This window comes from Fictibacillus sp. NRS-1165 (assembly GCF_050468105.1).
GTDB lineage: Bacteria > Bacillota > Bacilli > Bacillales > Fictibacillaceae > Fictibacillus_C > Fictibacillus_C terrinigri.
On record NZ_JBDPNU010000018.1, the window covers coordinates 1 to 49,132 of the forward strand.

Annotated in this window: 52 protein-coding genes, 1 tRNA gene, 1 pseudogene and 4 riboswitches; of the genes and pseudogenes, 37 read left to right on the top strand and 17 right to left on the bottom strand. The window is 43.6% G+C overall.

Annotation, left to right across the window (positions count from 1 at the left end):
* The first annotated feature begins 179 nt into the window (after window positions 1–179).
* Window positions 180–2,030 (top strand): PAS domain S-box protein, encoded by a 1,851-nt coding sequence (locus tag ABHN01_RS06770; RefSeq protein ID WP_429874907.1) that lies wholly within the window; start codon window positions 180–182, stop codon window positions 2,028–2,030.
* Between the two features lie 47 nt (window positions 2,031–2,077).
* A complete protein-coding gene (locus ABHN01_RS06775; RefSeq protein ID WP_429874908.1) occupies window positions 2,078–2,353 on the top strand; it encodes a hypothetical protein in 276 nt (91 codons plus the stop codon).
* 234 nt (window positions 2,354–2,587) lie between these two features.
* Here ABHN01_RS06775 and ABHN01_RS06780 read toward each other — a convergent pair whose 3' ends face one another.
* Window positions 2,588–3,964, bottom strand: a complete 1,377-nt coding sequence (locus tag ABHN01_RS06780; RefSeq protein WP_429874909.1) for an FAD-binding oxidoreductase — start codon at window positions 3,962–3,964, stop codon at window positions 2,588–2,590.
* Between the two features lie 124 nt (window positions 3,965–4,088).
* Between ABHN01_RS06780 and ABHN01_RS06785 the strand changes: the two genes are divergently transcribed.
* Both ABHN01_RS06785 and ABHN01_RS06790 read left to right on the top strand, forming a co-directional pair.
* Complete coding sequence (locus ABHN01_RS06785) at window positions 4,089–4,607, top strand: BsuPI-related putative proteinase inhibitor (protein WP_429874910.1); 519 nt, start codon at window positions 4,089–4,091, stop codon at window positions 4,605–4,607.
* 255 nt (window positions 4,608–4,862) lie between these two features.
* Complete coding sequence (locus tag ABHN01_RS06790) at window positions 4,863–7,010, top strand: AAA family ATPase (RefSeq protein ID WP_429874911.1); 2,148 nt, start codon at window positions 4,863–4,865, stop codon at window positions 7,008–7,010.
* A 66-nt stretch (window positions 7,011–7,076) separates the two neighbouring features.
* Here ABHN01_RS06790 and ABHN01_RS06795 read toward each other — a convergent pair whose 3' ends face one another.
* A complete protein-coding gene (locus ABHN01_RS06795) occupies window positions 7,077–7,160 on the bottom strand; it encodes a putative holin-like toxin (protein WP_353051312.1) in 84 nt (27 codons plus the stop codon).
* Window positions 7,161–7,492: 332 nt separating this feature from the next.
* Between ABHN01_RS06795 and ABHN01_RS06800 the strand changes: the two genes are divergently transcribed.
* Both ABHN01_RS06800 and ABHN01_RS06805 read left to right on the top strand, forming a co-directional pair.
* Window positions 7,493–7,759: a hypothetical protein gene (locus tag ABHN01_RS06800; protein WP_429874912.1), complete on the top strand. Its 267-nt coding sequence runs from the start codon at window positions 7,493–7,495 to the stop codon at window positions 7,757–7,759.
* 15 nt (window positions 7,760–7,774) lie between these two features.
* Window positions 7,775–8,389 carry a hypothetical protein gene (locus ABHN01_RS06805; protein WP_429874913.1) on the top strand — a complete coding sequence of 205 codons (615 nt, stop codon included), beginning with the start codon at window positions 7,775–7,777 and terminating at the stop codon, window positions 8,387–8,389.
* A 178-nt stretch (window positions 8,390–8,567) separates the two neighbouring features.
* Here the strand turns inward: ABHN01_RS06805 and ABHN01_RS06810 are convergent, their stop codons facing one another.
* Complete coding sequence (locus ABHN01_RS06810; RefSeq protein WP_429874914.1) at window positions 8,568–9,305, bottom strand: CPBP family intramembrane glutamic endopeptidase; 738 nt, start codon at window positions 9,303–9,305, stop codon at window positions 8,568–8,570.
* Window positions 9,306–9,390: 85 nt separating this feature from the next.
* On the opposite strand from ABHN01_RS06810, the gene ABHN01_RS06815 reads away from it, so the two are divergent.
* Window positions 9,391–10,062 (top strand): diphthine--ammonia ligase, encoded by a 672-nt coding sequence (locus tag ABHN01_RS06815; protein WP_429874915.1) that lies wholly within the window; start codon window positions 9,391–9,393, stop codon window positions 10,060–10,062.
* 37 nt (window positions 10,063–10,099) lie between these two features.
* Here ABHN01_RS06815 and ABHN01_RS06820 read toward each other — a convergent pair whose 3' ends face one another.
* Window positions 10,100–10,930, bottom strand: a complete 831-nt coding sequence (locus tag ABHN01_RS06820) for a GDSL-type esterase/lipase family protein (protein WP_429874916.1) — start codon at window positions 10,928–10,930, stop codon at window positions 10,100–10,102.
* A 223-nt stretch (window positions 10,931–11,153) separates the two neighbouring features.
* Between ABHN01_RS06820 and ABHN01_RS06825 the strand changes: the two genes are divergently transcribed.
* Complete coding sequence (locus ABHN01_RS06825; RefSeq protein WP_429874950.1) at window positions 11,154–11,813, top strand: penicillin acylase family protein; 660 nt, start codon at window positions 11,154–11,156, stop codon at window positions 11,811–11,813.
* A gap of 48 nt (window positions 11,814–11,861) precedes the next feature.
* Here the strand turns inward: ABHN01_RS06825 and ABHN01_RS06830 are convergent, their stop codons facing one another.
* A complete protein-coding gene (locus tag ABHN01_RS06830) occupies window positions 11,862–12,716 on the bottom strand; it encodes a DUF1206 domain-containing protein (protein ID WP_429874917.1) in 855 nt (284 codons plus the stop codon).
* 146 nt (window positions 12,717–12,862) lie between these two features.
* Here ABHN01_RS06830 and ABHN01_RS06835 point away from each other — a divergent pair, with 146 nt between their 5' ends.
* The 15 genes and pseudogenes from ABHN01_RS06835 to ABHN01_RS06905 all read left to right on the top strand — a co-directional run bounded on the left by ABHN01_RS06835 (window position 12,863) and on the right by ABHN01_RS06905 (window position 24,869).
* Window positions 12,863–13,228, top strand: a complete 366-nt coding sequence (locus tag ABHN01_RS06835) for a hypothetical protein (RefSeq protein WP_290401715.1) — start codon at window positions 12,863–12,865, stop codon at window positions 13,226–13,228.
* A 396-nt stretch (window positions 13,229–13,624) separates the two neighbouring features.
* Window positions 13,625–15,007: a glycine--tRNA ligase gene (locus ABHN01_RS06840; RefSeq protein WP_429874918.1), complete on the top strand. Its 1,383-nt coding sequence runs from the start codon at window positions 13,625–13,627 to the stop codon at window positions 15,005–15,007.
* A 49-nt stretch (window positions 15,008–15,056) separates the two neighbouring features.
* Window positions 15,057–15,161, top strand: a riboswitch (TPP riboswitch).
* 95 nt (window positions 15,162–15,256) lie between these two features.
* Window positions 15,257–15,865 carry a thiamine phosphate synthase gene (locus ABHN01_RS06845; protein WP_429874919.1) on the top strand — a complete coding sequence of 203 codons (609 nt, stop codon included), beginning with the start codon at window positions 15,257–15,259 and terminating at the stop codon, window positions 15,863–15,865.
* Window positions 15,866–15,873: 8 nt separating this feature from the next.
* Complete coding sequence (thiO, locus tag ABHN01_RS06850) at window positions 15,874–16,989, top strand: glycine oxidase ThiO (RefSeq protein ID WP_429874920.1); 1,116 nt, start codon at window positions 15,874–15,876, stop codon at window positions 16,987–16,989.
* Between the two features lie 23 nt (window positions 16,990–17,012).
* Window positions 17,013–17,213, top strand: a complete 201-nt coding sequence (gene thiS / locus ABHN01_RS06855) for a sulfur carrier protein ThiS (protein WP_429874921.1) — start codon at window positions 17,013–17,015, stop codon at window positions 17,211–17,213.
* A 4-nt stretch (window positions 17,214–17,217) separates the two neighbouring features.
* Window positions 17,218–17,982, top strand: a complete 765-nt coding sequence (locus ABHN01_RS06860) for a thiazole synthase (protein ID WP_290401710.1) — start codon at window positions 17,218–17,220, stop codon at window positions 17,980–17,982.
* Entirely contained in the window at window positions 17,982–19,004 is a 1,023-nt protein-coding gene (locus ABHN01_RS06865; RefSeq protein WP_429874922.1) for a thiazole biosynthesis adenylyltransferase ThiF, read from the top strand. The genes ABHN01_RS06860 and ABHN01_RS06865 overlap by 1 nt, the downstream gene beginning before the upstream one ends.
* 7 nt (window positions 19,005–19,011) lie before the next feature.
* A riboswitch (TPP riboswitch) is annotated at window positions 19,012–19,116 on the top strand.
* A gap of 100 nt (window positions 19,117–19,216) precedes the next feature.
* A pseudogene (locus tag ABHN01_RS06870) lies at window positions 19,217–20,491 on the top strand (acetylornithine deacetylase).
* Window positions 20,460–21,146 carry a thiaminase II gene (tenA, locus tag ABHN01_RS06875; RefSeq protein ID WP_429874923.1) on the top strand — a complete coding sequence of 229 codons (687 nt, stop codon included), beginning with the start codon at window positions 20,460–20,462 and terminating at the stop codon, window positions 21,144–21,146. Before ABHN01_RS06870 ends, tenA begins: the two are co-directional and overlap by 32 nt.
* Before the next feature lie 24 nt (window positions 21,147–21,170).
* Window positions 21,171–21,920: an ABC transporter ATP-binding protein gene (locus tag ABHN01_RS06880; RefSeq protein ID WP_429874924.1), complete on the top strand. Its 750-nt coding sequence runs from the start codon at window positions 21,171–21,173 to the stop codon at window positions 21,918–21,920.
* The gene (locus tag ABHN01_RS06885; protein WP_429874925.1) at window positions 21,895–22,668 is read left to right on the top strand and encodes an ABC transporter permease; all 774 of its coding nucleotides are present in this window, start codon (window positions 21,895–21,897) and stop codon (window positions 22,666–22,668) included. Before ABHN01_RS06880 ends, ABHN01_RS06885 begins: the two co-directional genes overlap by 26 nt.
* A 1-nt stretch (window position 22,669) precedes the next feature.
* On the top strand, window positions 22,670–23,680 hold the full coding sequence (locus ABHN01_RS06890; protein ID WP_429874926.1) for an ABC transporter substrate-binding protein: 1,011 nt from the start codon (window positions 22,670–22,672) through the stop codon (window positions 23,678–23,680).
* Between the two features lie 54 nt (window positions 23,681–23,734).
* Window positions 23,735–23,875, top strand: a complete 141-nt coding sequence (locus ABHN01_RS06895) for a hypothetical protein (RefSeq protein ID WP_290401703.1) — start codon at window positions 23,735–23,737, stop codon at window positions 23,873–23,875.
* Window positions 23,876–23,971: 96 nt separating this feature from the next.
* Entirely contained in the window at window positions 23,972–24,445 is a 474-nt protein-coding gene (locus ABHN01_RS06900) for a GNAT family N-acetyltransferase (RefSeq protein ID WP_429874927.1), read from the top strand.
* A 151-nt stretch (window positions 24,446–24,596) separates the two neighbouring features.
* Window positions 24,597–24,869: an HPr family phosphocarrier protein gene (locus tag ABHN01_RS06905; RefSeq protein ID WP_429874928.1), complete on the top strand. Its 273-nt coding sequence runs from the start codon at window positions 24,597–24,599 to the stop codon at window positions 24,867–24,869.
* Window positions 24,870–25,143: 274 nt separating this feature from the next.
* Here ABHN01_RS06905 and ABHN01_RS06910 read toward each other — a convergent pair whose 3' ends face one another.
* On the bottom strand, window positions 25,144–26,214 hold the full coding sequence (locus ABHN01_RS06910) for an undecaprenyldiphospho-muramoylpentapeptide beta-N-acetylglucosaminyltransferase (RefSeq protein WP_429874929.1): 1,071 nt from the start codon (window positions 26,212–26,214) through the stop codon (window positions 25,144–25,146).
* Window positions 26,215–26,339: 125 nt separating this feature from the next.
* Window positions 26,340–26,448: riboswitch (SAM riboswitch) on the top strand.
* A 99-nt stretch (window positions 26,449–26,547) separates the two neighbouring features.
* Window positions 26,548–26,655, top strand: a riboswitch (SAM riboswitch).
* A gap of 113 nt (window positions 26,656–26,768) precedes the next feature.
* Here ABHN01_RS06910 and ABHN01_RS06915 point away from each other — a divergent pair.
* Window positions 26,769–28,031, top strand: a complete 1,263-nt coding sequence (locus ABHN01_RS06915) for a homoserine dehydrogenase (RefSeq protein WP_429874930.1) — start codon at window positions 26,769–26,771, stop codon at window positions 28,029–28,031.
* Between the two features lie 130 nt (window positions 28,032–28,161).
* Here the strand turns inward: ABHN01_RS06915 and ABHN01_RS06920 are convergent, their stop codons facing one another.
* On the bottom strand, window positions 28,162–28,455 hold the full coding sequence (locus ABHN01_RS06920) for a hypothetical protein (protein ID WP_429874931.1): 294 nt from the start codon (window positions 28,453–28,455) through the stop codon (window positions 28,162–28,164).
* A 94-nt stretch (window positions 28,456–28,549) separates the two neighbouring features.
* Between ABHN01_RS06920 and ABHN01_RS06925 the strand changes: the two genes are divergently transcribed.
* Window positions 28,550–30,502, top strand: a complete 1,953-nt coding sequence (locus ABHN01_RS06925; protein WP_429874932.1) for an endonuclease MutS2 — start codon at window positions 28,550–28,552, stop codon at window positions 30,500–30,502.
* Window positions 30,503–30,582: 80 nt separating this feature from the next.
* On the opposite strand, the gene ABHN01_RS06930 is transcribed toward ABHN01_RS06925, so the two are convergent.
* The 4 genes from ABHN01_RS06930 to ABHN01_RS06945 all read right to left on the bottom strand — a co-directional run bounded on the left by ABHN01_RS06930 (window position 30,583) and on the right by ABHN01_RS06945 (window position 33,810).
* On the bottom strand, window positions 30,583–30,789 hold the full coding sequence (locus ABHN01_RS06930) for a YjcZ family sporulation protein (protein ID WP_429874951.1): 207 nt from the start codon (window positions 30,787–30,789) through the stop codon (window positions 30,583–30,585).
* A 188-nt stretch (window positions 30,790–30,977) separates the two neighbouring features.
* Entirely contained in the window at window positions 30,978–31,463 is a 486-nt protein-coding gene (locus ABHN01_RS06935; protein WP_429874933.1) for a glutathione peroxidase, read from the bottom strand.
* Between the two features lie 164 nt (window positions 31,464–31,627).
* On the bottom strand, window positions 31,628–32,797 hold the full coding sequence (locus tag ABHN01_RS06940) for an MFS transporter (protein ID WP_429874934.1): 1,170 nt from the start codon (window positions 32,795–32,797) through the stop codon (window positions 31,628–31,630).
* Window positions 32,798–32,907: 110 nt separating this feature from the next.
* Complete coding sequence (locus ABHN01_RS06945; RefSeq protein WP_429874935.1) at window positions 32,908–33,810, bottom strand: DMT family transporter; 903 nt, start codon at window positions 33,808–33,810, stop codon at window positions 32,908–32,910.
* Between the two features lie 168 nt (window positions 33,811–33,978).
* Between ABHN01_RS06945 and ABHN01_RS06950 the strand changes: the two genes are divergently transcribed.
* Complete coding sequence (locus tag ABHN01_RS06950) at window positions 33,979–34,101, top strand: hypothetical protein (protein WP_429874936.1); 123 nt, start codon at window positions 33,979–33,981, stop codon at window positions 34,099–34,101.
* 112 nt (window positions 34,102–34,213) lie between these two features.
* On the top strand, window positions 34,214–34,945 hold the full coding sequence (locus ABHN01_RS06955; protein WP_429874952.1) for an MBL fold metallo-hydrolase: 732 nt from the start codon (window positions 34,214–34,216) through the stop codon (window positions 34,943–34,945).
* Between the two features lie 67 nt (window positions 34,946–35,012).
* Here the strand turns inward: ABHN01_RS06955 and ABHN01_RS06960 are convergent, their stop codons facing one another.
* Window positions 35,013–35,798 (bottom strand): hypothetical protein, encoded by a 786-nt coding sequence (locus ABHN01_RS06960; RefSeq protein ID WP_429874937.1) that lies wholly within the window; start codon window positions 35,796–35,798, stop codon window positions 35,013–35,015.
* Window positions 35,799–35,959: 161 nt separating this feature from the next.
* Here ABHN01_RS06960 and ABHN01_RS06965 point away from each other — a divergent pair, with 161 nt between their 5' ends.
* From ABHN01_RS06965 to ABHN01_RS06985, 5 genes are all read left to right on the top strand, one after another.
* A complete protein-coding gene (locus ABHN01_RS06965; RefSeq protein WP_290401692.1) occupies window positions 35,960–36,232 on the top strand; it encodes a hypothetical protein in 273 nt (90 codons plus the stop codon).
* A gap of 94 nt (window positions 36,233–36,326) precedes the next feature.
* A complete protein-coding gene (locus ABHN01_RS06970) occupies window positions 36,327–36,707 on the top strand; it encodes a hypothetical protein (RefSeq protein WP_429874938.1) in 381 nt (126 codons plus the stop codon).
* A gap of 314 nt (window positions 36,708–37,021) precedes the next feature.
* Entirely contained in the window at window positions 37,022–37,195 is a 174-nt protein-coding gene (locus ABHN01_RS06975; protein ID WP_429874939.1) for a hypothetical protein, read from the top strand.
* 152 nt (window positions 37,196–37,347) lie between these two features.
* Window positions 37,348–37,905 (top strand): NADPH-dependent FMN reductase, encoded by a 558-nt coding sequence (locus tag ABHN01_RS06980; protein ID WP_429874940.1) that lies wholly within the window; start codon window positions 37,348–37,350, stop codon window positions 37,903–37,905.
* Between the two features lie 358 nt (window positions 37,906–38,263).
* The gene (locus ABHN01_RS06985; RefSeq protein ID WP_290401688.1) at window positions 38,264–38,431 is read left to right on the top strand and encodes an aspartyl-phosphate phosphatase Spo0E family protein; all 168 of its coding nucleotides are present in this window, start codon (window positions 38,264–38,266) and stop codon (window positions 38,429–38,431) included.
* Here the strand turns inward: ABHN01_RS06985 and ABHN01_RS06990 are convergent.
* The gene (locus ABHN01_RS06990; protein WP_429874941.1) at window positions 38,428–38,619 is read right to left on the bottom strand and encodes a hypothetical protein; all 192 of its coding nucleotides are present in this window, start codon (window positions 38,617–38,619) and stop codon (window positions 38,428–38,430) included. The two genes, ABHN01_RS06985 and ABHN01_RS06990, sit on opposite strands and share 4 nt — an antisense overlap.
* A 247-nt stretch (window positions 38,620–38,866) precedes the next feature.
* Between ABHN01_RS06990 and ABHN01_RS06995 the strand changes: the two genes are divergently transcribed.
* Both ABHN01_RS06995 and ABHN01_RS07000 read left to right on the top strand, forming a co-directional pair.
* Window positions 38,867–39,697 carry an aldo/keto reductase gene (locus ABHN01_RS06995; RefSeq protein ID WP_429874942.1) on the top strand — a complete coding sequence of 277 codons (831 nt, stop codon included), beginning with the start codon at window positions 38,867–38,869 and terminating at the stop codon, window positions 39,695–39,697.
* A gap of 111 nt (window positions 39,698–39,808) precedes the next feature.
* Window positions 39,809–39,931 (top strand): hypothetical protein, encoded by a 123-nt coding sequence (locus ABHN01_RS07000; RefSeq protein ID WP_429874943.1) that lies wholly within the window; start codon window positions 39,809–39,811, stop codon window positions 39,929–39,931.
* A 157-nt stretch (window positions 39,932–40,088) separates the two neighbouring features.
* On the opposite strand, the gene ABHN01_RS07005 is transcribed toward ABHN01_RS07000, so the two are convergent.
* On the bottom strand, window positions 40,089–41,558 hold the full coding sequence (locus ABHN01_RS07005) for an aminoacyl-histidine dipeptidase (protein WP_429874944.1): 1,470 nt from the start codon (window positions 41,556–41,558) through the stop codon (window positions 40,089–40,091).
* A 153-nt stretch (window positions 41,559–41,711) separates the two neighbouring features.
* Between ABHN01_RS07005 and ABHN01_RS07010 the strand changes: the two genes are divergently transcribed.
* From ABHN01_RS07010 to ABHN01_RS07020, 3 genes are all read left to right on the top strand, one after another.
* Window positions 41,712–41,787, top strand: a tRNA-Arg gene (locus ABHN01_RS07010).
* Between the two features lie 510 nt (window positions 41,788–42,297).
* On the top strand, window positions 42,298–43,956 hold the full coding sequence (locus ABHN01_RS07015) for a hypothetical protein (RefSeq protein ID WP_429874945.1): 1,659 nt from the start codon (window positions 42,298–42,300) through the stop codon (window positions 43,954–43,956).
* 1,048 nt (window positions 43,957–45,004) lie between these two features.
* The gene (locus ABHN01_RS07020; RefSeq protein WP_429874946.1) at window positions 45,005–45,973 is read left to right on the top strand and encodes a polysaccharide deacetylase family protein; all 969 of its coding nucleotides are present in this window, start codon (window positions 45,005–45,007) and stop codon (window positions 45,971–45,973) included.
* A gap of 150 nt (window positions 45,974–46,123) precedes the next feature.
* Here ABHN01_RS07020 and ABHN01_RS07025 read toward each other — a convergent pair whose 3' ends face one another.
* The 3 genes from ABHN01_RS07025 to ABHN01_RS07035 form a co-directional block, all read right to left on the bottom strand.
* Window positions 46,124–46,486 carry an STAS domain-containing protein gene (locus ABHN01_RS07025; RefSeq protein WP_429874947.1) on the bottom strand — a complete coding sequence of 121 codons (363 nt, stop codon included), beginning with the start codon at window positions 46,484–46,486 and terminating at the stop codon, window positions 46,124–46,126.
* Window positions 46,487–46,923: 437 nt separating this feature from the next.
* The gene (locus ABHN01_RS07030; RefSeq protein WP_429874948.1) at window positions 46,924–47,844 is read right to left on the bottom strand and encodes an LCP family protein; all 921 of its coding nucleotides are present in this window, start codon (window positions 47,842–47,844) and stop codon (window positions 46,924–46,926) included.
* A 61-nt stretch (window positions 47,845–47,905) separates the two neighbouring features.
* Window positions 47,906–49,132: glycosyltransferase family 2 protein (locus tag ABHN01_RS07035; RefSeq protein WP_429874949.1), on the bottom strand; the 1,227-nt coding region annotated here is incomplete at its 5' end.

The following is a 49,132-nucleotide window of genomic DNA, read 5'->3' on the forward strand; positions in this document are numbered from 1 at the left end:
AACTTTTCGGGGTCACTTCAATGACGGGGCTTTTTTTGTGTTGAAGCGAACTCTCACATTGCCTAATCTTGTCTCTATTTGTCGTTCATTAATTGAAGGAAATCCTCACCTTATTATCTAATATAAAGGGAGATTGAGACACATAACGACAGAATGATAGTTGAGGATGTGGACTGAAGATGATGTTAACCGAAAATGAACTTCTTCCGAGACTTGGTGTTTTCAAAAAACTAATCGATGTGCTGCCTGAATTTATATGCTTAAAAAATAGAGACGGCCAGTGGATTGAGGCTAACGAATTTGCGCTTCAAGTATGCGGAGTGGACCGTTGTTCGTATAAGGGGAAATCTCTTAATGAGCAGAATTCCTTGTGTTCGGAAGGGATGATTCAGCGGTCAAGGGAAACGGATAAGAAGGCCTGGGAAACGGGTCATCCAATAAAAATTCAAGAAGAAGTTAAGCAGAAGGACGGCTCGTATATATACCTTGAACTAATCAAACAAGCTACATATGACGAGGAAGGGAACCCGTTGTATTTGTTTGTGACCGGCAGGGACATCACCCAGCATAAGGAAAAAGAAGAGGAGTTAAGTGTCGCGCTTGAGCTTCTGGAATCTGTCCTTGAAGGCACGACTGATGCTATTTTAATTATCGATACAAATAAAAGCCTGATCAGGGTTAATCATTCCTTTGAGAACATGTTCGGTTGGGAGGAGCACGAACTGTTAAACGGAGATATTGATTCTCACATAATCATACCGGACGAGTTTAAAGCGGAATCGAAGAGTATTATGGGACTGCTTGCGGAAGGAAGCACGGTGCCCTCCTTCGAAACTCAGCGAGTCCGGCGTGATGGATTGCGTATTGATGTCTCCATATCATTTTCGGCGATCCGAAATATGCAGGGCCGGGTCATCGGTTTCTGTTTGATATATCGTGATATTACGGCGCATAAAAAGGTGGAACGCGCTCTTCGTGAAAGTGAAGCGAAATACCGTGTGATTGCAGAGCATTCAAAAGACTTAATAGCGGTCGCCAATCCTTCAGGCGAACTGATCTACAGTTCTCCATCCCATGAAGCAATCCTCGGGCTTACCAATAATCTGGAGGAGTTGAACAGAATACTTTTTTCAAGGATTCATCCGGATGACTGGGAATTTCTCCGGGCCGCTTTTATGAAAGCGAGAACGAAGAAAAAACCTTTCACTTTTGAATTTCGCCTCATGCATCAAAATGGAGACTGGCTGGTGATGGAGACGAATGCGGTACCGGTCCTTAACGAATGGAACGAGATTGAAAGCTTCGTTACGATTGCCCGCGATATAACAGCGACAAAGGAAACAGAGGAGTTAATCAGAAAGTCAGAAAAGCTCTCCGTGCTGGGAGAGCTTGCCGCAGGGGTCGCCCACGAAATACGCAATCCTCTTACGTCCCTGATAGGTTTTGCCCAGCTTCTAAAGGAAACGGATGAAGCGATGAAAGACAAATATGTAGGCATCATGCTGACGGAGCTAAATCGGATCAATGATATCGTCGGGGAGCTTATGCTGGTGGCCAAGCCACAGGCTGTCCATTTTGAATACAGCTCATTGGAGGACATGCTTCGGAGTGTCATTCGGCTGCTGGATACACAAGCGATCATAAAAAATATACAGATTAAATTGAAAACGGATAAAGATATTCCTTCCATCTATTGTGTGGAAAACCAGCTGAAACAGCTGTTTATCAACCTGTTGAAAAACTCGATCGAAGCGATGGATCAAGGCGGGGTCATCACACTTATTGTCATGAAGAAAAAAGGAAGTATCACGATCAGGATTGAGGATCAGGGGTCGGGCATCCCTAAAGAAAGAATTGAAAAATTAGGAGAACCCTTTTATACGACGAAGGAAAAAGGGACCGGGCTCGGCTTGATGGTATGTTATAAAATTGTAAAAGAACATTATGGCAGCATCTCCTTTGAGAGTGAGGAGGACAGAGGCACCACCGTTCAAGTTAAATTGCCGATTTATCCTTTTTCAGTCGTTTAGAAACCCGGAGCCGGGACATACTGATTCTAAAAAGGCAGGATGATGAGATGTCCCCCTACCGAATATTTTTCGTATACCGAATGAACGATCTTCGTTATTTGCACGTCCATGGAATGGATATGGTGAATAAGAAGCTGTTTACGGTTCTGCTCTATTCACCAGATGACTCGATTGATCTTACACAGAATACGGAGCATCTGCCAAATGATCTTATAGAAACACTGTCAAAAGAAAAGGAAAACATTGATTCAGGTACCTATGATCTTGCCCATTGGCAGCCTTTGCAGTTTAATCAGGAGCTGAATTCATTAAAAACGAACTAGGCCAGCTCAAACCGGGCTGGCATTTTTTCTGTTGAAATGCTTCTTTTTTCCATACAAAAAGAACCCTTTAATTAAAAAGGGTTTTAAAGCACTATCTTCTTCTTCTTCTTATGAAAAGAACAATGAGGATGATTATGAGCACAAGGATAATTAAGGTTTTCATGAAAAAATCCTTTCTAAAATTAGGGTGTACCTACATAATACCCTGCCCGCTTTCTCCGTAATCTTCTGATTTTAAAATAAAACTTTTCCTGGATTCAATATATTGCGGGGGTCAAATTGTTTTTTGATCATTTTCATTAAAGGGAGGGTGTCGGCGTGCTCCTTCTGCAAATATTTTATCTTTCCAATTCCGATTCCATGCTCGCCTGTGCAGCTTCCGTTTTTAGATAGAGCATACTCAACGATCTTTTCATTGATCCGATTCGCTTTTTCTGTTTCTTCTTCATTGTTCTTATCAAACATCAGAATGGAGTGGAAATTTCCATCTCCAACATGACCAAGAACTCCGCCGTTGAGTCCTTCATTTTCTATTAATTCACGCGCATATACCACAGCATCCGTTAATTCTGATAGAGGCACACATACATCAGTGAGCATCATCTCTCTTCCTGGGAACCCGTGCTTAAACGCATAAGCGAGGTGATGCCTTGCTTCCCAAAGCTTTGACTTTTTGATGGAATCAGTTTCAAAGATCAGATCTTCAGAGCCGTTAGCCGACAGAAGTTCTTCCGCGAAGGCAACATCCTGCTTCATACCTGCTGGATTTCCATGGAATTCCAGGAAAAGCGTAGGTTTTTCAGGATAGGAGGTTTCACTGTGCCGGTTGACCTGTCTGATGGAATACTCATCCACCAGTTCAACTCGTGCTAAAGAGTTTCCGGATGCGAGAAGAGATATGGCACCATCTACTGCAGCTTTAACACTTGGGAACACTGCTCTGCCAGCAACTGTAGCTTCTGGAATGCCGTAGATTTTAAGTGTAAGCTCAGTAAATACACCCAATGTGCCTTCAGAGCCTACAAAGAGGCTTGTCAAATGATATCCTGAAGAGGATTTTGCTGCTAGTCCGCCGGTGCGGATGATTGAACCATCTGCAAGAACAACCTCCAAATCCCGGACCTGCGGGCGCATAATGCCGTAGCGCACACTTGTCGTGCCGCTCGCATTCGTCGCTGCCATCCCGCCTAACGTTGCGTCTGCCCCCGGATCCACAGGAAAAAACAACCCGTATTTTTTTAGAGACTGGTTTAATTGTGTACGGGTAACGCCAGGCTGTACTCTGACAAGAAAGTCCTCTTCGCGTACTTCAAGTATCTTATTCATGTTCTGAAAATTAATCGAGATTCCGCCCTGCAGAGGAATGCAGTGCCCTTCAAGGCTGGATCCTGCACCAAATGGAACGACAGGAATTTGGTGTTTGCTGGCGTATTGTAATATAGAGGAAACTTCAGAAGCTGAGTTGGGAAAAACAACGACCTCCGGCAGAACAGGAGTATGATGGGACTCATCCTTGCTGTGCTGCTGAAGAACCGTCTCATTGCTTGTCGCTCGTTTTTCATCTGTGAGTTTTTTCATTTCCATAAGCAAATTTTCGTGTAGTACAGGCATGTAAAAATCCTCCCTTTGGTGTATGTTCAATAATGTATCTTAAGGGTACTTATAGATGTAGATGCAAAAATCCTTTTTTATTCTGGTAAAATAACAAAAATCAGCCAAGACTATAGGTGAGGTGATGACATTGAAAACCTGGCTGCTCATATTTGGGATGTTGTTTGTATTAGCAGGTTGCGGAACAACGGAAAAGAACGAGGCTGAGAAGGGGGATCCAGTCATGGGAGACGGAAAGAAGCAAGAGCAGAAGAAAGACGAGCCCAAAAGAAACAATGGCGGAGGAATTGTTGCCGGTGCAATTGAGCCCAAGCTGACGGTTCTGGAACAAAAGTCAGGAAGCACTCTTCTGCGCTACGAATTAAAAAACCAGACAGAGCAGGTGAAAACGTTCGAATTCACGAGCGGAAAAAAATTTGACTACATTATAAAAAATAAAGAGGGCAAAAAGGTTTACCAATATTCACAGGACCATATGTTTACTCAGGCCCTGTCCAAAATCACCATAAGACAAGGTGAAACGTACACACAGGATATTTTGGTTAAAAATCTTCCTGCTGGAATGTATACGATCGAAATTTGGCTCACAGCTAAAAGTGAGGATAATGATTATCTTCAAAAACAAACATTTGAAATTAAATAAAGTAAAAGAACCCGTTGATTCCAGCGGGTTTTTGCTTTTTATATGAGAAGATGCACATCATTTGATTTTCGAGAACAAGAAGTGTAAGGTACTAGAAACCAAGGTGTACTTACACACTTTAAATAAGGAAATATAAAATTTTTGTTCAAAAAACTTGAAAGTCAAAGAAGGTCAAAGTATAATATGGTCATAAGGTCAAAGATAGTCAAAGTCAGACTAAGAGAATGACCGATCTTAAGAAGGAGGAAATGCTTTATGCGATGTGAACATTGTAAAGTGAATCCTGCGACTATTCATATGAACGTTTCAATTAATCAACACAAACAACAATTAACACTTTGTACAGATTGCTATCATAAAGTTACTCAATCCATGAACTCTGCGGGAGGTATGAATCCTATGAATCAATTCTCATCTTTTGATGATTTCTTTAAACAAATGATGAACAGCGGAATGAATTCAGGAATTTCCGGCGAACAGCAGTCTCCCAAGACTCAGCAGGGAGGCGGCGGGTTTTTGGATCAATTTGGGCGCAATATCAGTCATGCTGCCAAAGCAGGTTTAATCGACCCTGTCATCGGCAGGGAGGAAGAGATCAGCCGTGTGATTGAGATCTTGAACCGCCGAAACAAAAACAACCCGGTTCTTATCGGAGAACCAGGGGTCGGTAAAACAGCGATTGCAGAAGGCCTTGCATTAAAGATTGCAGATGGATCCGTTCCGGCCAAGCTGCTGTCTAAAGAAGTTTACTTGCTTGATGTGGCATCTCTTGTGGCCGATACAGGGATCCGCGGACAGTTTGAAGAACGAATGAAGCTGCTGATCGCTGAACTTCAAAAACGCAAAAATATTATTCTGTTCATCGATGAGATCCATCAGATCGTCGGTGCCGGTTCTGCAGAAGGGTCTATGGATGCAGGTAATATTCTAAAACCAGCACTGGCACGCGGGGAACTTCAGGTTGTAGGTGCAACGACATTGAAGGAATACCGCAAGATTGAAAAGGATGCTGCACTTGAACGACGCTTCCAGCCTGTGATCGTAAATGAACCTACACCAGAAAAAGCCTATGAGATCTTAAAAGGCCTCGCTCCAAAATATGAGCAGTACCATGAAGTAAGCTTTTCAGATGATGTTCTAAAAGCATGTGTAAATCTTTCTCACCGTTATATTCAGGATCGTTTCCTTCCGGATAAAGCGATCGATCTAATGGATGAGGCAGGTTCAAAAATCAATCTTCTTCACTCAGGAAGTGAAACCTCTTCCATTGAAGAACGTTTAGAAGAGATTTCGAAAGAAAAAGAAAAAGCAGCATTAAGTGAAAACTATGAGCTGGCTGCCAAACTTCGCCAGGAAGAACTTCAGCTTCAAGAAAAACTGAGTGGAAATGAAGCCCAAACGAAAGCTGCGGTTACAATAGAGGATATTCAGCAAATCGTTGAACAAAAAACAGGTATTCCTGTAAGGAAGCTTCAAGCTGACGAGCAGGCAAAAATGAAAGACCTTGCGAAAAATTTATCACAAAAAGTAATCGGCCAAAAAGAAGCAGTTGAAAAAGTAGCGAAGGCCATCCGCAGAAGCCGTGCCGGCCTTAAAGCCAAAAACCGTCCGATCGGATCCTTCCTGTTTGTCGGTCCGACTGGGGTAGGTAAAACAGAGCTTACGAAGTCGCTCGCAGAAGAATTGTTTGGTGATAAAGAAGCCATGATTCGTCTTGATATGAGTGAGTACATGGAAAAACACGCTGTGTCCAAACTGATTGGTTCGCCTCCAGGATATGTCGGCCATGATGAAGCTGGACAGTTGACAGAATTGGTTCGCCGAAAACCATACAGCATCATTCTTCTGGACGAAATTGAGAAAGCTCATCCGGATGTACAGCACATGTTCCTTCAAATCCTTGAGGATGGACGTTTAACGGACAGCCAGGGCCGTACAGTGAGCTTTAAGGATACTGTCATTATTATGACAAGCAATGCCGGGTCCGGCATTAAACAAACGAAAAAATTAGGATTTACGAATGAACTGGCGGAGGTTCAAAAAGAAACCAGTATCCTTGATGCGATCGGTTCCTACTTCAAGCCGGAATTCCTAAATCGCTTTGACAGCATTGTACAATTCCAGTCACTGAAAGAAGAAGACCTTGTCCTCATCGTCGACCTCATGCTAAAAGAATTGAAAGGAAACCTTGTTGAACAAGGCATTACTATCAGCTTTACGGAAGAGGCGAAAAAGAAAATTGCTGAACTTGGTTACCATCCATCCTTCGGTGCACGTCCGCTTCGCAGAGTGATTCAGGAAAAAGTGGAAGATGCTGTGGCAGATGTTCTTCTGGAACAAGAAGAAAGTGCAGAATTACGTGTTGATGTTCGTGAAAATGAATTAGTCGTAGAAAAAAGATAACCAAAAGAATACTAAAAAGAGCCATGCGATGCCGCATGGCTTTTTGTATGGAATATGTGATTACGCTTAATCGTTGTCCTTGGAGCGAATAATGGTCAGAACTAGCATTGAAAAACCAATCATCAACGACATTGCTTCGAATACTGTCATACCATTCCCTCCCCCTCATTAATTCGGGCTAGAACGTTTAAGCAGGATAAGCAGCAACCCCTGTCTTATATATTCCTATTTTATCCCGATTGTTAATTTATAACAAGAATCGTTAAGACTATTTCAAATCTTTTCCAATGGTTCGATGGTACTAAGTTACCAAGCAAAAACAAGGATAGAACCCTTATTTTTTAATATAAAGGCGAAGACATGCCATTTTTACTACGTTATTATCCCGAACATATGATGCTGCTTTTTGTATGGAATTCGAGTGAATATGCAGCGGGTTTTCTGTCTCACCGTTTGCTACAATAATTGGGGAGGGCGATCTTATGAAAAGATACAAGCTTGATGTGGTGGATGTAATTGAATTAAAAGAGCATTATATTGGAGAGACAAAAGAAGTTGTGGTGGATACTGTCATATTGAACGAAGATGGAAGTGAATTTTATCGGGGAATGACCGCCGTAAGGTTTAACAGGCATGGTATATTCCCGCAGGTTGATACGTTAAAGGGCATCTTTGAAGATAAAAACAGTGTCATGGACTTTGCCAGTTATTTAAAACGTTATATTAAACAGCAAGTCCGTTATTTGTAGAATAGGAGCACATCGATGAACTATGTATGGTATGCGAGCTACGGCTCCAACATGAACCAAGCCAGATTAAGCTGTTATATAGAGGGAAACCAGGCAGAAGGCAGTATGGAACCCGAAAAGGGATGCCGCAATTGTGATCCTCCTCGAGCAGACAAGCCCGTTAATATACAGTATCCGCTTTATTTTTCAAAGCAGGAAAGCAAGTGGGGAAAAGGGGGAGTCGCGTTTATCGGGCATCGTGAGGACGAGCACGAAAAAACAGCAGGAAGAATGTATTTGATTTCTGACGAACAATTTCTGGATGTGGCTTCACAGGAAAACGGAATCGAGGGTTTAGCAATCGATTTTGAACGAATAAAGGAATCCCGCTTTCTTCCGTTAACTGAGGGTTGGTATGGAACGATCGTCTATCTTGGGGATTCCGACGGCTATCCGATCTTTACCTTCACTTCCAACCATGACATGGGCGAGGAAGAGTTTGTGGCACCCTCCTTCGCTTATCTTAAGACGATCGCTAAAGGACTGGAGACTCTTGGGATGGACCGGCAAGCGGTTGTAGAATACTTGCTTACCAAAAACGGAATTAAAGGCTTCATGACAAAGGATCAGCTGACCAAAGGGTTAGCGTAAAGGTCTTAGTCTTATTGGTACGGCTGGAGCTGAACAGGCGATACTGAAGGAAAAATAGGCAACAAGTCGCAAGTCTCTGGATGCTTACCAATCCCCTGGAAAGGTGAGATAATTAAAATCCCCTATACATATGAGGCACCTTTTAAAGGTGCCTCTATTTTTTTGGTTTCATAATCATTCAGGAGAGAAGCTCTGCAATGGATACATACGTATTCCAAAGTGCATGCACAACCATGCCGGGAACAAGGGATTTTGTAAAATAGAACAATGTGGAAAACACGAAACCCATGATACCGGCAGCCAGAGGATAGCCGATATGCAAAGAGCCGAATACCGCAGAGGAAATGATGAGGCCGGCAATAAAATGGTACCTCTCATGAAAAAAGCGGAACAAAAACCCCCTGAAGACCATTTCTTCAGTAAACGGCGCCGCAATACAAGCGCAGAAGATCACAAGAATGATGCCTGCGATTCCTATCCCGCTTGTAAAAAGGCTGTCATTTCCTTTTGAACCGGGGTTCTCGAGATGAAGCACATCAAAAATTATATATTGTTCTGCCTGGCAAATGACCAGAGCACCCGCCATCATCAAATAGGTGCTCTTCTTTTTCAGAACACCGAAAGCTAGTTTTTGAAATATAAATTGGCGGGTCTGTTTAAAGATCAGAATGACGGTTGTGAAGGTTAACGCATCAATTAGCAAAAAAACAGGGCTGTTCTCAAATCCAGCCATTGAGAAATCAAAAATGATCGCCGAGAGAGCATAGAACATGCCGATCAGCAGAGAAAACAAGATGATAAATCCGAGGTAAGCCCCGAAAAAACCGAAAAATCCTCCCCATGTGACCGGGTAGTTACGGTTCTTCCTTACTGGCGGCTCATATATTTCTTTTGTATACTCCAAATGTTCCCCCATTCTCTCCTCCTCGTTGCTTTATAATCATATGTAAATCATTTATTTCAATTACACCAAAAAAAGGGTGCAAAAGGAAGTGAGACGATTGGCGAAAAAAATTGTCGTTTCGTTCAGCGGCGGCAAAGACTCCATGCTGGCTCTGCATAAGCTGCTGGAATCCAACGAATATGAAGTCGACTCTTTACTTACAACCATCAATGAGGACCATAGAAGGACCAGTATCCATGGCATTCGTGAGGAAATTCTTGATGCACAGGCAAAATCTTTAGGCTTTCGCGTCCGCAAAGTAAAGATTCCAACGGTTTGCACGAATGAGATCTATGAGGAACGGATGCGGGAAGAAATGGACAAGCTGAGCGAAGCCGGTATTCGGCACGTGATGTTCGGAGACATTTTTCTCGCGGATATCAGGGAATACCGGGAATCCAAATTAAAGCAAGCCGGAATCGGAGGAGTTTTTCCTTTGTGGGGGAGAAAATCAGCGGAGCTGATTGATGAATTTCTCTCGCTTGGATACCGTACGGTCATTACAACGCTTGATCAGACAAAGCTGGATAAAGATTTTCTTGGCCGGGAAATCAACCGTGATTGGATTGCGGATATCCCAGAAAACGTAGATCCATGCGGAGAAAATGGCGAATTCCATACAATGGTGGTCAACGGACCATTATTCAGCCGTGAGATCGCTGTTGAACAGGAAAATCATACGGTTACAGAAGGGAATTTTATTTACCGTGATTTTAAGCTTTCAGAATAATATCAAAAGGCATTGGTCCTCGTCGGGACAATGCCTTTTAATTTTCTTTGTATGGAGCTTTCAATGCTTTGATCATCTGCCGCGCAATCCGTTCGTGGCCTTTTTCATTTGGATGGATGGTATCATAGATCCACTCCTTCCTGTTTTCGGGCTTAAGCACCTCACTGCTCGGAATCACAACAGAGGGTTTATAGTTTGATGTGGTTTCATAGGCAATCAGATTCCAGTCATTCAGCAATTTTTTAGTTGCAGGATAAAAGGATTCTTCAGAGTCCACTGCATTATACAATTCGTTGTATACGAGGATTGCATGAGGATTCTCTTTTCGGATCAATGAGAATATATCAATTAAATTTTTCTCATAAGTGGATTTCACATTTTGGTAATCCTGAAGCGCTTTGACAGGCCCTTCCTTTAATGCAAGCTTTACGAGGTCGTTGCCCCCGATATTGATCGTAATGATGTCTGCGGACTTCACCCGGTCAGACATGCCTGGAGATGAAAGATAGGCGAGCAGGTCACTGCTCGTCGCTCCAGATATCCCTTGGTTATCGAGCTGCACTTTATTAGATGTTAAAGCACTCATTTCATTGTTGGCCATTTTTATAAAACCGCCTTGATTTGAACCGCGGCCTTGAATGACCGAATCTCCCAGAGCCAGGTGATGAAGCTCTTTTCCACTCAGATGTTTTAAATGCTGAATATAGGATACATCTTCCTGATGTGGTTTATTCCCTGAGGATTCGGTCGTTGCCGCATTTTGGGCTTTCAGACGATCAATCTTATACTGGGGATAGTAATACCAGCCTCCAGCTGTTATTGCACCGATTGCAAAAAGGATGAGCATCAGCCATATCCATTTTTTCATACGGCTCCTCCTTTCAAAGTAACCATTTTAAACCATCCTTGCTTCTTCTTTCAAATATATTTACTTCTAATGGACATATGAGATCTCTATGAAAAAATAGAATTTACAGGAGAAGGAAAAAAACAGAGAGGAAAGAAGCCATAAAGAAAGAGGGGAAAAGCTGAAAGAACAAAACGGCCCAGCAACTGGAAGGAATTCAAAAGCGCTTACGTATTTTCATACGCTGGCCCAGAACTTCGTCTTTGCTTCAAAGGATGGGACGATTGCCTACCGTGCCAACGGCTTGATACCGATCTGCAATGAAAAATATGCGTCCGTGCCAGTCCCTGGATGGGAAAAGAAATACGAATGGAAAGGTTATATTCCATGGGATGAACTGCCGACTGTTGTGAACCCGAAAGAAGGTTTCATTGCTACGGCCAATAATAAGATAATCGGTGATGACAACCCGTACCATATAACGGACTCATGGGCCCAGCCCTATCGTGAGCAGCGGATAAAGGATGTTCTCTCTTCCAAAGAGAAGCTGTCCGTAAAAGATATGCAGAAACTGCAATTCGACAGAAAAACCTTCAGGCGGAAGAAATGCTCCCGATTCTGCTTCCTCGACTGGAATCATCAGGATCATAAAAATCTGGGCGCACCATTGCTTTTTAACTTATGGATACAGGTGTTCAGTGCTGTTCTATTTGAGAAAAAGATTGATGAAATAATGATGCCTTTGTTTGACGGTAAGGCTCAAATCGTGGATGAACTGATCAGACATGCGGCCGAGGGCAATGAAGGTCCTTGGATAAAAGAAGCGGGCGGACTGGACAACGCCGCGACGAAGGAATCCAGCTTTAATAATGGTGAAAAACTTGTTTTGAAGCCGAGTAAATAAAAAATAAGCCTCGCCCATATGGGTGAGGCTTATTTCTGATGGAATTGTTTATGGATCGAGCCTGCGGTATTTCGCTTCAAATAGCAGGTACGCACCATAGGCGACGAGCCCGAGAGCCACAACAGATAGGAGAACCGGACCAAACGGCTGTTTTACAAGTTCAGCCAAAGCACCGTCCAGCCCCTTTGTTTCATCAGGATCTGCCTGAATGGCGGTTCTGATTAGAAAGATGCCGACGATGGCGAACACGACACCATGTGCAAAAAGCCCGAACTTACCAATATAACGCGCACTCTTCCATTCTTTTTGGTTCATCTCATGACGCTTCAGCCTGTTTTTGAATTTTTCCGTATAGGCCTTGTAGAAGTTAAAAACCCCTATTCCGATAAATACAGCTCCAATAACGGCAATGATCGTTTGTCCGAAGGGCTGTGCGAGTGCTTTTGCGGATAAGGATTGGTATTTTTCACTTGATGTGTTAACACTCGCCCTGAAGATGATTTTAATCGCATTAAAGCAGAGACTGAAATAAATGGCAGCGATGATGAGGTAACTCATTCGAGCGAACCATCCTTTGGCGTCTTTTCCTTTATGTTCAGGGTCAAATACGGCCATGATGACTTGCCAAAATGCATAGCCTGCAAGGCCGGCAGCCAGTACAGCGAGCATGGCGGAGCCGAACGGCTGCTTGGCGATGGTGTAGAGGGCACCAGAGGAAGTGGTTAATTTTCCTTGAAGACCGAATGCTGCCATCACCGCAAGTATTCCGATAACAATATAAACGGCCCCTTTGGAGAAATGGCCGAAACGGGCCATCCCGACGATCCAGGGAGCGGCCTCTTCCTTATATTCTTCTGCTTTTCTTTCGGCATGTGCTTTGTGCTGTGATAAATCTTTTTCCATAAAGGAGCCCCTTTCAAAGGTTTCTATGTCCTTTATACCCATTTTTGCGGATAGTCGAAACGGCAGACTGCTGTCCATACCCATTTTCCACATTTTGCATAAGATGCAGGGTAGTGGTGTTATCAGGGTAAAGAGGAGGTTAACTTTTGAAGGAACAATATTACGGTCTGTGCTGTCAGCATATGGGGCAAGATGTTGAAATTACTACCCATGACGGGAGTGTCTACAGAGGCTCCATCCAAAGAGTTGATACAGAAAATGTCTACCTGCTGCCATACCATGATGATGGGACAGGAAGGTTCTTTCCGGTCGTTGGTGCAGCCTTGGTAGGACTTGGACTCGGAACTATTGCAGGATTCGCTCTTGCGCCCCGTCCGTTCGCATACGGTTATGGATACGGATACGGCGGAGTTTCACCTTTCCCAGGCGGATATGGTGGTTTTCCGGGCGGTTTCGGCGGTTTTCCAGGCGGTTATGGAGGATTTCCAGGAGGCGGATTTGGAGGCTTTTAAGTGATAAAGTTGAAAGCTCATGGCGAGGGGCTGCCGTGAGTTTTTCTGTTTATGGGCGAAAAAGAATAAATGGTGTCAGGATTGTACAGACTTGACATTACGGCTGAAAAATTGTACTATTTTTCCCATAATCAAATGATGTAAAGCTATGACAGACCAATAGTATCTGAGGTGCTTTTGTGAGAAGCGAACCGGGGATGGTGGAAGCCCGGGGCAAAAGTTCAGAGAAACGGCAGTCTCGAGCGATTAATTGACCAAAGCGGATGCTTATTTAAGCATCAATTAGGGTGGAACCGCGTGAGTATAAGCTCTCGTCCCTGGGCAAGGAAACTTGTCTATGGATGAGGGCTTTTTTGGTTGATTTCATACGCATTTACTAAAAAAGGAGAGATGGTCATGAGTGTGACAATGGAACAGATCGTCAACATGGCAAAACAGCGCGGATTTATTTTTCCGGGCTCAGAAATTTATGGGGGATTATCCAACACGTGGGATTACGGTCCGCTCGGCGTTGAGCTGAAGAATAACGTGAAAAAAGCTTGGTGGAAAAAATTTGTACAGGAATCCCCTTACAATGTAGGGTTGGATGCAGCGATTCTCATGAACCCTCAAACGTGGGTAGCATCCGGACATATCGGAAACTTCAATGATCCAATGATCGACTGTAAGCAATGTAAAGCGAGACACCGTGCCGATAAATTAATCGAAGATGCGCTTGCCGAAAAAGGGATCGAGAAAATTGTTGACGGGCTCTCTTTCGATGAAATGGAAAAGTTGATTGAAGAGCACAACATCGCATGTCCAGAGTGTGAGGCGCACGACTTTACAACGATCCGCCAGTTTAACCTGATGTTCAAAACATTCCAGGGTGTAACGGAATCCAGCACGAACGAAATCTATCTTCGTCCAGAAACAGCACAGGGGATCTTTGTAAACTTTAAAAACGTGCAGCGTACGATGAGGAAGAAATTGCCGTTCGGTATCGCTCAGGTCGGTAAAAGCTTCCGTAATGAGATTACACCGGGCAACTTTACGTTCCGTACCCGTGAATTCGAACAGATGGAGCTTGAGTTCTTCTGCAAGCCGGGTGAAGAATTAAAATGGTTTGATTTCTGGAAACAATATGCCCACGATTTCTTATTAAACCTTGGAATGAAGCAGGATAAGCTCCGTCTTCGCGACCATGAATCCGAAGAGCTTTCCCACTACAGCAACGCAACGACAGATTTTGAGTATCAATTCCCGTTCGGCTGGGGAGAGCTGTGGGGGATCGCGTCCCGTACCGACTTTGACCTTAAGCGTCACAGCGAGCATTCTGGTGAGGACTTTAACTATATCGACCAAGAGACGAATGACCGCTATATCCCCTATTGCATCGAGCCTTCACTCGGCGCAGACCGAGTAACGCTTGCGTTCTTGATCGACGCGTTTGAAGAGGAAGAGCTCGAGGGCGGAGATACGAGGGCGGTTCTCCACTTGCATCCGGCTCTTGCGCCGTTTAAAGCAGCAGTGCTTCCTTTATCGAAAAAGCTTTCAGAAGAAGCAAGAGAAGTTTTTTCCGGCCTTGCGAGCGACTTCATGGTAGATTATGATGAAACAGGATCGATCGGAAAACGCTACCGCAGACAGGATGAGATCGGAACCCCTTTCTGTATTACGTATGATTTTGATTCCAAAGATGATCAGCAGGTAACGGTTCGTGACCGCGACACGATGGAACAGGTCCGCATGCCGGTATCCGCGCTTCGTTCGTTCCTTGAATCCAAAATCAGATTTTAATGTTTTACATTTCTAATCTGAATGGTAAGATGTAGATAAAATGAATAACTAGCAACACTGGGGGAGCCTGGCCGGCTGAGACTGAACAATCTGTTCTAAACCCTTTGAACCTGATCTGGATGATGCCAGCGTAGGGAAGTGGACTATGCACTATGCTAAATATAGTGCTGAAGATTAGATAAACAGATAATCAGCCACTCTTTTCTGCGAAAGGGGTGGCTTTTTTGTATGGGAAAAGGAGGGTGCAAGGTGGAAAGATTCGAGTTCCATGTCATTACGAATGGAAGGAAGCAGCCTGAAGAAATCATTTCGGCCGCATCAATCCTGGCTCCTTATATGACATGTATCCATATCAGAGAAAAACAGCGGAATGCCGGTGAGATTTTTAATCTGGCGGAGGGATTGAAGGGAGCAGGATTAAGGAGGGAGCAGATCTGCGTCAATGACCGTGTGGATGTAGCCGTTGCTGCGGAAGCAGGAGCTGTTCATTTAAAGGGAACCAGCCTTGAACCAGATCTCGTAAGTAAGCATTTCAGCAGCCTTAGAATTGGAAAATCCGTTCATTCCAGGGAGGAAGCCATGCGTGCAGAGGATAAAGGCGTCCACTATTTATTTTATGGGCATGTTTTTCATTCAGAAAGCAAAAGGGGAAGTGAACCCCGCGGTCTTGAATTACTGCGTGAGACCGCAGATGCGGTTTCCATTCCCGTTGTTGCCATCGGAGGAGTAACGCCTAGTAATACCAGTTTGCTCCTGCAGGCGGGAGCCAAAGGAATCGCCGTCATGTCCGGGATCTGGACGGCGGAGAATCTCGATTTAGAAGCGAGAAGCTATTCAGAAGCTTTACAAAAGGAGTGAATTTTTGGATGTCCAAGGACTATGATGTAGTTATTGCAGGTGGAGGCATTATCGGCTGCGCGATTGCTTACTACTTGCGTAAACTTACAGATTATACTGTTCTGGTTATTGAAAAAGGCCGAATCGGCAGTGAGGCTTCTTCAGCCGCGGCCGGTATGCTTGGGGCGCAGGCCGAACTGAATGAGGCAGGACCGCTCTACACGATGGCACGTGAAAGCCGAATTCTGTTCCCAGAATTAAGCAGAGAACTGAAGGAAATTTGCGGGATCGATATAGAGTTTATCGACAAAGGATTGTTTAAAGCTGCGGGTGATGAAAGTGAAGTCTTAAGATTGAAGCGGCTGATCGATTTTCACAATAACAATGGACAGCCTGCACATTGGGTTGCCGGACCTGAACTGTTAAAAATGGAGCCGAGGCTATCAGACAGAGTAGCTGGTGCCATGTATCTACCGAAAGATGGCCAGGTCAATCCTGTGCAATTGACGAGAGCATTTGCTGAGTCAGCCTCAAGGCTCGGGGCAGTTTTTATAGATTTTACGGAAGTGGCCGGATTCGATTTTAGCCAGTCAGGAATAGGCGTTCAAACGAGCGCAGGCATGTATTACGGAGAAAAGGTGGTACTGGCATCAGGTGTCTGGACAGGCAAGCTGGCGGTTCAGTCCGGATTGCATATGCCGATGTTCCCGGTGAAGGGAGAATGTCTTTCATTGTCGTTTTTAGAGCCGGTCATCACATCAACGGTAATAGCTGATGAATGCTACCTCGTACCAAAACGAGGCGGCAGATTGGTCGTAGGTGCAACGATGGAAACTGGTACCTACGACAGAAAAGTTAGGGCAAAGGGAGTTTTAGAGCTGCTTTCGAAAGCGAGTGCTGTCCTTCCCGGTATTTTACACGGCGAGTGGGAGAAAGCCTGGACAGGGTTCAGGCCGCAAACTCCGGATGGTCTCCCGTACATGGGAAAACATCCCTACCATAAAGATCTGTACATTGCAGCGGGCCATTTTCGCAATGGGATCTTACTCAGTCCGCTGACCGGGCGCTGGATGGCAGAACTGCTGGAAGGAAAGCTGCAGGAAGAGACTTTAAGAGAATTTGCTCCTGACCGCTTTGCCTTATGAAAAAAATGAGAGGATGAGCTTTCATGAAGTTGATTGTTAACGGTGCATCGCTGGATATCGACCAGGCCAGGACCATTGAGGAACTTCTGGTGGAGCTGAAGCTTGCCGGAAGAGGGGCGATCGTTGAACTGAACCAGGAGATCCTCGATAAAAGCCAGCACGCTGAAACACGCTTAGCTAATGGTGATAAGGTAGAAATTGTTCATTTTGTAGGAGGAGGATGAAGACATGCTGAAAGTTGGAAACTATGAGTTTAGCTCCAGATTGCTGCTGGGGACAGGAAAATTTCCTGATTTTGATATTCAAAAAGAGGCAGTTAAGGTTTCAGGTACTGAGATCCTTACGTTTGCCGTAAGAAGGATGAATATTTTTGATCCTGATCAGCCGAATTTTTTAGAAAAACTGGATGCAGAGAATTTTACGCTGCTGCCGAACACGGCTGGAGCTAAAACGGCCGAAGAAGCGGTTAGAATTGCAAAGCTAGCAAAAGCTTCAGGGTTATGTGATATGATAAAGGTAGAAGTAATAGGAGATTTCAAGACTCTTCTGCCGGATCCGCTTGAAACATTAAGAGCGTCAGAAATGCTGTTGGAAGAAGGGTTTACGGTCTTGCCTTATGCTTCAGATGATGTCATTCTTGCACAAAAATTAGAGGAGCTTGGCGTACATGCCATAATGCCTGGAGCTTCACCGATTGGTTCTGGCCTAGGAATCATCAATCCGTTAAACATCAGCCTCATTATTGAGCAGGCCAATATTCCGGTTATTGTGGATGCCGGCATCGGATCACCAGCTGACGCGGCAGCCGCTATGGAACTTGGCGCTGACGGAGTATTGCTCAATTCTGCGGTATCTGGAGCAGATGATCCGGTAAAAATGGCTCAGGCGATGAAGCTCGCCATTGAGGCCGGCCGTCTCGGATATGAGGCGGGAAGAATTCCAAAGAAAAGGTATGCATCGGCAAGCAGTCCGCTGGAGGGAATGAGTATTTAATGAATGATCGCTACTCCAGGCAGATATTATTCGAGCCTATCGGAGAAGAAGGGCAGGATCAGCTGTCAGATAAACACGTTGTGATTATAGGGGCTGGAGCGCTCGGAACAGGCAATGCCGAAATACTTGCCCGTGCGGGCGTAGGCAGGATTACGATCGCTGACCGTGACTACGTGGAATGGAGCAACCTACAGCGCCAGCAGCTTTTCAGCGAAGAAGATGCAAAGTACAGGATGCCCAAAGCCGTTGCTGCAAGAGAACGGCTGGAGCAGGTGAATTCCGATATTCATGTTGAAAGTCTTGTACTGGATGCAGGTGTGGAAGAACTGCGGGAACTGGCGGAATTTGCAGATCTTTTGATTGATGCGACAGATAATTTTGATACACGTTTACTGATCAACGACATCTCACAGGAAAGAAAAATTCCATGGATTTACGGCGCCTGTGTCGGAAGCTATGGTTTAAGCTATGTGATTTTGCCGGGTGAGACGCCTTGTCTTAGCTGTTTGCTTGAGAAGGTGCCTATGGGCGGTGCAACGTGTGATACAGCAGGAATTATCGCACCTGTGGTGCAGATGGTAGTCGCCCACCAAACAGCTGAAGCGATGAAGCTATTGACGGGCAATACCACTTCTCTACGGAACAAGCTGGTCTCCTTTGATATGTGGAACAATCATTACTTGGCGATGGATGTGCAAAAGCTGAAGAAAGCGGATTGCCCTTCCTGTGGCGAGCACGCCCACTATCCGCATCTTGATCCGGAAAATCAGACGAAGACAGCGGTCCTGTGCGGAAGAAACACTGTCCAGATCCGTCCTTCGGAAAAAGGGGAAAGAGATTTGGAGGAGCTGTCACTGTCTTTATCGCGGCTTGGCGGAAGAATCGAGCAGAATCCATATCTGCTTTCATATAGCAGTGATGAAGAACAGAGGCTTGTGTTTTTTAAAGACGGACGCGTACTCATTCATGGCACGAAAGATATAACAGAAGCAAAAAATCTGTACTACAGTTTAATAGGATAATGGAATAGAAATCTGCTAGGGGGGCTGAAAGGCTGAGACTGAACCTTTGTGTTCTAGACCCTTGGAACCTGATCTGGATCATGCCAGCGGAGGGAAGCAGGCTGAATGAAAAAGCTGATTAATCGGACCCCAGCTGAAAGCTCAGCCGCCTTCTCTTATGAAGGCGGCTTTTTTGTATATGTTGGGTGCCAGGCACCCGCCGCAAGTATGTAATGCTTGGTGCCAGGCACCGAAATAATTTACGAACTCTCGTTGCATTCGAGACGGTCAGTCCACCTGCGAGGAATACAGAAGAGGCACAGAGCTATGTTAAAGACGTACTCCTTAACCTGGGATTTGAGACAGAGGAATGGGAGCTGTTTCCCGGGGACCGAATCGTCGCGGGAGCAAAGCAAGGAGAAAGATCAGAGGAATATCAAAGCCTGCTCCTTAATGGACATATGGATGTTGTAGCTGTCGGTGATGAAGCGTCATGGAAGTATCCCCCTTTTGTCCTCACAGAAGAGGAAGGGCTGCTCTATGGACGCGGAACTTCAGATATGAAGGGAGGCATGGCCTCATCTCTGTTTGCCCTTCAGCTTCTTCAAGAGCTTGGGATTAAGCTGAAAGGGGACATCTTCTTTCAATCGGTGACAGGTGAAGAAGCAGGAGAAGCAGGAACCAAGTCATGTGTAGACCGGGGCATGAAAGCTGATTTTGCGATTGTCGCCGACACATCGAATCTTGAGATTCATGGCCAAGGAAGAGTCATCACAGGGTGGATCACCATTAAGAGCAAAGAGACCTATCACGATGGGCTCCGTTCGCGGATGATCCATGCCGGAGGCGGAATAAACGGTGCGAGTGCCATTGAAAAAATGGCAAAGGTGATTGAAGGGCTGCAGGAACTTGAACGGCACTGGGCAGTCACTAAATCGTACCCGGAATTCCCTATGGGCAGTACGACCATTAATCCGTCCGTCATTGAAGGAGGAAGAAATGCGGCGTTTATCGCTGATGAATGCCGGCTGTGGATTACTGTTCACTTTTACCCGAATGAGACCTATGAAGAGGTCGCGAAGGAAATTGAGGAGCACATCCTTGCTGTTGCCATGGCCGATCCATGGATGAAAAACAATCCTCCTCTGTTTAAGTGGGGAGGAAAATCCATGATTGAGGAGTGAGGAGAAGTTTTTCCTGCACTGGACGTTGATCACACTCATGAAGCTTTGGCGGTACTGAAGGAACAGCATCAAACGGTCTCCAAGCGGAAAGCGGTTGTTTCAATGTCATCAACCGTTACCGATGCAGGTTGGCTTGGAGCCGCTGGAATACCTGCTGTTATTTATGGCCCCGGCAAGCTGGATGATGCTCACGCTGTGGACGAAAAGGTGGAGCTTCATCAGCTGTTGGAACACTCAAAGGTTCTCGCGGGGTTTATCGCAAAGTGGTGCAATATAGAAAGGAGCAATACACATGACGAAGCTGAAGCAAGAGCCATTTACTGAACGATTGTATAAAAGCGTGGAACCCGTTTGGAAACACACTCATCTTCATCCGTTTGTACAGGGCATTAAAGACGGATCACTGCCTAAGGAACGCTTTGCCTATTATATGAAACAGGACTATGTCTATTTAAAAGACTATGCCAAGCTCTTTGCGTTTGGGGCAATAAAAGCGAAGGATGCCGAGACGATGACCTGGTTTTCAAGCCTGCTTCATGAAACCTTGAATACCGAGATGGATCTCCACCGCGCGTATTGCAGTGACATTGGCATACAGTCCGAGGAGCTGGAGGAAGAAAAGGCCACTCCGATTAACCTTGCGTACACCCGCTATATGCTGAACGCCTCCCAGCACGGAACACTTGCGGAGCTTATCTCCTGCCTGCTGCCATGTATGTGGAGCTACCATGAGATTGGATCGGCTTTAAAGAGGGAAGCAGGAAGCCTCGAAGACCATCCTTATGCCCAATGGATTGAGATGTATGCGTCAGAGGAATTTGGCGGGCTTGCACAGTGGCTCATCCATAAACTGAACCGGTTGGCTGAAGGTATGACAGAACAGGAATTGACAGTGCTCGAGGAGCATTTCCTAACCACCTCGCGCTTTGAATTCATGTTTTGGGATATGGTGTATTACGGTCATGAATGGCCGGTGTAATCGCCACATTGAAGGAGAGTTTTTATGTCACTGATCTTTAAGAATGTATTTTATTCCTTTACTCAGCAAAGACAAATCTCCCCGCTTCTGAACGACATCAATTTTGCAGCAGCGGCCGGAGAATTTGTTTCGATCATCGGCAAAAGCGGAACCGGCAAAAGCACTTTGCTCAAGCTTGCCTGCGGACTGGACCAGCCCTCCACGGGAGAGATCCTCGTACAGGACAAGCCTGTCTTTCCGGGAGCAGCGGGATACATGCCTCAAAAGGATCTGCTTCTTCCCTGGCGTACGGTCATGGAAAATCTTCTTCTTGCTCCAGAGATTCAGCAGCAAAAGAGTCAAAAAGCAGAAGAGGCGAAATCATGGTTGAAAAAAGTAGGACTGTGGGATTACCGTAACGCTTTTCCGCATGAACTTTCAGGGGGGATGCGCCAGAGGATCGCCTTTCTTCGAACCTTGCTGACGGGAAAAGAAGTGCTTCTTCTTGATGAACCATTTGGTGCACTGGACGCGATGACAAAAAAGGAAATGCACCAATGGATCTCTTCCCTGTGGAAGGATTTGAACAAAACGATCCTTTTGGTCACTCATGATCTTCATGAAGCGGTTTTTTTAAGCGACCGGATCATCGTGCTGCATCCAACTGGTGAAACAGAAGAGTTAGAGGTCAAGCTTCCGAGGCCAAGAAGTGCGGTCTTAACAAATGAGATGGCAGGCTTGATCAATATATTGGAGAGCAGAATTACAAATGAACAGCATGAAACGATTATTTAAAGATTATTATTTGTTTTTGGCCGCGGCTGCCGTCTTGCTTGTACTATGGGAATGGCTTGTCAGGACTGACCGAATCCCCTCCTTTATTTTGCCGCCTCCTTCAGGCATTCTCGTGTCGCTGTATGAAAACAGGGAGGTTCTGCTGGACCATTGCTGGGCAACACTTAAAGAAACCATCCTCGGTTTTTTAATCGCAGCTGTTGCAGGTGTTTCGCTTGCTGTTGCGATGTTCTTTGTAAAATCCGTAGAAAAAATGGTCTATCCGGCGGTTCTGATCTCACAGACGATACCGATCATTGCACTTTCTCCAATCTTTGTGCTCTGGTTCGGCTACAGCATCTGGAGTAAAGTGGCGGTTACCGTGCTGATCGCCTTCTTCCCAATCGTCGTCAGCACATATGACGGATTGAACCGTCATGACAAAGACTATGTTGATCTGCTGCGTTCCATGGGAGCAAAAAGATGGCAGATCTTTAAAAAGGTGCAGCTCCCGATGGCGCTCCCATCATTCATGTCCGGGATAAAACTAGCCGCTGTATTTTCCGTGGTGGGTGCTACAATCGGTGAATGGCTAGGTGCCAGCGAGGGACTTGGGTACTATTCAAGAAGGATGTCAGGAAGCTTGAACGCTGCAGGAGTATTTTCTGCTATTTTTTTATTAACATTGCTCGGGATGTGTTTGTTCGGTGCCGCTGCACTCGCAGAAAAAAGAATGTTTAAATGGAAAGAGAACAGAAAGGATGTATGAAATGAACGTATGGATTAAACGAAGCAGCCTTCTTATCGCCGGCTGCCTGCTTTTCCTGTTAAATGCGTGTTCATCCGCGGACACGCCGAATCAAGAGGCAAAAGGAAACCTTAAAAAAGTGAGCATCATGCTCGACTGGTATCCAAATGCGGTGCATGCCGGAATATATGATGCGATTGAAAAAGGGTACTTTAAAAATGAAGGCATCGAGGTGGACGTGAAGATGCCTGCCGAAACAAACGATCCGTTAAAGCTTGTGGCTGCTGGACGGACTGACCTTGCGTTAACCTATCAGCCGCAGGTCGTCCTTTCCAGGTCAGAAGACATTCCCATCGTTTCCTTGGGAGCACTGGTCAGGCATCCATTAAACCATTTGATGGTCTCTAAAAACAGTCCGATCCGTTCACCTAAGGATCTGGAAGGGAAAAATGTAGGCTATCCTTCAATTCCCATTAATGAAGCGATGGTGAAGACGATGGTGAAACAGGATGGCGGCAATCCTGAAAAAGTGAAGATGACGGATGTAGGCTGGGATATCATCCCCGCGATGGCTGCTCATAAAGTGGACGGAATATCTGGCGGTTACATTAACCATGAAAAGATTCTCCTTAATAAAGAGGGTCATGCGGTGCGGTCTATAGATCCTGTAAAGTACGGCGTTCCGGATTACTATGAGCTCGTTCTAGTTTCCAGTGAAGACGGGCTGAAAAAGAACCGAAAGCTTTACCAGAAGTTTTGGAATGCCCTGGCAAAAGGTCAAAAGGATGTACACGATCATCCGGATCAGGCGCTGAATGTCTTATTCAAGCATGAAAATAAAGAGTTTCCACTGGATGAAAACGTTGAAAAGAAAAGCCTCCAGACTCTTTTGCCGTTAATGGACAGCGGGAAGAAGCCATTTGGCTATCAGGACTTGGGTTCATGGAAACAGGTTTCGGATTGGCTCTTTGAATCCAAAATGATCAAAAAGAAGGAAGATCCAAAGAACGCTTTTATTAATTTTGAGAAATAGAAGAATAGATGCCTCGTTAATGGTTAGGGTAATAATCAAAGAGGAGGTGCCGTTATGGCTAACAATGAAAAAATCCGCAAGCAAAACGCTGAACAGCGAAAAGGAAAAGCGGATATTCCAAAAGGAACGTTTGCTGATCCGATCGCCAATCAGGGAGACATTGCGGAAGCCAAAAACATGAAAGAGAACAAATAACAGGAAGGCGCACTCCATTACAGGGAGTGCGTTTTTTCTTTAATGAAAAATCATTGCAGGTTATGATGATCTTAGATCAAAAAGGGGGCAGACGTCGTGTTGGAATGGGACAAGAGCGGCCTGGAAAAAGCTTCGGACGAGCTTGAGATCATGAACACCAATCCGTTTTACAATAAGCTGTTTTACGGTACAAGCAAAGTGACAATTGAACAGGTGGAAGAGGAGCTTAAAGATCTTGAGGGATCGCCGAGGACACGGTATTTGATTCATACAGGCGGCAGGAACGCAGCTATTCTTGAGTATCTGCTGCATAATCCGAAAGACCACAAACCATGGCTCGGTTTTTTAATGGTACACAGCGCTTTTCAAAAACAGGGGCTAGCCAAGGAAATATATTTGGTTTGCGAAGAAGAGATGAAGAAGAACAAGAAAATATGCCTGAGGCTGGGGGTGCTTAGCGGGAATGTTCCGGCCCTTTCCTTTTGGTCCAAAATGGGTTTTGAAGAGATAGAAGTTAGAGAAAGCGGGGGAAAGCTTCTTCATATCCTTGAAAAATCCTTCATCGGTTAATCCCTTCTTTTTTCCTAAATTCATTCTTATTCACATAAAGACGATTTCTGCCGCATATCCTCATTCGTGTGCACAAAAGCCAAACCTGCTTAACATGTGCTTAATGATTGTGGATTAAAATGTTAGGGGTAAAGAATAGGAGTGAAAGGCCATGAAGACATACTGCTTTTTGCAGGAAAAAATGAATTCAGCGACCATTAACAAGCTCGTTCATAAAGCGAATGAGTACGAGGAATGCCAGATCTATTTTGAATTTGATAACTGCCAGATGAACGCCAAAAGCATACTCAGCATGAGCAAGCTTCGCGGAATTGCCGGGTTATGCTGCATATCTGCGCAAGGCCTGGATAAACAGGACGCACTGGAGGGTTTGAGACAGATTTGTGCAGGGAGAAATGGATCCCTCCATATAACGAATCGTTAAGATTTGAACATTAGAAAATCGAGCGGGATAGAAAAGGCAGGGCGAGGCGGAGATGCAGTGGGAATTTACTTGATATAGTAAGACAAATGGCCTTGTTGTCCATAAATTTTTCTTGGCCAATTTTTTTATTATCGATCTATTTACACTCGACATATAACGACGGGTTTTGATCCAAGCATTTCAGAAATCTGTCCAAGCCCAAAATAAAAAAGCTTGCACCTAATCATAGGGCAAGCTTTTTCATTTCTCTTTTCCTCCGCCCGATCGGTTTAAGTTATCCTTTCGCTTCTTCTTTAATGAGGGAAAACAGCTGATCCAATGCATTATTCAGCCGGCTTTTTTCCATTCGGCTGATGTAGGCTCCCTTCATCTCATCAAGCTTTTCGATACTGTCACAAAGAGAGTCAGCGGTCAGCTCCTCTTCAAAAAGTACCTTGCAGAATCCCTGCTTTTCAAATGATTGGGCATTCTCGATCTGATCCCCGCGGCTGGCTTCTTTGGAAAGGGGGATAAGAAGCATTGGTTTTCTGAGTGATAAGAACTCAAAAATTGAATTTGATCCTGCTCTTGAAACAACAAAGTGAGTGGCCGCAAGGAGATCAGGAAGTTCATCTGTTACATACTCAAACTGAACATAGCCGTTTCTTCTGATTGAACCATCCATCTGCCCTTTCCCGCATAGATGAACAATTTGATATCGGGGGAGCAGGGCATCCAGGCTTAATCGTACAGACTCGTTTATTTTTTTTGATCCGAGGCTCCCGCCCATAATCAGGATAATCGGCTTGCGGGAAGTAAAACCGCAAAAAGCCCTCCCATTTGCTGCGTTCCCTTTATGCAGATCTGTACGGATCACTGCACCCGCATATACTGCTTTACCGTTTGGGAGCTGGTCAGCGGTTTCGGGAAAGGTTGTACATACCTTCTTTGCGAAGGGAAGTGATAGCCGGTTGGCAAGCCCTGGGCTAAGGTCGGATTCATGTGTCACAATAGGTACCTTGTTCATCCGGCTCCCGAGTATTACAGGTACAGAAACGAAACCGCCTTTTGAAAAGACTACATCTGGTTTTATTGTCTTAATGAGCCGAAACGCTTCAAAAGCCCCTTTCACGACACGGAACGGTTCTTTAAAATTGTTCCAATCGAAATAGCGTCTAAGCTTTCCGGTTGAGATACTGTAATAGCGCACCCCATCAATGGATTCTGTCAGCTGCTGTTCAATTCCGCCTTTAGATCCGATGTAGCTGACGTCCCAGCCTTCTGCCAGGAACAAGGGAATCAGCGCCAGGTTGACAGAGACATGCCCCGCTGAACCTCCACCGGTAAACACAATTTTCCTGCCCAAACGTTCCACCCCTTTTAGTTATGTATTTCTATCATACCAAAAGCATTTGCCGCTGAATCTTGAAATATCTGAATAATGGTTGACGCTATCCATACTGCCATGATAGAGTTAGAATAATTTAATGAAGCTTATCAAGAGCGGCGGAGGGAAAGGCCCGATGAAGCCCGGCAACCTTCAGGCATACGTCTGAAAAGGTGCCAAATCCTTCAAAGGTAAAACTTTGAGAGATAAGAGACGGAACGGGAACCTAAAGCTCTCTTATCTTTATGATAAGGGGGTTTTTTGTACTAAAAAAATAAAGTGCTACATAACATGTTTCATTCTAATGAAATACTCTTATCCAGAGCGGCGGAGGGAAAGGCCCGATGAAGCCCGGCAACCTTCAGACACAGGTCTGAAAAGGTGCTACTACCTGCAGGAAAAGACCCTGGATGATAAGAGGAGGGCCGCTGCTGCAAACCTCTTCTTATGATGAGGTTTTTTCTTTTGCCTTCTGGCAGGTACTAATTATTCAGTCTTTTACTAAAAATTATAGATTACAGGGAGTGTTGACAATGAATGAAATTAAAATTGCATTGCTTGGATTGGGAACGGTTGGCACGGGTGTGTATTCATCCATTGTAGAAAGAAAAGGAGCTTTAGAAGAGTTGCTGGGAAAACATCTGAGGCTGTCCAGTATATTAATTAAGGATCCTTCCAAATCAAGGCCTACCGTAGGAGGGGTGCCGGTGACATCAGATTTTGAGAAGGCGATCGGGGAAGAAGCGCCAGATGTGGTCATCGAGGCCATCGGGGGGATTGAGCCCGCCCGAACCTATATCATTCAATCACTTGAAGCAGGCTGCCACGTGATTTCTGCCAACAAGGATCTAATCGCCCGTCATGGAGAGGAATTATCTGAACGTGCAGCGGAAAAAGGTGTGCGGTTTATCTATGAAGCAAGTGTAGGCGGCGGGATACCGATATTGAGAACATTGAGGGAGCTTTTAAGAATCAATCGGATTCAGCATGTGGAGGCCATTTTAAACGGGACGTCCAATTTCATTCTTTCACACATGAGAACGACCGGTTCTTCCTTTGAGGAAGCACTGAAACTGGCACAGCAAAAAGGATATGCAGAGCCGGATCCAACGAATGACGTTGAGGGCTTGGACGCCTTTTATAAGGCGATGGTGCTGAGTAAATGGATTTATGGCGTTCAGCCTTCCTGGGAAGAAGTGCAGGTTGAAGGGATTGGAAATGTGCTCCTTGAGGAGATTCAGCTGGCGGAGCAGATCGGACTTCGGGTGAAGCATCTCGTCCTTTTGAACGAAAGTCTGAATCTTGAAGTGAAGCCTGTATTTGTAGACAGTGATCATTCCTTATACGGAGTGGAAGGTGTCGATAATGCCGTCCGTATTCAGACCGATCTTCTCGGCTGTTTGACCTTGCAGGGGCCGGGAGCTGGGGCAGAAGCTACGGCAAGTGCCATCGTGGAAGATTTCTTATCCATTTATGAAACAGGAGAAGCGTACAGAGATAAACCGGCAGTATCGGCAGTAACACAAAAAAAACAGGAACAAGGAGATCGTACCTACCTTCTAATCGGTGACAAAGTAGATTTTACAAAAGATAGGGTGGCATCGCTTGAAAAGCATGGTACCATTTTAGACCGGACTTCTCTCAGGTTTTCTCATGCTTCTCTTGCTGCTTTGCTTTATGATGGCCCTCTGCCTTCAACACAGGATGATTTTATTCCGGTGAACAGCATCTATCCGGTCCGGCTTTCAAAAAGCAGCAGTGGAACAGAGAGAGAAAAAGTTCTTGTAGCCGAATAAAGATAGATCCGTGGAGAGCCCTTTTACTCTCTGCGGATTTTTTTATGTCATCAGGTTGACAATGAAAAGTATTTTACATATGATGGGAGTAATAAAAGGAAGGGAGTTGTGTGGATGAGCGTTCACGTTCTTAACTAATCGAATTGGATAGCTGGAGCAAAAAGACCGTGTTTGAATCGGTTTGTACCTTTATGTCTTTTTGCGGCCACCAATAGTTAAGAACAGCGGTCAGCATACAACATTTCTCATTTTCGTGTGCGTATTTAGTGCACCGAACGATGCCGCGCTCTTTGGGCGTATTTTTTATGCTTTTTACAGCTGCCAAAGCATAGGGCGAGGCTGTACAGAGAGGCGCATCCTTCTCCACGAAAATGATTAACAGGCAGAAATGACGGCGGTCCATTTCTGCCTTTTTCATTGGCATGTTCTGGCCCTGTTCCCGGAAGGAGGGACGGCAGGAACCATTCATAAAACATGGTGTAACGGTAATGTGTTAAAAAAAGAGGAGGCAACGACCATTGAACACCTTTACGAATAAAATGCTGGAATTCAATAAAATCAGAGAAATTCTGTCTGAGTATGCATTAAATGAACGTACCAAAAGAAAAATTCAGGAGCTTCTGCCTTCCGGAGAGCTGCCGGTTATTAAAGCTTGGCTGAGGGAAACAACAGAATCCGCGGCGGTTCTAAGAAAGTCAACCAGCGTTCCTATCGCGAACTTGAATGGAATCGAACATGTGATGTCGCTTCCGGATAAGGGTCTTCTCTTAAGCCCTGAACAGCTCCAGCTTATTTGCGGATTGGCAGAAAACGTACAGCGCATGCAGCGCTATATGAAAGATAAAGAATTTATTGCACCTGCCGTATCGGCTTATGCGTATTCTCTTTTTCCGCTGAAAGATCTCATAACCGAGATCCAGCGCTGTATACGGAATGGAAGAGTGGATGACGGAGCCAGTAAGCCGCTTGAAAAGGTTAGAAAAAGAATGAATGCGTGTGAGGAAAAAATCAAATCCAAGCTCGAGCATATTTTGAAATCGCCGGCCTATCGGGATATGCTGCAGGAGCCGATGATTTCGATGAGAGAAGGCAGATACGCTATACCTGTAAAAAGTAAATTTAAGCGGAGCATGGATGGGCAAATCGTTGATTCATCTGCGAGCGGTTCCACCGTTTTTATTGAACCAAAAGAGGTCCGAAAGCTGCAGGATGAGCGTCAGCTTCTGCAGTCAGAGGAAGATATCGAAACTGCGAGGGTGCTGGGCACATTAACGGGCCTGGTGGCAGGCTATAAAAAGGAGATCTCCGTTAATATCGAGGGTATGCTTCATTATGATTTTATCTTTGCCAAAGCTAAATACAGCCTTGCCATTAATGGAAGGGAAGTGTCGCTTAATCTTAAAAAACGGACCATCCTCCATGAGGGGCGGCATCCGATGCTCGGAAGCCAGGCTGTCCCGTTGAATATAAGACTCGGTGAAGACTTTGGAGCACTCGTCATTACGGGTCCGAACACCGGAGGGAAAACGGTAGCTATAAAAACAGCAGGGCTGCTGACGCTGATGGTTCAGTCGGGGCTTCATATCCCTGCGGGAGAGGGAAGTGAGTTCGGAATCTATTCAGAGGTGCTGACAGATATCGGTGACCATCAGAACATTGAGCAGTCCTTAAGCACTTTTTCCGCTCATATGACAAACATCATCTCCATTCTTCGAAAGGCTGGGCCTGATACTCTTGTCATTCTCGATGAACTTGGAGCAGGAACCGATCCTGCTGAAGGAATGGGGCTGGCAATAGCGATCCTTGAAGATCTGTTTGAAAAAGGAGCTTCCATTCTGGCCACAACACACTATAGTGAAATAAAAGATTTTGCTTCTCTTACTCCTGGATTTGAAAATGCATCCATGGCGTTTGATCTTGAGTCCCTCCAGCCGCTATACGAGCTGAGGATCGGCGAAGCCGGCGAGAGTCAAGCATTTTCCATCGCGTGGAAGCTCGGCCTTGATCAGAAGCTGATCACAAGAGCCAGACAAATTACGAGTAAAGACGTTTCACGACAGGCAGAGGAGACTATTCTGCATGAAGATGCACAAAAGCAAATGGTGGAGAGAAGAAGAGAAGCAGAAGAAAAAAGGAGCCGGAAGATAAGCAGAAAGGAGGAGAAAATAAAAGAAAAACCGGTTAACCAAACGTTCGAAATCGGCGACCGCGTTTATGTTTCCAGCTTGAAAACCGCGGGCATCATCTGTTCTGAAGAAGATAACAGGGGAGAATACGTTGTCCTTGTGCAAGAGGAAAAAGTGAAGGTTCATAAGCATCGTCTAACCCTCCATATTTCAAGGAACGAATTATATCCTGAGAATTATGATATGGATATTGTCTTTGAAAGCAAGGAAAACCGGAAAAAAGACCGGATTTTGAGTAAAAGGCACGTTGATGGACTCGTGATCAACAGGGACGAAGAACAATAGGATTCGGTGTATTGCACCAAAAACAAATAAAAAGATCCGGGCACTTTCGCCTGGATCTTTTTGTTCTGATGCAAAGGTGATCAGCAGCTGCTGCTGGATTCACATCCGCCGCCATGGCTATGCCAGCAGGCACAGCCGATGATGATCAAGAGGATAAACAGTACGATAATAATCGCGAATCCTCTTCCGCCGCCGTAGCCGTAACCGCCGCATCCTCCACCATACCCGTACCCGCCGTAAGAAGCAGTAATCGGAGCGTTAAGCGGAACATTCAATGGTGCATTCATCGGTGCATTTGCAAACATTTAAAATTCCTCCTTCTAAATACTATTCCAACATCCTCGGTACAGTATATGAAGGATCCACCAGTTGGTCTGGACGAATGCCTTGAAGGCAAGCCTAAATCCTGAGCAATGAAAAAACACACGCTTTCTTTCTGGAACCTATTCCAGCGTGTGCGGATTGGAGAACATTTTTATTGCTGTGAGAGCAGTGATTCAATATCTTTTTTCATATCCTTTGGTGAGGTCTGAGGAGAATGCCGGGAGACAACGTTACCATAGCGGTCGACAAGGAACTTTGTAAAATTCCATTTGACCGCTTTTGAACCCAGTATGCCTGGTGCTTCTTTTGTCAGCCAGGCAAAGAGAGGATGAATGTTTTCGCCTTTAACATCAACCTTGGCAAACATAGGGAATTTTACACCGTAGTTCAATTCACAAAACTCCTGGATTTCTTCCTCGCTCCCAGGCTCCTGGCTTGCAAATTGGTTGCACGGAAAGCCGAGGATCTCAAGACCCTGTTCGCTGTATTGGTCGTAAAGCGATTGAAGCTCTTTGTATTGGGGAGTAAATCCGCATTTGCTCGCTGTGTTGGCAATGATTAAAACCTTGCCCTCGTATTCTCTTAGAGATTTTTCTTCACCCATGATCGTCTTTGCCCGATACTCATAAACAGACATTGTCAACCTCCTATTCTTTTAGTAACGAAGTTTATAGCATTAGTGTAGTGGGTTTTGTGAAGAAAGGAAAATAAAAAGCTTTTATTAGGCTTCCGGGCACCAAAAAGATGGCACCCAAAAAAAGGGCAGGGAGAATGTTTTTCCCTGCCCTTTTTTCTCTTCATTTATGCCGCCGGCGCTGAGGCTTTTGCCTGTACACTATAAAACTGGTAAAGGACAAGAGCAATGACTGACAGAATGATCCCTGAGATATACGGGAGTCCTGCTGCCAGTGAAAACAGCCAGCCTCCAAGCGGAGGGCCGATGATTCGTCCAAGTGAATCAAAGGATGACAAGAGTCCAGTTACACTGCCATGGCCAGATGTGGACGTTTTCGTCAGCAGCGCTGAAACACTCGGTCGGATGACACCATTTCCAATACCGAAAATGGAAAGGAAGATGGCTGCCGTCGTAAAGTTATGAACGAGCAGAATTAACCCGAACCCAACAGCAGAGATAACAATTCCTCCCTGAATGACTTTTCCTTCACCAAATTTCTTGGTCAGCCGGCCAACAAGTCCACCTTGGACAAGGGCTCCTGCAAAGCCCATAATCATAAAAATGTAGCCAAGGTGATTGGTATCAAGTCCTGCTTTTTTCGCTGCAAAATAAGCGAATGTCGCTTCAAGCCCCGATAACGAAAGGGAGATGAACAACTGGAGCACGAACAGAATGGAAACCGCTCCGGTAAAAGCTCTCCATCTTGACCCGGATTCAGCCGGTCCGTTCGACCGAAGCTGTTTAGGCAGTGATTCCTTCAAAACGAAAAGAACGAGAAAGAAGGTAATAATCGATGATGCTCCTGCTAGCAAAAACGGTGTATTCAAGCTTGTTTTTGAAAAAACGCCGCCGATGGCAGGGCCAAAAATAAATCCAAGGCCGACCGCTGCCCCGATGATACCCATTCCTTTTCCCCGGTTTTCCGGAGTTGTAATGTCTGCCACATACGCCATCGTCGTAGGCATGTTTGCGGATGAGAGCAAGCCGCCGATAATACGTGCCGCAAATAGCATCCAGAGCTGGCTTGAGACAGCCATTAAAAAGAAAGATATAGCAAGTCCAGCGATTCCGATCAGCATGACCGGTTTCCGGCCGATGCGGTCCGATACTCTTCCCCAGATGGGGGCGAAAAGGAGCTGCATTAATGAATAAACAGCCATAAGCAAACCGAGCTGTGCCGGAGTGGCGCCTACTTTTTCTGCAAAAAAAGGAAGGACAGGAATAATGATTCCGAATCCAACCATAACTAAAAACATAACTAAGAATAAGATTGGCAGTGCTTTTTTATTTTCCAATCTTGAGTCCCCTCCCGATCAGATCAACTATCTATGTATTTTTTTAAATCCATACAATGCATTAACTATATTACCGTACATCTTTTATCTATTTTTATCAACTTCAGCCTCTAGACGCTTTGGGAAAGGGATGAATCTTTCACATGGTTTGTTTTTAGAAAGACGTACAGACCTGTACAAACAAGAAAGCCACCAGCGGCCTGGAATATAGTGATATGTTCATTCAGCATGAAATAAGCGAGAATGCTCGCACCCACAGGTTCGCCAAGGATGTTGACATAAATGGTTGTTGCACTCAAGTATTTCATCAGCCAGTTAAAGAGGACATGACCGAAAACGGTCGGAATAATGGCCAGCAAAAAGAATATTGTCCAGTCCTGTTTGGCATAGCCAACCATCGGAATGCCAGCTGCAAGATTATAACAGGCAAAAACAGCGATCACAGATACAAAAACGGAAAGACTGTAAAAAAAAGAAGGGATTCGGCGTAAAAGATGCTGACCGATCAGCATATGTACTGCAACAGCAAGTGTGCCCAAAAGCGAAAGCACATCTCCAAGCAAATTTTCGGGAGAGATGCCGATGTCTCCCCAGCCGATGAAGACTGCTCCGCAAATCGCAACGCCCATCCCTGCTAGCAAGGCTGGTGACGTTTTTTCGTTAAATAAGAAAAAAGCCCCGATCAGGACAAAAACAGGCTGCAGAGCGAGTATGATCGTTGAACTCGCGACTGTGGTCAGCTTCAGTGATCCCATCCACAATAAAAAATGAAGGGCGAGAAACAGTCCAGACAAAAATAGGAGCAGGCACTGCCTGGAGGTTATTCGTTTTGCCTCCATCACATGCTTTGCAGAAAACGGAAGCATGAAAAGCACAGTAAAAAGCAGCCTGTACATCCCTTGTACAGAAACGGGAGCATCAGACAGCTTAACAAAAATAGAAGAAAAAGAAACGGCGATAACACCAACGATTAAAGGAATAAAAACAGGAACAGGGCATTTTAGTTTTTCCATAGAGGCCTCCTGTGTTCTCAATATGCCTATATGAAGTATACAGGATTTTTTATAAAAATCAGCCATTTTCTTACGGTTTTTCCCAAAGACAATGCCGTTTTATGCAAGGATAAATACTTTGCAAATGGAAAAACTGATGGAAGGATGAACGAAAGGAGATGAAAACCCATGGATAAGAAACGGGAAACCATAAACGTATTCGAGAAAAACAGGCGGGAGCAAGCCCAGAAGAAGAAAGATCAATATATGAAAAGTTTGAAACATGAACATCAAAACGAAGAAAAGGACTAATGGAAGAGGCGCTCAATGCAGCCTCTTTTTTAGTCGTAATCTGGATACACTGTGATATATTTATGGCAAATAATACAAATCAAAAAATTTTTTAGGGAGGATCATACCGATGATAAAGGTCTCTAATGGGGTAGCCATGCTGGAGTTAAAGGTCAATGAAATCGCTTTTCATCCCACACTCGTATGGGATGATGAGAGTGCTATTTTAATTGATGCCGGAGTGCCTGGACAGCTTGAAGCATTCCAATCTGAAATGACTGAAGCGGGTGTTCCGTTCAGCAATTTGAAAGCAGTCATTTTGACTCATCAGGATATTGACCATATCGGAAGCCTTCCTGAACTTCAGGAAGCTGCCGGCCATTCTTTGGAAGTCTATGCTCATGAGAACGATCAGCCATATATAGAAGGTAGACTTCCGCTGATTAAGACGGACCGCAGCCAACTGACAGATGAAGAGTGGGAATCCCTTCCTCCCCTTGCTAAAGCATTCTATGAAATACCCTCCCCGGTTTCAAAGGTTCATCATACTCTGAAAGATGGGCAGACCATTCCGCTTGCAGGTGGCATGAAGGTTATTTTTACTCCGGGGCATACACCGGGACATATCAGCCTCTATCTGCAGCAGAGTAAAGTACTCGTTGCTGGAGACGCGATGTTCAGCGTCAATGGAAACTTGCATGGACCTCATGAAGAAACGACGCCGGATTTGAGGGAAGCTGAACAATCAATAACAAAATATAGCGCTTATGATATTCATAAAGTCATATGTTACCATGGTGGTTTGTCCACCCGTGACGTGAAAGAACAGCTTATGCAACTCGTTTTGACAGCTGACAAAAAATGAAAAAAACAAAGAACCAGCAAGAGAAAGATATTTGAATATATCTTTTCTCGCTGGTCTTTTTAAGGCTTCATTGGGCTTTATGAACGCTGCTGCTAACAAGCTCCCAGCGTGTATAGCGGAATTTCCAGATGGAATCGGCAAAAGCTACTGAATCGGCATTGGCAATCCCAGATATCCTTTGGACCCCCCGCAGTTCAAAAACACCATCCCCGTTAATATCAACGGGAGTGAGCATACTGAATTTATTAGCCGATACCTTGATGGGTTTAACAAGGGTACCATTCTTATATACCTCAGAGGTATCATATTTTTCTTTGCGTTCTTTTAAATTAATGGAAGTAATTTTTCCTGTATTCTTGACTAAGATTTTCGCGTGGTAGCCGTCAGTAAATCTTCCGCTGATCCCTAATGAAGAAGGAACTGGAATTTCAAACACATGATTATTCTTGGCAGATACCAGGTGAAAGACAGAGGTTCCGCCTCGACCGCCTGTCTCAGCTGAAATGTACGTTTCTGGAATATGGTCCCCGTTAAAATCAAAGAATTGGATGTGCGGATGATAGCCTCCATCATTTAAATTTAGTGTAGTGAACCGATGAGTTGCTGAGTCCTGAAGAATCAGGAACAGATTTTCAGAGTATATATTCTCCTGTTTTTCCTTTTGGCCCATTAACGTTACAACATCAGGGCGCCTGTCACCTGTTACATCCATTTTTCGCTGAGAAAGCACATAGATGGATGAGCCGCTTTTATTTTCATTATTTTCCTGATCGAGCGGGTTGGCAAGTGTCGGCGTACCGGCGGTAATGAGTAAAATGAGGAAAAGAAGCATGTTGAAAAAAATAGATTTCACGAATTCTGCCTCCCTTATATCCTAATTATGGTTAATATGCCGAAATTTCCTTCGCTTCATACACCTGACTTTTGAATTAATTTTTTGTAAATTAAATGAAATGTATTTAATGGGTTATCTTCTCATTAATCAGGGTATAAATTCGTAAGGAGGGTTCGAATATGAGACAAACAATGAGTATGAAACCTTGGATATTAGTTGGTTTAGGCACATCGGCGGCGGCTGTATGGTTATCTTCCAAACCTAATAGAATACGCACCAAACTAGCATTTAAAAATATCAAAAGAAAAATTAAACCTGACTATACAGAAAGGACGAAGGTGCTCCCTGTCGAAAAAGGCGGCCATCCTGATCCGAGTGACTATGAAGACTCAAAAATGGTATCGGAAGGTTCAGCTTATGGCGTTCATTATTTCAATGAGAAAAAACAGTAAGTAGGACAAACCTACTGTTTTATGTAATTCCATTAAGTTTACCTCGCCCGTATGTTATTATGTTGAAATAACATACGTGCGAGGTGATTTCGTTATGAAGGCAAAAACTATCCTTTTAACGGTATTCCTTTTAATGGTGACCAGCACTGTTTATGCGGCCAGCTCGCTTCAGGTCAGGTCGAATGGTGGAGATAAGTCCTCGTCCTCTGTGTCGTTTGACGACACCTACGCGACCATTTCGATCAAGAAGACCACGGGAAGCGGGAAGCTGAAGCTGGAGCTTTGGCAAAAGCATTTATTTTTTAAGGATGAAAGAGTCGGCCAGACACCTTGGATCACTGAAAAGGGTGTAGGCTATCAAAAGGTAATCAATCTCGAAGAATCAGGAGACTATTACCTTAAAGTGGTCGACTCAGGCAAAGCTGGAGGAAATGGAATCGGCGTGAATTATAAGGCGACATCGTTTCTGCAATAATTGATCGCTAAAAAGGCAGGGAGCTCCTCCCTGCCTTTTTGCGTTTTTTCTTTCCAAAAAAGAGAATACATCACTGTATCCCCCAGTTTTTCAATATTGTTGATCTCTCTCGCCCGGGAAAAACTTTTCACCCAGTTCCCATGATTCTACCATTTGGTAAGCCTCTTGCTGCGGGAAGCCACTTCCATAAAGATAAGCCATGGCAGCCACCTCCCGCAAAGCATGCTCATAGGAGGTTTTCGGAGCCTCAGCCAATCCCCGTTGGACAAACCACTCGACGGATGTCAAAGTCGATAATTTCAGGGGATTATTGTATGGGGTATAGTAATCTTTGGGACCTGGAGCTGCACCTGGATAACCAGGACCTGGACCGTCCCATCCTTGAGGCCCAGGAAACTCGGCAGGTCCTGGAAAGGGTGCCGGTCCCAGATAGGGATAAGGAGGATATGGATAAGGTAGCACGTTCGATTCACCTCGCGTTTAAGTAGCCTTGTGACAATCTAGTGTATGCAGACGCCTAATATCCTGTGCAGAAGAAACTTTGTTTCCCCCTTAAGAACAGAATATTTAACCTATTGTAAAATTTAAGTATAATATAAAATGGAAAGACTATAAGGAAACATAAAGGAAGGTATTAAACATGAAAATTCTTGTGATGAACGGCAGCCCTACCGCTGAATCAAGAACTAGAGGCATTGCCGAGTATGCAGCAAACGTCCTGAATGAAAAAGGCATAGAAGTTTCCTTTTTCGACGCCGGTAAAGACCGTCTTCCATTATTTACGGGAGATATGGCAGAGCGGGAAGACGAAGCCGTTCGCAGTTTGAGTAAAGCAGCCGATGAAGCGGAAGGTTTTTTTATTTGTACACCGGAATACCATAATGGAATGAGCGGAGCATTAAAAAATGCGCTCGATTTTTTAAGCGGCAGCCATTTTAAGAACAAGCCCGTTGCCCTCGCCGCCGCAGCCGGAGGAGGCAAAGGCGGAATCAACGCATTGAACAACTTGCGAACAGTAATGCGAGGTTTGTATAGCCTTGTACTGCCGGACCAATTTGTCGCTGATCCTCTTCATTTCAATGAAGAACGCGAACTGTCAGAAGAGCTTGCTACTTTACGAGTATCTGCACTGGCCGATCAGCTTATTGAATTAACAAAGGCAGTGGCCGCCAATAAACAAAATTTAACGGAAGAATAAAAAAGAAAACATTCTGCCCATGGCAGAATGTTTTTTTCTTGAATCTCATGAAGTGATGTCTAGCTTCAGCTTTTCATTTAAACCAGCTTATGATCTCGAAATACCACATGCCGGCAAGGAAAATAAACCCGAGGGACAAGACGATAATTTTGATGTATTTCAAAGGGATTCTCCTGTCTTTTTTCAATAGTATGACCAAAAGACAAGTGATCACTCAGCTGTTCAAGGGGAAGTTTGTATTGTTTTGTAACATTATCACTTCTTTTGTTGAATCCCTTCTCAAACTTCAAATTTTTATAGATAATATCACTTGTGTATCTGATAATGTTGGAAATGATAGAAAAGGAGAGCATTGTGCGTGAGTAATGTAGAGTATCGCCAAAAGTGGTTATTAGAATCGATTGGAGCAAAAAAAGAAGAGTTGATCAGACTGGCATTTCTAAGAGGATTTACAAGTCATGAGACAGTGCAGTGCAGCCAGGAGCTTGATGGCTTGCTGAATGAGTACCAACGAAATGCTTGCTAGTTCAAGGAAACTAACTGCTTTGTCAGAAGATCGACCCGTGTCAGAATGGCGCGTTTGATCAACAGAGGGTAATCATTTTGAAACTCACTGAGAAGACCGCGAATCTCGGTGATCAAGTCCAGTTCGTTTTCACGAATGACATCTTTGCTCACTTGCTTAGGGAAGTCAATGACATTATTTTTTATCATCATAACACCTCCGCGTAACTTACTTCTTCATGAATGTAATATTCCATAAAAAATGAAACACTCCTGCACAAAATTGTAAATGATTTGAAATCCAGCCGGTCGTACTTTATAAAAAAGCCGGAGATCCTTCTTTTATAAAGGCAGAGAGGCTTTTTGATCGCTGTGATTTAGATAAGCAAAACTTTTTTTGTTTTTCATCATTTATGGGAAAATACCGGTATGTTCATAATCTAAGGAGGGACTAAAGATGGCTGAACATCTGCAAGACACAACAACGTTACATAATGGCGTTAAAATGCCTTGGCTCGGGCTTGGAGTATACAAAGTAGAAGAAGGCGACGAAGTATATCAATCCGTTAAATCGGCCTTGAGCAAAGGGTATAAGAGTATCGATACAGCAGCTGTATACCAAAATGAAGAAGGCGTTGGCCGTGCGATTAAAGATTCAGGCATTCCGCGTGAAGAATTATTCATTACCACAAAGGTATGGAATGCAGATCAAGGCTATGAAACCACGTTGGGGGCGTATGAGGAATCTTTGAAGAAACTTCAGCTCGACTATGTCGATCTTTACCTCATCCACTGGCCGGTGGAAGGGAAATATAAAGAAACGTGGCGCGCACTGGAGAAACTTTATAAGGACGGCCGAGTTCGTGCGATCGGTGTGAGTAACTTCCACGTCCACCACTTAAAAGACGTAATGGAAGACAGTGAGATCGTGCCAATGGTTGATCAGGTGGAGTACCATCCGCGTCTGGCACAGAAAGACTTGGTTGCTTTCTGTAAAGCAAATAACATTCAATTGGAAGCATGGAGCCCCCTCATGCAGGGTGAACTGCTTAACAACCCTGTTCTTTCGGAGATGGCAGAAAAATACGGCAAATCTGTGGCTCAGGTCATTCTTCGCTGGGATCTGCAGAACGGTGTCGTTACCATTCCAAAATCGGTAAAAGACCACCGTATTAAAGAAAACTCCGAGGTTTTCGATTTTGAACTAAGTGCAGAGGACATGGAGAAAATCAATACATTAAACGAAGACCAAAGAATCGGTCCCGATCCGGATAACTTTGACTTCTAATATAGAAAATAAATAAGGGGAGAATAGCTCAGAAGGAGTTATTCTCTTTTTTATAAACGCAGGTTCACAAAATGCATAGTGGGAAATGAATACCAAAAGGGAAGGGGAATGATGGACTTACTCCACCATGCAAGCCATCGCCCTTGGGCATTGCCGAAAAGACCATGGATCATGTCACAGACGCGGAAAAACCTGCTGTTTACAGATGCTTTAGGGACAACAACCATCATTTAAAATGGCTTCTGCAAAAAGCAGAGGCGGAATTCTTTGAAGAGAATTCTGCCCGTTCTAATGGAATTATCTTGCCTGACACAGCGCCAACTCTCCATTGTTCCAAGCGACTGGACGTGTTGGTATGAGCTTGGAACAGTGCGGTAGTTAAAGGTGCAGACTATCTGTAGAAATCATTCATTTCTTTTAATGCAGCAACCAGGTAATCCCACGTCCGAATGGTGGAAGAAACACTGACATGCTCTTCAGGCGTATGCACATCAAACATGTCAGGTCCGAGGGAAATAGCATCAATGTGCGGAAGTTTTTCAGTGAAAATCCCACATTCCAGACCTGCATGAATGGCTGCGATCTCAGGAGAAGTCCCGTAAAGTTTTTGGTATACTTTTTCAAACAGCCGGCGGACTTTGGAATCTGGCAGATACGGCCATTCCGGATAATCAGCCTCCGTAGAGAAGCGGGATTCCGTAAGCTGCGCAATCAGTTCGACCTGTCTGACCGTGTGCTGCTTCAGGCTTTTCACCGAGCTTCTAATTTCGCTGACAAAACGTATTTCTTTGCTGTCACTTGTGACAACACCAAGATTAGTAGAACTCTCCGTCAGACCTTGAATCTCCTGGCTCATGGACTGAACACCATTTGGAATCAGCAAAAGAGATGTGATTACGTTTTGAGTGGTTTTGGCAGAATAAACCTTATCCGGAACATGATCAGTTTCTTCTACAGTAACTGATATCCCAGGATCAGCGGTGCGAAGTTCGCTTTTAAGGATTTGTGCCCAGTCGGACACCAGTTTTGGCAGATCCATTGATGATTTTTCATGGACATAGATTACAGCCTCAGCTTCCCGTGGAATTGCATTGGATTTCAACCCTCCATTAATGGCGTATAGGTGGAGAGGGTACTGCACAGATAGATCATGAAGAATTCTGCCAAGCAGCTTAATCGCGTTGCCTCTTCCTTTTTGAATGGACATTCCAGAATGCCCCCCGAAAAGCCCGCTCAACTGGATGCTGTAGCCTATAAGGTCTTTTTGAGCCGTTTCCCACTGAATGGGAAGTGCTTGAGTGGCAGTGATGCCGCCTGCACTGCTGACCAATAATTTACCTTCTTCTTCAGAATCAAGATTAATAAAGACCTCACCGGAAAAAAGTTCAGGATTGGCCTCCAGCGCCCCTTTCATAGTGGTTTCCTCTTCCGTAGTGATAATGATTTCAAGTGCAGGATGAGGAACATCGTTTGAATCAAGAATGGCAAGGGCATAAGCAACAGCAATCCCGTTATCTGCTCCGAGTGTCGTATTGCACGCATAGAGCATGTCTTCCTTTAACTGCAAGGAGATGGGATCGTGTTCAAAATCATGGGCCGTTCCTTTGTTCTTTTCACATACCATATCCATATGCCCTTGCAGAATGACGGCAGGGACATGCTCATAGCCTTTTGAGGCAGGTTTTTTAATAAAAATGTTAAGGGCATCATCCTGAAACGCTTCAAGTCCTCTTTCTTGTGCAAAACGCAGGAGGTAATCACTGATTTCTCTTTCGTTGCCAGATCCGCGGGGAATGGCGGAAATTTCGGCAAAATAATGGAACACCGGGTGCTTTTTTACATCTTCGAGTGTAGTAGGCATACTCTTTTCATCCTTTGCATGAAATTTTGTACATGAACGTAAGTATAATTCAAGAGTAGAGAAAGAGGATGAAATTATCAACCTGCCGTAAACAAAAGGCTTTTCAAAAGGCGGGGAATTTTGTATAATACAATTTGTTGCACGATAAATACTGGCTCCGTAGCTCAGTGGATAGAGCGTCGGTTTCCTAAACCGTGCGTCGCAGGTTCGATTCCTGCCGGGGCCGCCATACATAAAATCAATAACAACAAGGGTTTGAGCGATATTAGACCCTTGTTTTTTTATTGGATTTCTGCCGTTTGGCACGAATTTGGCACGAACGAATTTTTAGATCGAAATTATGTTTTTATTTCTGATTTTTTCGATTCTGGAATTCCAGTATCCGGCCAAACAACTCTCCGTAATCCGTCCACGAACTGGCCTTGTGAGATTATTATAGGTGTATTGCAGATAAATGACTGTCACTTTAGACGTTATTTTGCACCAATTTTGATCGCTATTTTGGCATTATAAGTAATCTTAAAATCATAGCTGATAAGTTAAAATAAAGTGGTTAAAACAACAGTCATGTTATATCATTACCAGCTCAGGAATGGATTCTTGACTTGGTTACCACATCAATTTATAGACATTTTAAAGACATGTCTCCTTTTATATGATTGAAATTAGAAAAAACAAAATTTTCAAAAAAATTTCAGCTGAGTCACCCTTTACCAAAACTCTAAGAGGAGGAAAGATGATGAAAAAGATGGGATACTTTTTTCTGATTTCATCTATTGTGTTAAGCCTTTTCACAGGATTTTCGGCTCCAAAAAAAGCTGCAGCCCTAGAAGATGTAAAGCCTGGTAATATACTGGCTGATTATGCAGGTGTGGTGAGAGAAACTTCTCCCCGTTCAGACGGTATTTATCACATCGATACACCTCGTTCCATTGAAAAGTTTAAAGAGTTAAATATTAATACGTATTACTATCTTGTGTGGCATGAGAGAACCGATTGGGATGATTTAAAAAATGAGTTTTTGCCTGCGGCAAAAGAGGCAGGAATTAATGTTGTAGTGTACCTCGTTCCCCCTAGTGAATCCACAGGGGATCGAAAGTCCTATCCTTATACTACGGATTATGTTGCATGGTCTCAGGCGATTGCTAACCTCTCCCTTCAATATTCAAATCTTATTGGATGGGCGATTGATGATTTTAACCATAACCTGAATATTTATACCCCTGAATACATGGCAGAAATGAAACAAACCTCAGAAGCCATTAATCCAAATTTAATTTTCACTCCACAAATGTACACAGATACCTTAAATGAAACGTTTCTTCAAACAAGAGGCGAGTATATTGATGGTGTTATTCTAGCCTTTAGAGATGGCATTTTCCGGAATACCCAAGTGTATGAATCTGCACAAGAGCAGATTGATAGCGCTTACGCTATGTTAAAGCAACACAACCTGTCCCTATACTGGATGCTCTATGCTTCCCAGTTGTCACGAACACCGGCGAGCCCATCTGCAAATTATGTGAGGGAAGTTGTACAAATCGCTTTAGCAAACATGAAGGAAGGCAAAATTAAAGGTGTCATTACCTATGTTCTCAAAAAGAACTTTGAACCTGAACCAACTGATGATAAGGCCTACAATGATCTAGGCTATCTTAACTTTTTTATCGGTGCTGGCGTTCCAAGTGCTGCTGGAAATTATCATCAGGCTACTCAGGATATTAGCATTAATAAAGACGCAAATAATTATTCTTTAACATTCCAAACCATGGATCATGGTCCGAATACGTTTGGTTATCATAAAAAACAGTTGCTTGTAGACGGACAGGTTGCCTGGGAACAGGACACTGCTGAAATCCTCCCAGATTTGCAATGGGAAACAGTTACAGCAGATCTTTCTCCTTATCTGACTGGTAAACGACATGCACAGCTGACCTTCCGTTTCTATGAAGCACAAGCAGTGAATAACTTTTGGACATATGCGGGTTTTGACGCTCTTCAATCGCAGGGCTTTACCGTTGAAAATGGTGATTTTCTAGACAGTAATCATTGGGAATTCTCATCTAACTACGCTGGTATTATTGGGGAGATCTTACAATATGACGAAAACCGCAGTTTAATGGCATACGAGCAAACAAAAACTTCCTACCTGACTTATGGTCTGTATTACTCGATTTTTGAATCGGAAATCGACGACGCCCTTAAAAGCAACTTATTATCTAACGCTGAAAAAGCGATGACCAACTACTTTTCTGAACAAAATGAAAAAGCCATACTGCAACTAGATCAACTTAAACGTAAGATCAAGGATTCTACAGGTGACAAGATCCCCATGGATCTCGCTGAAAACTGGGAAACAACAATTGAAGAACTTTCTCAGCAATATCAAATAGAATAAGCATCACCCTCTGAATCTTCAGAGGTTTCTTTTTATTGATAAACAGGCAAATAGCCCTCAATCAAACCATCACAAAGTGACACGATATCATCCATGGATAACTCAGAGGATGTATGAGGATCCAGCGAACTGAAAGTGCGCTTTCCGAGGGAAAAAAGCATTCAAATTGTTAAGAGAAAGACCGAAAACTTTTAATGTTCCTCCTTTTTTGCTTTCTATACCTCACGTTCAAGAGCGTCAAACTGTCTATTGCAAAAACGCTCGTAAAACCGAAGCTATTCTGTAGCAGTAGATAACGATTCAGCATTCAAACGACAAGTGTGTGTTCGTCCTTTACAGTCCTTTGCAGTAGCTGCTCGTTCTAATACTTTGATGTGCTTGGAAGCAGCCGCTAAAGACATCAATAGCCCACAATTCGTACTGACTTATCAGTGACCTTTCCAGTCGCTTCAGCTGCCCACCTGGTATAAGCGAAACTTTCCTCTGCTACCTCAACCGATTTTTGGGCTAACTCTTCTGAACGTTTTGCATGTTCTAACATTTCCGTTTCGGGTTCGGGGCTTTTCTGCAATAGAATTTTTGTAGATCAGACTAAAGACGATCTTCCAAAATCGGGTGCAATACTTAAAGATCGGTTACCTCAAAGGTAGCCGATTTTTTTCATAAATCTAAAAGGGATGATATACAAAATGAAGAAAGTTACTCCTAGGTTGGTTAAATAGGAGGTCCTTATGAAACAATTACCGAGCTTTAATTGAAATCGAAATATAAACAAACAACAGAGCAATCATACACTCTCGTTTGATTATTTTTTCCGGGTATTTAAAAGCCGAACACCTTGATTTCATCCCAATATTCGAGCAATCAATCGTTGTTAAGCAAGTGTCATCTCCTGAAAAATCGAAAACTAAAAAAGCAATTCCAATGGACGACAAGAACCTACAGACGGTCAAAAATAGGTGGATTTATCGAAAAATACAACTAAGGGCTCTGGAGAGGGATAACATTTTTGTCGAGATTAGTTCAAAACTTCTAGGAGGGACAGCATGTGAAGAAAATTGGTTCTTTATTAGCAATATGCTTAGTAAGTCAACTCGCGGTTACAGATCTTGCATCCGCTGCATCTTATACCGTTCAACCAGGTGATACCGTTAAGCAAATTTCCGACAAATATCATACATCTCAAGATCGGATTGTCAACTTGAACAAATTATTCTCTACTGGTCTCGCAAAAGGACAGCGTTTAGAGATCCCCAATCCGAATCATCATAGTGTAAAAGCAGGAGACACCATTTGGGAACTCTCAAGTAAATATGGTGTTTCGACATCGAAAATGAAACGAGCCAACCCTCAGGTTAAAGATTTTCATTGGATCTACCCGGGGCAAAACTTGAACGTGCCTATGAAACAAACAACCGGGTATTCTATGGGGAATACCAGTGAGAAACAAATTGCCCTTACGTTTGATGACGGACCCGATAACCGCTATACTCCGCAAATTTTAAAAATCTTAAAAGAAAAAGGCGTTAAAGCTACTTTCTTTGTGATGGGTGAGAGGACAAAACAACATCCTGAAATACTGAAACAAATTCACAGAGAAGGTCATGCGATTGGGAATCATACGTGGAATCACCCGGACATCACGCAGCTTACCGACCAGGAATTAGAGAAAAATGTACAAGCTACAAGCACAGAAATTGAAAAAGTTACAGGTGTCAAAACCCATTTATTCCGGCCGCCATTTGGTAAAATGAACGATCACCAGCTAGCCATGCTTAACAATCAACACTACCAATCGATCTTGTGGACCGCAGATACCAGGGATTGGGACGGTGTATCTGCTGAACAAATTGTATCAGCAGCCAACACGAACGCGGCTCCAGGAGTTATTGTGCTTCAACATTCCTATCATGAATCCGGGAAATTTGAAACGGTTAAAGCTTTGCCTGAAATTATTGACCAATTACGCGCAAAAGGGTACAAATTTGTTACCGTTCCAACACTGATAGACGAATAGCCAGTATAAAAACCCTGCCAACAAAAAACAGAGTAAACCAACAGGTTACTCTGTTTTTTTATGGCTCTTCAATGAGCTTTTTTATCCATAATTGTAAAAACTTCTCATTCGGGTAATATCCCTCTTGCTGATACTGAAACTTGTATTTTTTTAGGAGCTGGCTCTTGCTTCCTTATTTTTGTTCTTGCTGACTTTGATCATTTCTATAAGCCCTGTTACCTCAAATAATCTGCGGATACGTTCCGTCATCCCTCTTAGCTTTAACGTATTGTTATTCCTGTTCGTTAATCTAATCGCTCCAGCGAACACTCCTAACCCAACACTATCTATGAAATCAATTTCCTCAACATCAATAATTATTTCTTCTTTAGTTTGTTCTGATAATGGGACAAGTATTTTTTTTAACTTAGGTGCCGTGTACCTCTGAACTTCTCCAACTAATTTTAAATAATGTGTGCTGTGCAATTTTTCGTGTGTAATTTTAAGATCCATAACGTTTATTGACATATCCATTAAGCAAACCTCCAGGAGATAGATTAGTAAACTTTATCCCGATTGTAGGGCCACCCGTTTTACTAGGACTCTATGATTATTGCATAAAGGGCAAAAGGCATTAAGATTCGGCGTCTTTCAGTTAATAGTTAAAAACACAAGTATAAAAGATGAGTGGTGTTAGATTACAAAGAAATATTAAATAATATTAAAACTTTATTTAGATGGCTAGGTTTTGTTTCGACAATCGCTCATTTCTCGGATTTGAGAAAAAAGCAAATGTATCAAGCCTGATTTAAATCAGGGACTACTTGCATGCGCCAAATGACCAGCCCCATCTCAACGACCAATTTATTACGGTTTTCCAATTAGTTAGCGGATACAATTTGATTTATCGTTACCCTATATAGCTGGGAAATCGTCCAAAGTGAATCCCCGTGTTGTACCTCTTGAATCTGTTATACATGATGATCATTCATCTCCAGATGTTTTTTCAGGCTATTAGAAATTATACGAAGATCTTTCTTGTCTGGTATATAATAGTAAGTACCCTTTATCGTTTTATCTGATCCTTTAAGTTTGTGCTGCTCTATATTTTCTCGAGCGTCTTTATAATTGGATTGGATCTTCCACATATCATAAAAGTTCATGTTTGTTTTAACATTATTTTGAACAACTTTGAGCATTTCACCATATTTCGTAACAGAGGATATACTCGCTCCTTTATCGATTACAGCTTCCATTACTTGACGTTGACGTTTTTGCCGTCCGAAGTCACCTCGTGGGTCAACCTTTCTCATACGAGAATATAGTAAAGCTTCTTTACCATTTAAATGAAGATGGCCTTTTGGGTAGTCAATGTTGCGAAAAGTGAAATTCAAATCATTATTTACATCTACTCCTCCTACTGCATCAACAATTTGTTTAAAGCTTTTCATGTTTACTTTTACAAAATAATCAACAGGGACATCAAAGAGATTTTCAACAGAAGAAATAGTCATCTCTGTCCCTCCCTCATGATAAGCGGAGTTGATTTTGTCTTCAGCAGGTCCTTTTATCTTTGTATACGTATCGCGAGGGATACTAACCATCTGCATTGATTTGGAATGAGGATTAAGTGTTAATAAAACCAATGAATCTGACCGGCCGCGTTCTTCACCTACTGGTTTATCAATTCCCATAATCAGAACAGATATCGGATCACCATTTTTTAAGCTGATATTTTCCAAACGATCTTTAAATTTTTGATTACTGTGATTGTCGATCTCTTCTGTAATGCTTGATGCAGTCGACGTTGCATATTGAAATGCATAACTGCCAGCCCCTAAAATTGCTACTGTAAAAAAGGTAATAATAAAAAGCAGAACTTTTTTGCCCATTAACATGTCCCCCACTGTATAGCCGTTTTTGTTGCATTATATTTTGAAATTAGGTTCGTGATTATGCAACAGTTTCAGAATCTTTCTCGTAATATTTTCGCCCCGTGCGAGCAACTTTGTTCCATTTTTTATTGAAGAAATAAGAGATACTACCATACATTACAAAGTACATCGTTACAAATCGATAGACTAAAATATCAAAAAGGATGGCGGATAATAACCTGAAACTATCTTTTATTCCAAATGAATATCCGTAATGCTTTGCTATCCCAATCGCTACTAAGTCGTAAATTAATCCAAAGAAAAAAATCCAAAACAAATAAAAAAACACGTAATAAAAATAGGATTGATGAGGATCGTATATCATATTTGCTATAAATACACCTGTCATTATATAAGAAGTAAGGGTGCCTACTAGAAACGACTCAAATATATAAAAAAAGGAAACGGGTTTAGTAAATATAGTTTTTCCAAAGAAGGATCGGAAATGAATAATGCAGTCAATATATGCTTTTTGCCAACGTAAACGTTGCTTGAATAAATCCTTCCATGTTTCAGGTAATTCGGTATAACCGACAGCATTTGCTATAAAACTAATCCTCATATTTTTATGTTTCGCTATGTGTCTTTGAATACGCAAGGTGATGTCAGTGTCTTCACCAATTGTTTTTCGGTAGCCACCCACATCATGTAATACTTGTTTTCTAAAAATCCCAAATGCTCCTGATATAACAGCCAAACCTTTAAAGCGTACAAGAGACAATTTTGAAATGTAGAATGCTTTTAGGAAATCCAAAACTTGAACTCGTACTAGAATGTTAGCATAAAGTAAAGACAAGCGGTTCTTAGGATGATCTGTTTTTGTTTGCAAAACATGTACCATCCCGCCGGCAGCAACAACATCTTCATCTCTAAAAGCATCGTTGACAGCAGATAACGCATCATCTTCCAAAATAGTGTCTGCGTCCAATGTGATAATAACCTCGTTATTGCAATATTCAATCCCGGCATTTAAAGCGTCCGCTTTTCCGCCATTCATCTTATCGATCACGTAGATGTTAGGGTAAAGTCCGGATTGATATAATCCCTTGACTTTTTCATAAGACAGCTTTCCGTGCGGAGTCATTGAACATGGTGTCAACTGTAGCAATTTATTCAGATACATCATTGTATCATCGGTTGAACCGTCATTAATGTAAATGATCTCCAATTCAGAATAAGATAATGATTTCATGCTCTCAATCGAAGTTTCTATAATACCCGTTTCGTTGTAACATGGGACTAAAAT

Coding starts and splice junctions, on each gene's coding strand:
- ABHN01_RS06990 (WP_429874941.1), bottom strand. CDS start 38,619: ATGATAAAAAATAATGTCATTGACTTCCCTAAGCAAGTGAGCAAAGAT.
- ABHN01_RS06805 (WP_429874913.1), top strand. CDS start 7,775: ATGAACTATGTATGGTATGCGAGCTACGGCTCCAACATGAACCAAGCC.
- ABHN01_RS06830 (WP_429874917.1), bottom strand. CDS start 12,716: ATGGAAAAAGATTTATCACAGCACAAAGCACATGCCGAAAGAAAAGCA.
- ABHN01_RS06980 (WP_429874940.1), top strand. CDS start 37,348: ATGAAAATTCTTGTGATGAACGGCAGCCCTACCGCTGAATCAAGAACT.
- ABHN01_RS06945 (WP_429874935.1), bottom strand. CDS start 33,810: ATGGAAAAACTAAAATGCCCTGTTCCTGTTTTTATTCCTTTAATCGTT.
- ABHN01_RS06775 (WP_429874908.1), top strand. CDS start 2,078: ATGTCCCCCTACCGAATATTTTTCGTATACCGAATGAACGATCTTCGT.
- thiO (WP_429874920.1), top strand. CDS start 15,874: ATGTCCAAGGACTATGATGTAGTTATTGCAGGTGGAGGCATTATCGGC.
- ABHN01_RS06995 (WP_429874942.1), top strand. CDS start 38,867: ATGGCTGAACATCTGCAAGACACAACAACGTTACATAATGGCGTTAAA.
- ABHN01_RS06890 (WP_429874926.1), top strand. CDS start 22,670: ATGAACGTATGGATTAAACGAAGCAGCCTTCTTATCGCCGGCTGCCTG.
- ABHN01_RS06770 (WP_429874907.1), top strand. CDS start 180: ATGATGTTAACCGAAAATGAACTTCTTCCGAGACTTGGTGTTTTCAAA.
- ABHN01_RS07015 (WP_429874945.1), top strand. CDS start 42,298: ATGAAAAAGATGGGATACTTTTTTCTGATTTCATCTATTGTGTTAAGC.
- ABHN01_RS06865 (WP_429874922.1), top strand. CDS start 17,982: ATGAATGATCGCTACTCCAGGCAGATATTATTCGAGCCTATCGGAGAA.
- ABHN01_RS06785 (WP_429874910.1), top strand. CDS start 4,089: ATGACATTGAAAACCTGGCTGCTCATATTTGGGATGTTGTTTGTATTA.
- ABHN01_RS06800 (WP_429874912.1), top strand. CDS start 7,493: ATGAAAAGATACAAGCTTGATGTGGTGGATGTAATTGAATTAAAAGAG.
- ABHN01_RS06795 (WP_353051312.1), bottom strand. CDS start 7,160: ATGACAGTATTCGAAGCAATGTCGTTGATGATTGGTTTTTCAATGCTA.
- ABHN01_RS06820 (WP_429874916.1), bottom strand. CDS start 10,930: ATGAAAAAATGGATATGGCTGATGCTCATCCTTTTTGCAATCGGTGCA.
- ABHN01_RS06840 (WP_429874918.1), top strand. CDS start 13,625: ATGAGTGTGACAATGGAACAGATCGTCAACATGGCAAAACAGCGCGGA.
- ABHN01_RS06915 (WP_429874930.1), top strand. CDS start 26,769: ATGAATGAAATTAAAATTGCATTGCTTGGATTGGGAACGGTTGGCACG.
- ABHN01_RS06885 (WP_429874925.1), top strand. CDS start 21,895: ATGAACAGCATGAAACGATTATTTAAAGATTATTATTTGTTTTTGGCC.
- ABHN01_RS06965 (WP_290401692.1), top strand. CDS start 35,960: ATGAGACAAACAATGAGTATGAAACCTTGGATATTAGTTGGTTTAGGC.
- ABHN01_RS06810 (WP_429874914.1), bottom strand. CDS start 9,305: ATGGGGGAACATTTGGAGTATACAAAAGAAATATATGAGCCGCCAGTA.
- ABHN01_RS07005 (WP_429874944.1), bottom strand. CDS start 41,558: ATGCCTACTACACTCGAAGATGTAAAAAAGCACCCGGTGTTCCATTAT.
- ABHN01_RS06935 (WP_429874933.1), bottom strand. CDS start 31,463: ATGTCTGTTTATGAGTATCGGGCAAAGACGATCATGGGTGAAGAAAAA.
- ABHN01_RS06905 (WP_429874928.1), top strand. CDS start 24,597: ATGAAGACATACTGCTTTTTGCAGGAAAAAATGAATTCAGCGACCATT.
- thiS (WP_429874921.1), top strand. CDS start 17,013: ATGAAGTTGATTGTTAACGGTGCATCGCTGGATATCGACCAGGCCAGG.
- ABHN01_RS06930 (WP_429874951.1), bottom strand. CDS start 30,789: ATGAATGCACCATTGAATGTTCCGCTTAACGCTCCGATTACTGCTTCT.
- ABHN01_RS06880 (WP_429874924.1), top strand. CDS start 21,171: ATGTCACTGATCTTTAAGAATGTATTTTATTCCTTTACTCAGCAAAGA.
- ABHN01_RS06790 (WP_429874911.1), top strand. CDS start 4,863: ATGCGATGTGAACATTGTAAAGTGAATCCTGCGACTATTCATATGAAC.
- tenA (WP_429874923.1), top strand. CDS start 20,460: ATGACGAAGCTGAAGCAAGAGCCATTTACTGAACGATTGTATAAAAGC.
- ABHN01_RS06920 (WP_429874931.1), bottom strand. CDS start 28,455: ATGCCAATGAAAAAGGCAGAAATGGACCGCCGTCATTTCTGCCTGTTA.
- ABHN01_RS06895 (WP_290401703.1), top strand. CDS start 23,735: ATGGCTAACAATGAAAAAATCCGCAAGCAAAACGCTGAACAGCGAAAA.
- ABHN01_RS07025 (WP_429874947.1), bottom strand. CDS start 46,486: ATGGATATGTCAATAAACGTTATGGATCTTAAAATTACACACGAAAAA.
- ABHN01_RS07030 (WP_429874948.1), bottom strand. CDS start 47,844: ATGGGCAAAAAAGTTCTGCTTTTTATTATTACCTTTTTTACAGTAGCA.
- ABHN01_RS06975 (WP_429874939.1), top strand. CDS start 37,022: ATGGGGTATAGTAATCTTTGGGACCTGGAGCTGCACCTGGATAACCAG.
- ABHN01_RS06780 (WP_429874909.1), bottom strand. CDS start 3,964: ATGCCTGTACTACACGAAAATTTGCTTATGGAAATGAAAAAACTCACA.
- ABHN01_RS06860 (WP_290401710.1), top strand. CDS start 17,218: ATGCTGAAAGTTGGAAACTATGAGTTTAGCTCCAGATTGCTGCTGGGG.
- ABHN01_RS06970 (WP_429874938.1), top strand. CDS start 36,327: ATGAAGGCAAAAACTATCCTTTTAACGGTATTCCTTTTAATGGTGACC.
- ABHN01_RS06950 (WP_429874936.1), top strand. CDS start 33,979: ATGGATAAGAAACGGGAAACCATAAACGTATTCGAGAAAAACAGGCGG.
- ABHN01_RS07000 (WP_429874943.1), top strand. CDS start 39,809: ATGGACTTACTCCACCATGCAAGCCATCGCCCTTGGGCATTGCCGAAA.